This window comes from Streptomyces sp. NPDC003011 (genome assembly GCF_053591515.1).
In genome coordinates, this window is record NZ_JBSFTY010000031.1 from 1 (window position 1) to 56,651 (window position 56,651).

Sequence of the window (56,651 nt, forward strand, 5' to 3'; positions counted from 1 at the left end):
TGGACCCCGGCGTACAGCGCCGGGGGCCGGAAACGTGTGGTCAGGTCCCGGCGTCGGCCCGGTCCAGGACGTAGCTGAGCACGCCCGTTCCCAGGGGCACCACCCGAACCCGTACCGCGGAGGCCGGTCTGGCGCGGAGGCCGATGCGCAGGTCGTCCCCGGACGGGTCCGCGCGCAGGTCCCGCAGGGTCGCCGAATACCTGGCGGCACGGCCACCCGTCCCGGGCCGGTGCAGGGCCTTGTACGCGGCTTCCTTGGCCGAGAACAGTTCCGTCACCGACCATGCCGCGTCCGCCGGCCGGGACCCGGTGACCAGCAGGTGCTCCTCGTCCTCGCGCAGCACCAGGCGGGCGGCGCGGTGGGTGAGGGGCCGCAGCTCCAGGTCGCAGCCGAGTGGTGCGTCCCGGCCCGGTGGGCGGGCCACGGCGACGGCGATTCCGGCGCTGTGCGAGATCGATGCCGCCCGCCCGGGCGGAAAGACCGGCAGCCGTCCCGAGCGGGGAATCTCGCCGCAGTCCAGTCCCACCGCGCGCAGGGCCCGGCGGGCGGCCTGCCGGCCGGCCAGGAACTCCAGGCGGCGCCGTGGCGGCATGGAGGCGGCCGCGGCCGCCTCGGACGGCCCCGCGGGGGCCAGACGCGGCTCCGAGACGGAGGCGACGCCCAGGCCGAGTCCGGCGGCGGCCAGGAGCGGGCGCAGCCGGACGAGCGTGCCGATGTCCGGCACGCGGACTGCCGCGAGGTCGGGCGCGCTCCCATCGGCGGGCCGGCCGAGGCCGGCCAGCGGGACGTCTGAGCGCCCGTGACTTCCATGGGAGGCGTGTCGGTACGACGCCTCACCGTCGGCCGCCGGGCGAGGACCGGACACGGCCGGCGCCGGACGGTCACCTGCCACGGCAGAAGCAGGAACCCACAGCAGGAACTCGCAGCCGGAACCCGAAGCAGGAACCCGGCCGGCCGGGGCAGGTGCGGAAACGCCACCCACCCCGGCCGGACCGGTCTTCGCGGGACGGCCGGTCACAGCGCCCCGCCCCGGACGCCCGCACGCGCCCTCACACCCGCAGCAGCTTCTTGATGATCTTCCCTGCGGGATTGCGCGGCACCTGCTCGATGAACTCCACGCGCCGCGGGCGCTTGTACGGCGCGAGCAGTCCCCCGACGTGCGCCAGCAGCTCCGCCGGGCCCGCGTCCGCGTCCGGCTCCAGGACGACGTACGCCAGGGGAACCTCGCCGTAGTCCTCGTCGGGCATCCCGACGACCGCGGTGTCCCGCACCGCCGGGTGCGTCATCAGCGCGCGCTCGATCTCCGACGGGTAGACGTTCTGGCCCGCGCGGATGATGACGTCCTTCGTGCGGTCCACGAGGCTGATGCGGCCCTGTTCGTCCACGAAGCCGAGGTCGCCGGTCCTGATCCAGCCGTCGAGGGTGATCTCGCGGGTGGCCTCCGGGTCGTTCCAGTAGCCCTGCATGAGTCCCGGCCCGCGCACGATGATCTCGCCGATCTCGCCGCGCGGCAGTTCCCGGCCGCCCTCGTCCACCGCGCGGGCGGACATGCCAGGGACGACCCTGCCGCACGGGATGCGGGCGGTGACGTCCCCGGGGGCGGGGTGCTCGTCGGGGCCGAGGGTGACGAACGGGCCGCCGACCTCGGTCATGCCGTACACCTGACGGAAGCCGCAGCCGAGCCGCCGGACGGCGTCGGCGTACACGTCGAGCGGCATCGGAGCGGCGCCGTACAGGATCTCCCGCAGCGAGGACAGGTCGGTGCTGTGGGACGCCTTGGCCTGCAGCATGAAGCGCAGCATCTGCGGCACCATCCAGATGTGGGTGGCACGGTGCCGTTCCACCGCGGCGAGCGCCCGCTGCGGAGTGAAGCCGGGCATCAGCACCACCGTGGCGCCGGCCGCCATGTAGGTCAGGGACACGACCATGCTGCCGTGGTAGAGCGGGCAGCAGTTGACCATGACGAGGTCGTCGGTGGGCCGCGCCATGACCAGCCAGCCCAGGGCGATGGCCCGGAACGATCCGCTGTCGACGGTGACGCCCTTGGCCTGTCCGGTGGTCGCCGAGGTGTGCAGCACGGCGATCGGGTCGGTGTCGGCCACGACGGGCAGGTCCCGCTCGGCGGCCAGGGTGCCCAGCGCCTCGAAGGCGGGCTTGTCGAAGGCCATCCGGATCCGCACCGACCGCGGCAGCTCGGTGTGCCGGTCCAGCAGCTCCGACTCGCCGAGGACGGCCACCGCCCCGACGCGTTCGACGATGCCGGTGACCTCGGGCACCGCCAGGCTGTGGTTCAGCGGCACGAACAGCGCGCCGAGCCGGGCGAGCGCGAAGTAGCTCTCCAGGACCTCGATGCGGTCCTTGGAGAGCACGGCGACCCGGTCACCGCGTGCGATGCCCAGTTCGGCCAGCCCGCGCGCCAGTTCGGCCGTACGGTCGTGGAACTCGGCCCAGGTGACGCTGCGTTGCTCGTCCACCAGCGCCGTCCGGTCGGGGAAGCACTGGCGGTTGCGCTCCAGCAGCTGTGTCAGCCACATCACGCACCGCCGGTGGCACCGGCTACCGAGTGCTCGGCGACGAAGCGCTCGTAGTCGGCGATCGTGTGCAGCTTCTCCATGTCCTCCGCGGTGATCTCCACGCCGAGCCGCTGCTCGACGAGCAGGACGAGACGCACCAGGTCCCCGGAGTCGATGCCGCTGGCGGCGAGGTCGACGTCGTCGCCCACCTGGTCCGCGTACTCGATCGTGCCGGTGAGTTCGACCAGCAACTCCCTGATGGCGCTCATGGTTTCCCCTTCCGTCTCGGCGTGCCGGCCGCCGGGTGGATCTCGACTGTCACTCCCTCAAGAGGCGGCATCGGCCGGTCGCACTCCCCGGACCGGCTCGTGAGCTTTGTCACGTGCCCGAACGGCCTGCGGCAGGGATAGCGGGGGCCCGTGTCCGGCCTCTTACCGCAGCGAAGAGACGTGTTCCGGCATGGAGGCAACGTGTTCCGGCACGAGGGAGAAGGAGTGATGCGAGTGCCCAGGCAGCCGGTACCGGTCCGGACTGCGGGAAGGCGCCCGGTGCGCCGCGTCAGCGCGGCGTACGGCGTGCGTACGGGCGGTGCCGCGTGAACGCGCACGCCACCGCTGCCGCGCCCGCACAGCAGGTGGCCGCGCCAGCGAACCGGGCAGCCGCGCCAGCGGACCGGGCGGCCACCCCCGCGGGCCAGACTGCCGCGCCTGCGGACCAGGACGAGTTGCTCGCGCACTTCGACGCGCTCATCGCCGAGGGCGAGACGGTCGAACCGCGTGACTGGATGCCCGACGGATACCGCCGCATGCTGATCCGCCAGATCGCCCAGCACGCCCACTCCGAGATCATCGGCATGCAGCCGGAGGGCGCCTGGCTCACCCGGGCCCCGTCCCTGCACCGCAAGTCGGTCCTCATCGCCAAGGTCCAGGACGAGGCCGGCCACGGCCTGTACCTGTACTCGGCGGCCGAGACGCTGGGCGTGGACCGCGCCGACCTGCTGGACGCCCTGCACCGGGGCCAGCAGCGCGCCTCGGCCACGTTCAACCACCCCGCGCTCACCTGGGCGGACACCGGGACCATCGCGTGGCTGACGGACGGCGCCGCCGTCATCAACCAGGCACCCCTGTGCCGCACCTCCTACGGACCGTACGCCCGGGCGATGCGCCGCGTCTGCCAGGAGGAGGCCTTCCACGTGCGGCAGGGCTACGACCTGATGCGCGCGCTGTGCGAGGGGACGCCGGAGCAGAGGGAGATGGCGCAGGACGCGGTGAACCGCTGGTGGCTGCCGGCCGTGGCGCTGATGTTCGGGCCGCCCGACACCGAGGCGGGTGGCGCCGACGCGCGGACGGCCGCGCTGGGCGCCGCGGTCTCCCGCCGCGCGATGGCCTGGGGCATCAAACGCCACACCAACGACGAGCTGCGCCAGCGCTTCGTCGACAGTTGCGTCCCGCAGGCCGAACGCCTCGGCCTGACGCTGCCCGACCCGGCGATCCGCTGGAACGAGGAGCGCGGCCACTACGACTTCACCCCCGTCGACTGGGACACCTACCGCGAGGCGCTGGGCGACGACACGCACTGGGCGCGGCAGCGGATCACGCACCGCCGGGCCGCGCACGACGACGGCGCCTGGGTGCGGGAGGCGGCCGCCGCGTACGCCGCCCGTGCGGACGCGGGCGCCCCGCCGGCCGGAGCGGCCGCCGGGGAGCGCACGGAGAGCGGCGGCACGGACGGCGCGCGGTCCGGCGTGACCGCCCCGCAGCGGACGGAGGAGCACGCATGAGCCGCGACCGGGAGGGCGCACCGGCGTCCTGGGAGGTCTTTCTGCGGGCCCGCCGGGGCCTGGCCCACCAGCACGCGGGGTCGGTGCGCGCGGCCGACCCGGACGCGGCGCTGGCGCTGGCCCGTGACCTGTACGCGCGCCGCGGCGATCCGCTGTCGCTGTGGGTGGTCCGCTCGGACGCCGTGCACACGGCCTCCCCGGACGAGCGCGACCCGTACTTCGCCGGTGCCCGGCACAAGCCGTACCGGTATCCCGAGCACTTCGCGCCGCTGACCGAGAAAGGGCCCGATGGTGACCACGCCGAGTGACACCCTGGCGGACGCGACCGCGTCCGGCGCGGCTCCGGAGGCGACCACGGCCGACGGCTCCTCCTGCGCTGCCGGCACCCGGGCCGATGCCGATCTCGCCGCGCATCTGCTGCGCCTCGGCGACGACGCCCTCGTCCTCGGGCAGCGCCTGTGTCAGTGGATCACGCGCGCGCCGACCATCGAGGAGGACCTGGCGCTGTCCAACATCGCCCTGGACCTGATCGGTCACGCCCGCGCCCTGCTCACCCGCAGCGGACAGCTCGACGGGACCGGCCGGACCGAGGACGACCTCGCCTTCACCCGCTCGGACCGCCAGTTCACCAACGCCCTGCTCACCGAGCTGCCCAACGAGGACTTCGCGGTGACCGTGGCCCGGCAACTGGCCTACACGCACTACGCGGTCCTCCACTACGAGGCGCTGGCGGGCTGCGCCGACGCCGAACTGGCCGCCTTCGGGGCCCGCGCCGCCAAGGAGGTCGCCTTCCACCGGCTGCACGCGGACCGCTGGACCCGGCGGCTGGGACGCGGCACCCCGGAGAGCACCCGCCGCATGCGGCGGGGCCTGGAGCGGGTATGGCCCTACACCGGCGAACTCTTCGACGAGGACGACGTGGTGCGGCGGCTGGTCGTCTCCGGCACGGTTTCCTCACCGGCATCCCTGCGCGCGGAGTGGGAACAGCGCGTCACCGACGTCGTCACCGACGCGGGGCTCACCCTGCCCACGCCCTCCTGGACGGCCAGGGGCGGCCGTTCCGGCCTGCACACCGAGCAGTTCGGCCCGCTGATCGCCGAACTCCAGTCGGTGCACCGGCAGTTCCCCGGAGGCACCTGGTGAACGGCCCGGCACCGGCCACGGCCCCCCGCCCCGTCCACGAGGTGCGCGAGCGGGTGGAGGCGATCCCGGACCCGGAACTGCCGCTGATCGGCCTCGGTGACCTCGGTGTGGTGGGCTCGGTCGCCCCGGGCGCCGACGGCGTCCTGGAGGTGGAGATCACCCCCACCTATCTGGGCTGCCCCGCACTGCCCGCGATCACCTCGGCGGTGCGGGAGGTCCTGACCGCGTGCGGTCACCCCGACGGCCGCGTACGGCAGGTCCTGTCCCCGCCCTGGACGACGGACCGCATCACCCCCGACGGACGCCGCAAGCTCGCCGCCAACGGCATCGCCCCGCCCGTGTCCCCGGCCCCCGCGGGACCGGTCCCCGTCGAACTGGGCGGGGTGCCCTGCCCGCACTGCGGTTCGCGGGCCACCCGGCCGCACAGCCCCTTCGGACCGTCCCGCTGCCAGTCGGTGCTGTGGTGCACGGTGTGCCGCGAGCCCTTCCCCCACCTGACCGCGCTGTGAGGCAGACCGTGAACACCGCCACCCCGCCCACCGCTCTCCGTGAGGTGCTCGTCGACCGGGACCTCGGCACACGCCCGCGCACCGGCTGGCACCGCCTGGAGGTCACCGAGGTGCGGCGCCTGACCGACGACGCCGTGGCCGTCGCCCTGGACGTGCCCGCCGCCCTGCGCGAGGTCTTCGCCCACCGGCCCGGCCAGCACGTCGTCGTCCGGCATCACCACGCCGACGGAGAACTGCGCCGCAGCTATTCGGTCTGCCCGCCGCCGCACGACCCCGAGGCGCTCCGCCTGGTGATCAAACGGGGCGGGCCCGACGGCTTCGGCGCCCACGCCACCGGCCGCCTCGCGCCCGGTGACCGCCTCGAACTCTCCCCGCCCACGGGCGCCTTCGCCCTGCCGGACCTGCCCGGCGCCCACCACGTCCTCCTCGCGGGCGGCTCCGGCATCACCCCGCTGGCCGCCATGGCCGCCCACGCGCTGCGCCGGGACCCGGCCTGCCGCGTCTCCCTCGTCCACTCGGTCCCCACCGCCGCGGACGCCCTGCTGGCCGACGAACTCGCCGAGCTCAAGGACGCGTTCCTCGACCGGTTCACCGTCCTGTACGTCCTGACCCGTGAGGACCGCGGCCAGGGTGACGGCCCGTTCAGCGGGCGGCTCGACGCCAAAAGCCTGCCCCGTCTGCTCGCCGCGGTGGACGCCCGCCCCGGCCCTGACACCACGTTCGCCCTGTGCGGTCCGCCCGGCCTGGTCGACACCGCACGGCAGGCCCTGACGGACCGGGGCGCCGATCCGGCCCTGGTCCGCTGGGAGTTGTTCACGGTGGCCGGGACACCGTCGGGGACGCCGGGGATGCCGGGGACACCGCCGGGGACGCCGGGGACCGCCGAACCGGTCCGCACGGCCGAACCGGTCCCGGGCGTGGGAGAGACCCGCGTCACCGCCCTCCTCGACGGCCGCCACAGCGCCGCCACCGTCCTGCCCCAGGACTCGGCGATCCTCGACGCGCTGCTGCGGGCGCACCCCGACGTGCCGTACGCCTGCCGCGAGGGGGTGTGCGGCAGCTGCCGCGCGAAAGTCCTGTCCGGCCGGGTGACAGCGCAGGGCCAGTACGCCCTGGACGAGGGCGACCGCGCCGCCGGCTACACGCTCGTGTGCCGGGCACGACCGAACACCCCCGAGGTCACCCTCGACTTCGACGCCTGACCGCCGGCCGCGACGCCGCCGTCCCACCACCGAACGAAGGAGTACCGCGTTGACCACCACCGCCCGCCACGAGGGGAAGACCGCCCTGGTCACCGGAGGCAGCCGGGGCATCGGCAGAGCCGTCAGCCACCGTCTCGCCCGTGAGGGCGCGCTGGTCGCCGTCCACTACGGCCACGACCCGGCCGCCGCCGAACGGACGGTCAAGGAGATCGAGGCCGACGGTGGCCGTGCCTTCCCCGTCCATGCCGAACTCGGAGTGCCCGGCGACGCCGACACCCTGTGGTCGGCCTTCGACCAGGCCCTGGCCGGGCAGGACGCGCCGGCCGGACTGGACATCCTCGTCAACAACGCCGGCATCACCGTTCCGCGCCCCCTCGCCCAGGTGACCGAGGCCGACTTCGACCGGGTCTTCGCGATCAACACCAAGGCGCCGTTCTTCATCATCCAGCGCGGCCTGGACCGGCTGCGCGACGGCGGCAGGATCGTGAACATCTCCTCCGTGGCGACCCGCGTCGCCTTCCCGGCGATCGTCTCGTACACCATGACCAAGGCCGCCCTCGACTACCTCACCCTCTCCCTGGCCCAGGAACTGGGCCCGCGGGGCATCACGGTGAACGCCGTGGCGCCCGGCTACACCGAGACGGAGATCAACCCCACCCTCAGCATCCCGGAGGTCCGCCGCAGGTACTCCGAGGCCTCCGTGTTCAGCCGGCTCGGCGCCCCGGCGGACATCGCCGACGTCGTCTCCTTCGTCGCGAGCGACGACGCCCGCTGGGTGACCGGTCAGTGGATAGACGCCTCCGGCGGTGTCCACCTCGGCGTGTGACACCACGGCCCGGCACCCTGCCCCCACGCGGGCGAACGGCTCGCCGGCCGTTCGTCTACCCGGCCGTACGCCGGCCGCCCCCCTAGGAGTTGCGATGAACAACAGCACGTCCGCGCTCGCCGAGCCGATGACGGACGACTCCCTGACCCGGCCCTTCCCGGGCGCGAGCCCCTACGACACGTACGTCCACGCGTCCGTCCTCAACTCGCTGCAGAACCCGCTCACCGAAGCCCCGGACGAGATGGGCTTCCTCGTCACCACCCAGGTGATGGAACTGTGGTTCACGCTGATCGTGTACGAGTGGCGCACGGCACGCGTGGCCTTCGCCAAGGACGACCTGGGCGCGGCGATGGACGCGCTGGTGCGCAGCCGCCGGGCGCTGACCGCGCTCAACGGAGCCTGGGCGCCCATCGCCGCGCTGACCCCCGCCCAGTTCAACGGATTCCGGGCCGCGTTCGGCCAGGCGTCGGGCTTCCAGTCGGCGATGTACCGGCACATGGAGTTCCTCCTCGGTGACAAGTCCGCCGGGATGCTGCGCGCCCACCGCGGCGACCCGGCCGTCCACGAGGCGCTCGCGGAGACCTGCCGCGAACCGTCCCTGTACGACGAGGTGCTGGCGTTCCTGCACCGGCAGGGCCTGCCCGTGCCGCGAAGCGTCCGCGAACGCGATGTCACCAGCCCGTACACCTCCGACCCCGGGGTGGTCGAGATGTGGCGGCACATCTACGCCGGTCCGCAGCACCACCCCCACCTCGCCCTGGGCGAACTGCTCACCGACATCGCCGAACTGGTCACCCGCTGGCGGTTCGAGCACGTCCTGGTGGTGCGCCGCGCCATGGGCTCCAAGCCGGGCAGCGCGGGCTCCGCGGGGCTCGCCTGGCTGGAGAAGCGCGCCGCCCGCCCGGTCTTCCCCGAACTGTGGGAGGTGCGCGGTGACGTCTAGGGTCATCTCCGCCTTCGCGGCCGAGGAGGAGAAGCGGGTCCTGAGCCTGAAGCCGGTGCTGGCGCCGGCGCACGGCCGCTACGGGGACCACCCGCACCAGTCCTACGACGCCTGGCCGTCCGACGACCCCGACGCGCCGCTGGTGATCCTGCTGCACGGCGGCTACTGGCGCTACGACCGGATGCACCTGACCCCCTTCGCGGCCTACCTCTCCCAGCAGGGGTTCGACGTCCTGCTCCCCGGCTTCCGCCGCTCCGGCGGCGCGGGCGGCTACCCCGAGACCTTCGACGACGTCGCCCGGATCGTGGACACCCTGCCGCAGGGACGGCCCTACGTCCTGGCGGGCCACTGCTCCGGCGGCCACCTGGCCCTGTGGTGCGCCGCCCGCGGACTGCTGCCCCCGGGCTCGCGCTGGCACACGCGCACCCTGCCGACGAGCGTGCTCGCCCTCGCACCGATCACCGACCTCGCCGCCACCCGGCGGGACGACCTCAGCGACGGCGCCGCCCTGCAACTCCTGGGCGGAAAGGACGCGTTCGACCGGCGGCTGCCCGAGGTCGACCCGCTGACCCTGCTGCGCGAGGCCGGCACGACCGGGGTGCCCACGGTGCTGCTGCACGGGGCCGTCGACGAGGAGGTACCGCTCACGCAGTTCAGCGACTACGCGGCCGTCCACCACGACCTCAGGACCGTCGTCCTGCCCGGCACCGGCCACTACACCCTCATCGAACCGGGAGCACCCGGCGCCCGTGCGGTCGCCGAGACCCTGCGGGAGATGTCGGCCGCTCCCGGCACTGGGCGGTCCGGCCGAACGGCCGAGGAGGCCGCACACCGATGACCACCGCACTCCCGGCACCGACCGCCCTGCGCGAGCGGGCCGCACAGCTCGACGCCGACGACCCCCTGGCCCCGCTCCGCGAGCGGTTCCTGCTCCCGCCGGACGTCGTCTACCTCGACGGCAACTCGCTCGGCCCGCTGCCCGCCGCCGTGCCGCCGGTCCTGTCCGACGTGGTGACGCGCCACTGGGGCACCGACCTGATCGGCTCCTGGAACGCCAACGGCTGGTGGGAGGCGCCCCTGCGGGTCGGCGACGCCATCGGCGCGCTCATCGGGGCCGCGCCGGGGCAGACGGTCGCGGGCGACTCGACCAGCGTGCAGCTGTTCACGGCGCTGGAGGCCGCGGTCGCGCTCCGCCCGGAGCGGCCCGTGCTGGTCACCGACCCCGGCCACTTCCCGACCGACCGCTACCTGGCGGACGCGGTCGCCCGCCGCCAGGGTCTCGAAGTCCGCCAAGTCCCCCCGGCCGACTTGCCGGAGTTCCTCGCAACCGAGGGCGACCGGGTCGCGGTCGTCAGCTACTCGCCCGTCGACTTCCGCACCGGCGAGCTGTACGACATGCGGGAGCTGACGCGGGCCGCGCACGAGGCCGGCGCTCTCGCGCTGTGGGACCTCTGCCACGCGGCCGGAGCGCTGCCCCTCGACGTCGACACCCTCGGCGTGGACCTGGCCGTCGGCTGCGGCTACAAGTTCCTCTCCGGCGGTCCCGGCGCCCCCGCCTTCCTGTACGTGGCACGCCGTCACCACGCGTCGCTCAAGACGCCGCTGCCCGGCTGGACCGGTCACGCCGACCCGTTCGGCCTGGGCCAGGACTACACGCCGGCTCCGGGCATCGCGCGCGCCCGCATCGGCACCCCGCCGATCCTGTCCCTGCTCGCCCTGGAAGCGGCCCTCACCGCCTTCGACGGCGTCGACATGGCCCAGGTCCGCGGCAAGAGCCTGTCGCTGACGGGCTTCTTCCTGCGCTGCGCGGAGGAACTCCTGACGCCTGCGGGCTTCACCCCCGTCACACCGGCCGAGCCCGGCCGCCGCGGCAGCCAGGTCACCCTGCGCCACGCCCACGCCCACGGACTGACCGTCGCCCTCGCCCAGCGCGGCGTGATCGCCGACATGCGCGCGCCCGACCTGCTGCGCTTCGGCGTCAACGCCCTCTACACCAGCCACCAGGACCTGCTCACGGCCGCGCTGCGCCTGCGGGACATCGCACACGAGGACGCCTACGACCCGGCGCCGCCGGCCGCGGGCCCGGTCACCTGAGGACTCCGGCCGCGCACCGGGCCACCCGGCTGGGGCGCGCGGCCGGCCCGGCGCGCCGACGGGCGGAGCCGGCCGCCCGGTGCCGGGCCGGGCCCGCGGGCCACGTGACGCGGTCCGCGCGGCGGGCACGCGTACGCCGCTCACCTGCGAAATCGTCATGGACGGGATGCTTGGCGGCGGCGTATCGTGCCTCAGCCGCGTGTCCTTCCGCGGACTTCCTGAGCGATCTGTTCGCGCTCTTCGCCGGGGTGCGACTGCGTGAACTGACGGCGTCGGACGACGGCTTCGTCGCGGTCCCGCAGTCCGACCTGGACGCCGCCCACTCGCTGTACGAGCAGGCCGGGCGGTACCAGGGCGTCGTGCTCCTGCCCTGCGCGATCGTCTTCGTCGTCCGGTTCTTCCGCATGCGGCGCGCCACCGGCCTCCTGGCACCCGACCAAGTACATGGCAGCCGACGCGCTGCACATCGCCGCCGCCGCTGCCGCCGCGTACTTCGTCGTCCGGTTGACCGCCATGCAGCGGTACAAGGCGACGGAAGGGCCCTACGGGACGACGGCCCCCAAGGACGCGCCGGCCTGAGACAGGTCGGCTCCGACGACCGGGCGGGGCACGGCTCGTCCACGGCCCGCTCCGACAGGTCCCCGTCCGGCTCCGGTCACATCCCTGTCCGGCTCCGGTCGAAAGTTCCCGTCCGGCTGATCGGGAGGAGGGATCGGGGGTACACGGGCCGGCATGGCACCGAAGAACGATCACCCCAAGCTCCTGCGGGCCGTGCGGCAGATGCGCCGGATCCGAACCTTCTACGCGCTGGGTGCCCTCCTCTGGGCGGCGACCGCCGCCTGGGGAGGCTGGCGGGATCCCGGGGGCCGGCAGATGTGGGTACCCCTGCTCCTGCTGGTCGTCTTCACCGGCCTGCTGTCCGCGACATCCCTGTGGCTGCGCCATCACCGGTCGGACGGCGCCGACCGGGTCGTTCACCATGCGGCTCCGCGCAGGACAGCCGTACGCCGCCACGCGAGCGCCTGACCCGCGGCACCGCTCGGGCGCACGAGAACCCGCCGACGTTCCAGGCCGCTCGCGGGGCCGGGGCCCCGCGGTTCCGGCCCGCGTTCGCGCGTCCGGTACAGCACCACCTGGGTGGAATCAGACGCAGCGGTGCGTCGCACAGCAGACCCACGCCCCACAGGACCGTCAGCCCGCGCCAGATCCGCCACAGCCTCTCCGGAGGGGTTCTCCCCGGCTCCCGACGGCTCGGGCGGGCCGGACGGCTCGGGCTGCTCAGGCGACTCGGGTGACTCGGGCGGAGGGTCGGCGGGGGAGGCCGTGAGGGCCGGAGCGGGGTGTGGGAGGCGTGATGACCGGTGCTCACGTGGGCCGGGTGCAACGGTCGAACATCGCGATTAACTCCTGTGTCGCGTACTGGAGTTGCTCCGGCGGGCTGCACATGTGGTGGCGCAGGACGTTGTCCATGGCGCCGCGTACGGCCAGGGCCATGGTGAGGCAGTCGAAAGCGCCGAACTCGCCCGCGGCACGCCCCTGTTCCAGCAGCTCGACGAGCGTGTCCACCGACGTGACGCCGTCCCTGACATCGTCCAGCCCGGTGATCTGCCCGTCCCGGACCATGCGGACGATCTCCATGAGCGCCCGCGCCTGAAGGGGGTGCCGGGCGATGAAGTCGAAGCAGGCCGTGATGTACGCGCTCAGCCTGCCGCGATGGGTCGGCTCGTCGGCGATGCGGGCGGCCGTGAATGCCCCCGCCTGGCCGATGATGGTGTCGGCCACCTCCGCGAACAGCTCCGGCTTTCCGGAGAAGTGGTAGGAGATCATCCCCGTACTGCTGAGTTCCGCCTGTTGCGAGATCCTGGTGAACGACGCCTTCGCGTAGCCGCTTTCGGCGAGAGTCTCGATAGCCGCCTGGACTATCTGTGCCCGCCGTGCCTTCTGTGTGAACGTGCGAGTCTTCGCCTTAGCTACGTTGGCCGTCATGATCTCAAATTAACATGATCGGATTCGAGGAATTCCCCTGAATTTCAGGCCTCCTTGGCCCTTTGATCCGTCGACCGGAACGCGTCGCGCCGTGGCGTGCACGGCATCGACCAGCCCCATCGCCGCGACCACCTCCGCACGCCCGTGTCACGGTGGCCGGGCCCGCTCCCGCCACACACCGTGCAGGCCGACGCGTAAGCGTGCTCGAACCCCAAGGACAGCGCGGCCAGCACGCCGTACGGTGACACCAGCAGCGCCTGACCGGACGACGCCGACACGGGCGGTGTCTCGCTCAACGACCCTCTGGAAGGCGCGAGCGACGACGAGCTGTGCGACCTCATCGGCCGTGGTCTTGAGTAGCAGGCGGCCGGCACCGGGGGCGGTGGACGATCGCCCCCGGGCACACATGCCGGCGGCCGTACCCGTAGGGGTGGTACGGCCGCCGACATGTGTTCGGTGCGGGCCAAAGCCAGGCCCCGTCCGGCCCGGTCCGGCCCGGTCCGCGCCGTCGCAGGGGACCGGCCCGGCTCGGCCCGCGGACACGCCCTACCGGCCCTCGGCGGAACTTACTTGATGAACTCCGGCAGGACGCGAGGCGGCCACTGGCCCACCGTCAGCATGCCCATGGAATGAGCGCGGGCCACCAGCGCGGCTCGGTTGGGGGCCTTGAGCTTCCGCAGCATGAGACCGACGTGGTAGTCGACGCCCTGACGGCTCAAGTAGAGCCTGGCGGCGAGCTGCACGGTCGACGCTCCCGCTGCGATCCCTTCCAGGACCTGAGCGTCGAGTTTGCTGAGCAGCCGCTCCCGCGGGTGGCCGGCCACGTCCTTGACGTCCGTGCTGTCCGCCTCCGTGTCGGGTCGTACCTGCACGACGATGCCGGCCAGGATCCCGGTGGTGTTCTGCACGGCGATGCCGGTCAGTTCGCCGGAGAAGACCCGGCCCGCGTCGCCGAGGCCGACCATGCGCTCGGCGAAGCGGTGGGAGCGGCCTTCGGCGAGCCGGACGAAGTGGCGGTTCAGCACCGAGGGGGCGGAGGGATGCAGGAGTTCGTACAGGTTGCGGCCGCAGGTGTCGGCCGAGGTGCGGCCGAACTGACGCGAGAAGTCGGGCTCCGCGGCCACGATGTGCATTTCGGGATCTATGTGGGCTGTGTAAAGGCGGCGGTTGCTCAGCGCAAGAGCCCGGGACTCCTGGGTATTTCGGAGAGCGACAGCTTGATGCGGTACGGACGTCCTGTCTCTGTTCTTGGGGGCACTCACTACGTGCGTGGTCACTGCGACGCACCGTCTTTCTGCGTTCAGATGTGGGGGATGCACGCACCACCTGGGAGCGCATCTGATCACAGGTGATGCGAACTCGGCCGGATCCCGGTCGATGACCCGTCGAGCCATTCTCTGATCAACTGCGGGAGAGCCTAGGAATCCACCTACAGGCCGGTCAAGCAAACTTTTGCGTGGACGGAAAACACTGTGGTTCGGTGGTTCGGTGGTGCGGTGCGGCGCAGTCCCCGGGGAGCCTCCCCGACGTACTCCCACCCGCCTGATCAGCACAATCGTCGCCGAGCATCAAGGTTCGGCTGCCCCGGGGGACCCTCTCCGCAGCCGCTGCGGCGCACGTGTCGGCAGGATCGTCCGGAGGATTGTCGAGCCCGCGTGACCGTTCGGTTGCAATGGCTGCCCGTTTGCTGCCCGAATCCTCGGGAGGAATGGCGACTTCCGGACCGGCGCAGTGGGAAAGACGGAAGTGGCGTGGGTCACGCGGACGGCGTTTCGCGGCGTTCCTCAAGTGCTTGGGCGAGATCAGGGCGGCCTGCGATTCCGAGTTTTCGGTACGAGTTGGTCAGATGTTTTTCGACCATACGAGAGGACGTTCCCAGCTGGGCTGATATCTCGGAATTGCTGAAACCGGCGGCCGCCAGGTGCGCCACTTTCCGCTCGGACGGGGTGAGCCGGCCGGTGGCCGGGGAAGTCCGGCTTGTGCGCTCGTCCCTCTTCCGCATGATTTTCTCCGCCAGCGCGTCGGCTCCCTGGTCCACCGCCAGCTCGTGTGCCCGTTTGAGTGCGGCGGAGCGCCGTCTGCGGTCCGTTCGGGAGTGGGTGCCGAGGGCGTACAGCGCCTGGCACAGCTCGTGTGGGTTGGTGCCGTTCTCCAGCACTTCGACGGCTTCCTCCAGCACCGCCACGCCCTCTCGTCCCGAGGACACCCTCCCGAGGGCCACCAGCGCACGACCCAGCCGGACGGGAGCGCCCCAGGCGCGTGAGCGCTGGACTTCCATGAGGGCCGCCGCCACCGCCTCCTCGTGCTCGCCGAGACGGTGATGCATCAGGGCGGCGCAGGAGGACCAGGGGACCGCGACCGGGTTGTGCCAGCCGATGCGTTCCGCACGCCGGCCCGCGGTCTGGAAGTGGACGAGCGCGGTACGGGTTTCGCCGCGTCCGGCCGCGAGCGTGCCCCGTGCCAGATGCAGCAGCGCCGCCAGATGCTGGTTCTCGGTGTGCAGCCGGTGCTGGGTGAGGATCTCTTCCGCGAGCTGGGGCTCCTCGGTGTGGAGGGCCACGACGGCCAGGACGGCGGCACAGACGGTCGGCAGTCCGCCGGTGTCGGGCCCGGCCAGGGCGTCGGCCTGGACCACCTTCTGCCGGGCGTAGGCGAGTTGCCCGTCGGCGAGGGCGACCAGGGCCTGCTCCGCGCGGATGACGGCCTGCTCCACCTCACCGCCCGTGCGCTGGGCTAGCCGGTGCGCCTCGCGCAGCCAGCCGGCGGCGCCTTCCGTCCGGCCGGCGCCGGCGAGGATGTTGACGGCCAGTGGCGTGGTGCTGTGGACGTGCTCGGGGGCGGGCGACTCGTGTTCCAGCAGCCGGGTGCACAGCAGCGACAGTTCCCCGGCGGAAGCGGCGTTGGCGACGAACGCGATGTGCATGAGGGACGTCACCAGTTCACGTTCCCCGGTGGTGCGCAGGGAGGGGGAGGGACCCAGTGCCCGGAAGCGATGCAGAGCGCGCTTCACGTGCGCGGGATCCTGCGCCGACAGCACGTGCTCCCGGGCTTCCAGACGCAGCGCGAGTTCCCGTTCGATCCAGTCGTCCGGAGCGGGCCGGCCCAGTTCCTCGGCCACCGCACGCCGCACGGAGTCGATGCGGAACGCGGCCGGGTCCATCAGGAGAGGACCCAGCCGTGTCACGGCGTCGGCGCGTTCCCGTACCGACTCCAGCAGCGGTACGGCCTCAGCGACGTGGCGCAGGGAGGCGGCGGAGGCGAAACTGCGCTCGGCGGTCGCCAAATCGATCAGCAGGCGGGCGCGATCGCGGCCGGTGGGGGAGGTGTCGAGCAGCGCGCGCCGCAGGTAGCGGGCGGCGTCCCGGGGCGAGCCGCGGCGCAGCGCGCTGTCCGCGGCGGTCCGCAGGATCTCCACGGCCTGCGGGCCGTGCAGGGTGATGACCGACATGAGCTGTTCCGCGGCCAGTTCGGCCGGATGACCGGTGCGGTGCAGGACTTCGGCCGCCACGCTGCGCATGGCGGTGCGCTCGGCAGCGGACATGCTCTCCTCCAGCAGGTCACGCAGCAGCGTCCCGGGGATGAGGAAGCCGGAGTGCCGTGCCACGAGTCCGGTCAGGCGCAGGACGTCGACGGCCTCCGCACGCCGGTCGTCGTCGATCTCCGCCAGGCGGGCCACCAGTTGGGGGTCGGCGGCGTCATCGAGCACGGTCAGCGCGTAGGCGACGCGCCGGACGTGGTCCGGCTGCGACCGCAGGAAGGCGGCGAGACGCCGGCGGGCCCGTTCCGGACGGAAGGTGGCCGCTGCCGCGCAGTTGGCCTCGGTGGGCTGGAGCCGCTGGTACTGGGCCTCGTCCACCAGGGCCTTCACCAGCAGGGGATTGCCGCCGGAGCGTTGCAGGAGGGTGTCGATGAAGCTGCCGTGGGGCGGTGTGCCACAGGCTTCCTCCACCAGCCGGCGCACACCGTTGCGGCTGAGCAGGGTCAGCTCCACGGCACGGTCCGCCGGCTCCAGCAGCTGTCGGACCTGATCGCGGGTGCCGCGTACGTCGCCGGGCAGGACGGACAGGACGAACATGATCCGGTTCTGTCTTCGCCGCGTGAGGGACGGCAGCAGCGCCAGCAGGGACTCGCTGTCCGACCACTGGAGGTCGTCCACCATCACCATGACCGGCCGGTCCGACGCCATGGACTCGAGGAGAGCGGTCAGCCAGCGGGGTGCCTGGTGAGGGGCGACCGTGGACCACGGGGGGACGGGTCCGGCGACGTGCGGTTCCGCGGTGCCCGCCGCGGCCGCCGCATCCCGCAGCCAGCGTCCGCTGTCGTCGTCCGGTGCGGTCAGGAGGACCGAGTCCGCGAGCTGCCGCACGACCCCGAGCGTGAACTTCTCCTCGGCGGCGGCCGCCTGCGCCCGCAGCGTCAGGAAACCCTCAGCGTCCGCGAGCGCCGCCACCGTCTCCAGGAAGGTCGACCGGCCGGCTCCGAGCGGTCCCCGGACGACCAGGAGGCAGCCCTCTCCCTGCGCGGCGCGGCGCAGTGCCGACGTCGCCTGCGTCAGCTGGGACTCGCTCTCCAGCAACAAGGCCGTGGTTCTCCTTCAATGACACGGGCCGCCGGCCACCGCCCCGCGTGCGGCCGGACGGGACTCCGTGAGCGTGGCGCAGCGTGCCGGCGGTGTCGCGGGACCGCCGGGGCCCTGGTACGCACAGTGCCGGACCCTGCGCGGGGGCTGGTCGCACCCGCGCCCGGAACGCCGAGGCCCGACGGGTGCCGAGTCCGCGGAATCGCTGACGCAAGGGAAGTCCTGAAGCTCGGTCATTGCTGCCTGGAAGCTCGAGGCGAGCAGATCACAGCAACGTGCGCGGCGGCAAGGGCGGCTGGACGGCGAAAGCCCGGCCGGGCGCCGCGGGAAGGTGAAAGATCAGCGCGGGCCCGAGCCGTCGGATCACACCTGCCGGGTTCCGCCCTGGGGGCCCGCCGGCTCCAGCGCGTCGCGCAGCTGCCGCCTGCCGGCCAGGCCGAGCTTGCGGTACACGGAGGTCAGATGAACCTCCACGGTCCGCTGGGTGACGAACAGGCTTTCCGCGATCCACGCGTTGGAACGCCCGTCCGCGGCCAGCCGGGCCACCTGCGCCTCGCTGCGGGTGAGGGCGCCGAGCCCTCGCGACACGGGCCGGCGCGGACGGGCACCGGTGGCCAGCAGCGCCCGGTGGGCGCGCTCGTGCAGGGAGCGGGCGCCGAGCGCGTACGACTCCTCCCACCCCTGCCGCAGCACCTCCCGCGCGGCCTTGGGGTGACCGAGGGCGTGCAGGGCGCGGCCTCGGGCGACCTTCACCCGTGCCGTCAGCAGGGCCGCCCTCGTCTCGCCGAGCACGTGCTCGGCCTCCTCCAGCAGCTTCGCACGTTCGTCGCCGTCCACCGTCGCGGCCCACAACTCCAGTCCGGCGCCCAGCGCGAGCGGCAGGTGTGCCGACCGGGCCCCCTCGACGGCCTGTTCGGCGAGCGCACGGGCCGCGTGGCGGTCGTCCAGCGCGAGATGCGTCCGGCCGGCCCAGTACCACCAGGGCGAGACGGCCGGGTTGGTGCGCTGCCAGGCCGCCTGCCGGCGTCCGCACTCCCGCAGGTCGGCCAGCGCGCGCACGGCGTCCTTCTGCGCCAGCCGGAGCCGGCCGCGGGCGCACAGCACCTCGTTCCACTGCCAGGCCTCGCTCCGGGCCGGGTCGGGCACCCGCTCGCACAGCTCGGCGGCCTGTGGCAGTTGGCCGCGGTCCAGGAGTGTGTGCAGCCGCACGGCCAGCGGGAGCGCCTCCTGCGGGGTGGCGCGGGCCACGGTGGTGTGGCGCAGCGCGTCGGCGGTGTGGCGCAGCGCGCTGTCGAGGGCGCCGAGCCGTCCGTGGGACTCGGCGCTGAGCGCGAGCAGGCTGGCATACGTCTGGTCGAGCAGCGGGTCGGTGCCGTCGATGAGCTGACGGTAGACCTCCTGCGCCTCGTGCGGCAGGTCGGCGTAGAGCAGGACCGAGGCGGCGACGCCGAGGAAGGCGGGGTCGTCCGCGGTGGGTCCGCCCCGCCCGGTGATCCTGCGGGCCGCCGCGACCGACTCGGCCACCTGGTCCATCCGGGACACCGCGATGACGGCCCGGGCGGCCAGCAGCGCCCGCTCCTGGGCGGTGTCGCCCGGCAGCCCGAGGTCGAGGGGCACCGTGCCGAGCAGCCGCGTGTAGGCGGCCCGGTCGACCGTGGACGCCATCAGCAGCCGCGCTTCCAGCAGTCGGGTGCTCTCGGCACCGGAAGGCAGGGCGGCCGGGTCCGCCCGGCACAGCTCCAGGAGTTCGACGGCGCGGTCCACGCGGCCCTGGCGGGTCAGCGCGTCGGCGAGGGCGCTGAGGGCCGTGAACCGCAGGTCCGGGGAGGTCGTCCGGTCGAGGGCCGCCGTCAGGTGCCGGACACTGGCCGCCGGGTCCAACCGTGCTTCGGCCGTGCCCAGTTCGATCAGCAGCCCTGGGTCGCAGTCGTCGGCGGCACCGTCCGGGACGCAGGGCCGCAGCAGTTCCATCGCCCGGCCCGGCGAGCCGTACACCATCGCCTCCCGGGCCGCTTCCCGCAGCACGGTCGTGGCCCACGGCTGGGTCGCCGTGGCGGCGGACCGGCACAGGTGCCCGGCGACGTCCGCGGCGCCGGCGCCGATGTCGTGCAGCAGACGGGCAGCCCGGCCGTGCGTGGCGGCACGTTCGTCGTCCGGCAGGTCGTCGAGCACGGCGCGGCGCACCAGCGTGTGCGTGAAGGCCCATGTTCCGTCTGCCGAACCGCTGTTGACGAGTCCGAGGGCGCCCAGCACCGACAGGGACCGGTCGAAGGAGGTGGCGTCCGCCAGGGCCAGCCGCGCGCACAGCTCGTGGGCGGTCCCGTCGCCCAGCACCGCCATGGCACGAGCCGCGTCCACCGTCGCCGGCGCCTGACGGTGCAGCAGGCGCACCACACGGGCACCGAAGGCCTGCATGTCCTGCTCGTTGACCGCGCTCAGCTCGGCGCCTGTCAGGGGCAGGTCCTCCGTGTACAGCGTCCGGATGAGCCTGGTCGCCAGCAGCGGATTGCCGTGGGTGGCCGCCAGGCACGCCCGCTGGAACGTCTCGTCGGGCTCGGTGCCGGTGAGACGGCGGGCGAGCTGGACGATGCCCGCGCCGGTGAGCGGGCGGGGCCGCAGCACCCGGCAGGACGCCAGGGTGGTGATCTCGGCGAGGGACGGCGCGTCGGAACCGGTGCGGGACACGAGCGCGAGCAGCACGGGCAGGCCGGCCAGGCGTCGCGCGGTGTGTGCCAGCAGGCGTTGGGAGGCGGGATCGGCCTCATGCGTGTCGTCCACGGCGATCAGCAGGGGAGTGCGTGCGGCGGCTCGCCTGATGACGTCGTGCAGCCGCGTCAGCACACCGAACGAGACCTCCGTGGCATCGTTGTCGCAGCACAGCGGTGCGGGGGGCCGTCTGTCGGCGAGCCCGTGTGCCGCGAACGCCCCGGGCGCCGTGGGCGGTTGGGTGTGATCGCTGTCCGGGAGACCGGACAGCAGGGTGTGCGCGGTACTGAGCGGCAACCGGTGTCCGTCGGCGGCCTCCGCGTGCAGGACGCACAGGTCCAGGGCGCGCGCTTCGGTGATCAGCTCCCGCAGCAGGGCCGTCTTCCCGATGCCGACCGGACCCTCCAGGACGACGAGACCGGACCGTCCGGCGGCGGTGCGCCGGGCCAGCTCACCGAAGAGGGCGAGCTCCCGTTCCCGCTCCACGACAGCCGGGGGCGGAGCACCGGTGCCGGACCCGGGACGGCTGTGACCCTCCGAGGCGGTGATCATGACCGTGTCCCTCTCTCCCGGCGTTGCGAGGCAGAGCCAGCAGCCAGCCACCGTGGCCGACCGCCGCGGGTGTACGCCCGACGGTTCCGCCTGACGCCCTGAACCGCTGCCCGCTGCCCGCCATTTTGGCCCAGACCAGTCTGGCCGATCCCCAGACTGCCCACTTCCCGTCCGACGGAATCCATCCCGCCCTTCTTCCCGGCTGACGCTGCCCCGGCCGCCCGCCCATGCGGCCTCGGCCTCCGTCCTCCTCCTCCGGCGTCCGAGCGATGTGCACGGTGGGCACCGGCAGGTCGGGGGATCCTCAGCAGGGGAGTCTCCCGGCGCACCGCACCGGAGGGGCTCACCTCGCGGACCACATCCCCTTTGACCGGCCGCGCGCGCAGCCGGTGACCGTACGCGCGCCTCGGGCCGGGGCACGACGCCTCGGTGAAGCTCACGCCCGCGGGTGCTGGTCGACCGGCCCGGAAGCGACCAGCACGCCGCGGTGCGCGAGGCGGCCGATGCGTGCCCGCTCAGTGCCATGTCCGTGCGGGGGGACCGGGAAGCGGCGGTCTGAGGTCCGTCACGCACCGCCCCCGCGGCCTCGACGAGGAGAGAAACCCATGCGTGCCCTGTTCGTCGGCCTGCCGGAGAAGTCGCACGTCTGCACGATGGCGCCGCTGGCCCGGGCCTGACGGCAGCCGGGCACGAGGTGCTGATGGCCAACGCCCCGTCGCTGACCGAGGCCCGAGGCCATCACCGGCGCCGGCCTGGTCGCCGCCCTGGTCGCCGTCCCGGTCGGCAGCGACCACGACCTCCACCGGGACATGGCCGTCGCTCGGGACTCCCAGGACGCCGAGAGCGCGCTTATGCATCGCGTGCACGCTTTGCGGAGCGATCGTGCACATGTGCGCGGAAGAGGAGCCGACGATGGCATAGTTGAACTGTGTTCATGTCAGATCACGTAGGCGTCGTCTTCTTCTCCGTCGACTGCGTCCTGGGTGAAGGGCGCAGCCTCACCCGCCTCGTCGAGGAGCGCCTCGGACTGTGCGCGTCCGAGAGCACCGCCGAGCCGGACGACACGGGTCCCGACGCCGACCGCTGGGCCGGAGTGTCCGAGAGCGTGCTGCACGCCGAACTGGAAGGGCTTGCGCTGCGCCCCGGCGTCCAGGAGACCGTCGACTGGTGCCGGCGCAACGCACTGGTGCCGGTCGCCCTGTCCCTCACCTGGACGCCGATCGTGGCCCGGCTGGCCGACCGGTTCGGCTTCCACTCGTACTCGGGCCGGCCGCTGGAGACCAGTGGGGGCCACTTCACCGGCCGCACGACCCGCCCGACGGACGCCTCCGACCAGCGGAGATTCGCGGTCCGACGGGCCGACGAACTCGGTGTCCCCCTCACCGGCTGCGCCGCCGTCGGCGCATGCCCCGCCGACGGACCGCTCTTCGACGCGGTGGGCATCAGCGTCGCCTTCAACGCCCCGGACGATGTCCGCGTCCTCGCGGACACCGCCGTGGACGGCGACGACCTCCGTACGCTCATCCCCGCACTGGAGCAGTTGAGGACCAGGACGAGGTAACCCGCGGCCCGGTCCCCCCGCCACCGGCTCCGCACCGGTCGTACGGCGGCCGTCACCCGACCGTGATCACACGGTCGGTGTCGGCCGCGACGAACTCCAGGAGATGGCCGACGCCGCGCTGCGTAATTGGCCGCTCTGCTGAGACCCGCCCGGCGAGCGAGCGGTCGGCCACCCTCGGAGGGCGACCGCCCCGCGCACCTTCGGCAGCGTGCGCGCCCGGCTCACGGGGCTTGCTCGATGACGACGATCGCCGCGGGGTCTTCAAGCGCTGCCTGACCGACGACGGCTCCATGCCCACCCACAGACGTACGGTCCGCCGGCGCGATCACCCTGCTGTTCGGCCCTTCCACCGAACGTCTGGCCCGCAAGGCGCAGGCACGGGCCGCAGAGGAGCGGCGACCGCACCGCGAGCAGGGAGAGCGGGGCGGACGACTGCGCAGTGAGAGGTTGCGCGGCGCCGGCCGCCCGGCGGGCCTGCGAGGCGGCCGGCCTGATCGACGTTCCGTGGGTCGCTCAGGCGCTTACGGCGTTGATGCAAGAACGTCCGTTGCTGTTGCTGTTGCCGCCGCCGCCGTTCGACGACAGGTACTGAGCCGGACGACATGCTCGGTTCCCGACGGCCGGTCTCCGCCGTCGTGCAACCTGAGGTGGTGTCTGGTGAAAGATCAAAAACAGCTGTCGCCGGCAGCCGCGTCCCATAACCTCGTGCAGGGAGACCTCAGATGCCACGTGTGTCTACATCCGGGAGGCGATGGTGCTCACAAGGGGCACGCGGTTGCTCGGCGGTGCCATGGCCGTGGCCTGCATGGTGCTCATCGGCCCCAGTGCGTCGAGCGGTGCCCTCTTCGTCAGGTCGCTGCACGCCGAATCCGTCAGGGAAGTCGTACCGAACCGGGTCATGACGTGGAACATCTGCAATCCCTGCGACGAAAGCCACGTGGACCGGGCGACGGAGATCGCCAGAAACGCGCCCCAGGTCGTCGGAGTGCAGGAAGCGTGTGTGCGTGACGTCGAGAGGATCCGGGGTTACCTGAGAAGCCTCTACGGACTGGTCTACCACGTCGAGTACGGAACCGTGCTACGGAACTGGAACCGCTGCGGGGGAGCACCGTGGAAGCCGGGGGGCTATGGGCAGGCGGTCCTCTCGGCGGCACCGATGACAGACCGCGTCACCGTGGAATATCCCGACGGCGGATCCGAAGACCGTGGGTACATGGCGGTCACCACCATGGTGGGTGGCCAGTCCGTCCGGGTCTTCAACACACACCTTGCCGAACGACGGCAGGAAGCAGTCCGAGCCGGCCAGACCAGGGTGCTCGCCGCAGAAGTCGCCCGGCACGATCGCGCGATCGTTCTCGGCGACTTCAACGCCGTGCCGGGCACTGTCGAACTCACCCCGATGTGGGCACTGGCCGCGGACGCAGACCCCCAGTGCCATCCCTCGTCCACCGGCGCGTGCGAGACGACCACCGATTGGCACAGCAAGTTCGACTACGTCTTCCTGCGAGGCATCGGTCCGCTCACGCAGCGCGTGCAACACACCTCGTACTCGGATCATCATCTGGTGATCACCGACCTGGATCTGCCCTGAAGCGCTGGGGACTCGTCCGGCCCGGGGCCGTCACCCGGAGGGGACAGGGGGAGAACTCCCTGCCGGCGCGCCCAGGTCAGGATCCGAACGGGGAGCTTCCGCCAGGACCGGCTCGGCGACCGGCGAAGAAGTGGCCACGCGTGCTGACTTCGTGTTTTACAGTGACTGTCGCCAGATCCGGCGACCATGGGATTTGTGAGGTGAACGCCGACCATGCCGGCCGAAACGTTTGAGTTCCAGGTGCAGGCCCGTCAGCTGCTGCAGTTGATGATCCACTCCGTCTACTCGAACAAGGACGTCTTCCTGCGCGAGCTCGTCTCCAACGCCTCCGACGCGCTGGACAAGCTGCGTCTTGAGGCGCTGCGCGACGACACGCTCGACGCCGACACTTCCGACCTGCACATCGGGATCGAGGTGGACAAGGACGCCCGTACGCTCACGGTGCGGGACAACGGCATCGGGATGTCCTACGAGGAGGTCGGGCGGCTGATCGGCACCATCGCCAACTCGGGCACGGCCGAGTTCCTGCGGGAGCTGCGCGACGCGAAGGACGGGGCCGGAGCCGAGGGACTGATCGGTCAGTTCGGCGTCGGCTTCTACTCCGGCTTCATGGTCGCCGACGAGATGACGCTGGTGACCCGCCGGGCCGGCGAGACCCAGGGCACCCGCTGGAGTTCACGCGGCGAGGGCACGTACACCCTGGAAACAGTCGAGGACGCCCCGCAGGGCACCGCCGTCACGCTCCACCTCAAGCCGGCCGACCCCGACAACCAGCTCCACGACTACACCTCCCCCTGGACGATCAGGGAGATCGTCAAGCGGTACTCCGACTTCATCACCTGGCCGATCCGGATGCTCCCGGACACGGCCGAGGGCGACTCCGAGCCCGAGCCCGAGCCCGAGACGCTGAACTCGATGAAGGCGCTGTGGGCGCGCTCGCGCCAGGAGGTCTCCGACGAGGAGTACCACGAGCTGTACAAGCACATCAGCCACGACTGGCGTGCTCCGATGGAGACCATCCGCCTCCAGGCCGAGGGCACGTTCGAGTACCAGGCCCTGCTCTTCCTTCCGGAGCACGCCCCGCACGACCTGTTCACCGAGGGCCACCGGCGCGGCCTTCAGCTCTACGTCAAGCGTGTCCTGATCATGGACGACTGCGAGGCGCTGCTGCCGCCGTACCTGCGCTTCGTCAAGGGCGTCGTCGACGCCCAGGACCTCTCGCTCAACGTCTCCCGCGAGATCCTCCAGCAGGACCGGCACATCCGGATGATCCAGCGGCGGCTGACGAAGAAGGTCCTGTCCTCCCTCAAGAGCATGAGGGCGGGCGACGCACAGCGGTACGCCGCTTTCTGGCGGGAGTTCGGAGCGGTCCTCAAGGAGGGACTCGTCACCGACGCCGACAACCGGGAGGCCATCCTCGACGTCGCGGCCTTCGCGAGTACTCACGACGACGAGCTGACATCGCTCCAGCAGTACGTGGAGCGTATGAAGGACGGCCAGGACACCATCTACTTCTTGACGGGCGAGTCTCGTCAGGCCGTGGAGAGCTCTCCGCACCTGGAGGCGTTCCGGGCCCGGGGCATCGAGGTCCTGCTGCTGAGCGACCCCGTCGACGAGGTGTGGGCCGATGCCGTCGGCGAGTTCCAGGGCAGGCGGCTGCGGTCGGTCGCCAAGGGCCAGGCCGATCTCGGGGCCGAGGACGGCGACAGCGGGGAGGAGGCACGGGAGCAGCAGAACGAGGAGTACGCCGGACTGCTCGGCTGGATGAAGGAACAGCTGGAAGAGGACGTGAAGGACGTGCGGCTGTCGTCCCGGCTCACGGTCTCCCCGGCCTGTGTGGTCTCCGACGACCACGACCTCACGCCCGCGCTGGAGAACATGTACCGCGCGATGGGGCAGGAGGTTCCGCAGACCAAGCGCATCCTCGAACTCAACCCCGACCACCTGCTGGTGAAGGGCCTCAACCAGGCGTACAAGCAGAGCGAGGACCACACGGGCCTGGTGGGGACCGCCGAACTGCTCCACGGCTTGGCGGTGCTGGCCGAGGGCGGCCGCCCCAAGGACCCGGGCGGGTTCGTGAAGCTGGTGGCGGAGCGACTGGAACGCGCGCTGTAGCGGGCCTCGTGGGCGCGGAGCGGTAACTCCGTGCCCACGAACGGCAGACCGGATCGTCCGTCACAGACCGGGGCCGGGACCGGACGCGGTGGGAGAGCGGGCGTTGTTCAGACCAACCGGTGGACGACGACCCGCGCCGGCGGGGGACGAGCACCGGCCGCTGGTGCCGAGACCTGGCCCGGCGGGCGCTGAGGTGTCCAACTGAGGTGCTTATGGGCCTCCGCGCCGACGTGGATCGTCGTCGGTGACGGGCACAGCACACAGAGGCGGCCCCAAGGCGGCCCCAAGGCGGCCCCAAGGCGGCCCCAAGGCGGCCCCGAGGCATCGTCGAGGCCGCCGTCGTCAGTCCTGCGCTTAAATCAACTCTGCTGCTGTCCCTGCCGCATGGCCTCGTCCGTCATGTCGGCCACCTGGCCTGCCGGCGGTGCCTCGGCGTCGACCTCGGTGCCGAAGCCGGAGTAGTTCATCACCGTGGTCATCTTGACCTGCTCAGGCGAGGCGCTGTTGTCCGGCTTCGCGCTGGCGGAGGCCGGAGCCTTGACCGTCATGTCGATCTGCTGGCGGCGCAGCCTGCCGTCGTCGTCGAGCCAGACCTCCATCGGCAGCGTCGGTCCGACCTGCTCGCGCATCTGAGTGCCGCCCGGCAGTTCGGCGACGTCCACCGAGACCCGGTAGTGGGTGGTGTCGACACCGTCGATCGTCTCGGAACCGACCTTGGTGACGTCCTTGTCGGTGATCGCCTTGGCGTAGGCGGCGGACTGGGCCGGGTCGCCGATCTGCTGGCCGCTCACGCCCTGTGCCTGCGCGGCCTTCTTGAGGTCGATCTTCATCCAGGTCTTGCCGCCCTGGACCTTCTGGCCGGGCATCTTCTGATACAGCACCTGGTCGACGACGCGCTGCTCGATCGTCTTCCCCTCGGCGGTGACGGTCATGACGCTTTCGCCCTCTTGGAAGTCGAGCGCGCCCCGGCCGTCCGTGGTGATCGACCGGCCCTCCGCGGACATCTTCATGTTGATCGTCATCTTGGCCGTCTCGGCCTGGGCCGTCTTGTCATAGGCGGCCCGTACCGCGGTGGTGCCGTCCTCTTGAGCGCCCGCGCTTCTGCTCGCACTGGACGAGGAACCGGCCTTCCCCGACGCCGGCTCCGCGTCGTTTCCACAGCCCGTCAGAACGATGCTGCCCATGACCGCGGCTGTTCCGATCGCCGCGGCTTTCATCCTCCTGCTGCGCATGAATATCCATCTCCTCATCGACCGCCAACCGACTTCTGCCGGTCGGCTTTCTGCCGTCCCGAATTCCCAAGACGCACGCGAACACGCCTGTCGACGACGGGTCTTGGCGCAAAAGTGTGAGTACGGCGAGGGATGTGCGGGCTCTCTGAGACAATGGATCCTTCAGTGAGAATGGACCCTGTGATCGGGGGAAAACGCGGGCGCCCGCCAACAGTGCAAGGCCGTCACGCTCACCGCCGGAATTCAGGACGCGGAGTTCTTAATTCCGGATTTGGAGATTCCGCAGAACAACGTGTGGAGCGCTTTCGGAGTGGCCCCTCATCGGGTGAAGGGGGCGGCGTCTGCTACGCACGAACCGCCAGCCCTGGCCGGCGCTGCGGAGGTGCGTCAAGGGCTCATTGGTGACGCAGTGACGCTTCTCCATGCAGGGCGGGCCGACGGCGGCGGGGAAGGTACGGAGTCGGTCCGGGACGCGCTCCGCGGCCCGCGAACCGGCTCGGCCCGGTGGTGTGCGTGAGCGTCGGCGACCGCCGACTGCCGCCCGTTGACTGCTGCCCGCCGACCGCCGCCCGTTGACTACCGCCCGTCAACCGTGCGGCCGCCGAGGCCGGTGTCCGGCGCGGCTACCGATGAACCGCACTCGCGGAGCCGTAACAGAGGTGTGATCGCTTCCGTGTGCGGCCGTCACGCTGATACGTGACTGCTGGGACCGCGGCCCCAGCGTGCGGGACGCGGGACGGGAGACGCGGTCCGCTACCTGCCCTGGGCATCCGGACGCCTCCGGGTCCTCCACTTTGTCCCGAGCGAGGAAAAAGTGTCGAGGGCTTGCGTGAAAGGGGTTCCGGAACTCGACGAAGCTCGCTAACTTCCTTGAAATGAACCGGTCATGGAGCTGTGGCCGGACCTGACGGCGCGACGGCGCGCGCCTGTGCATTGCTTGGCAGTCCGGCGAGGGCTGCCGTCATCCCACCCCACACTGGGAGACCTCTGTGCGCATGAAACCGCTCAGACACAGACGTGTCCGTCATCTGCTGACCGCCGTGGCCTGCGCCTTCGGCTGCCTGCTGCCCATGTCCCCGGCCGCCGCCCGCCCCGCGGACCCGGCCGCCGCCCGACCCGCGGACCCGGCCGGCGCACCCGCGGCGGCCGCCGTCGAGTACCAGCAGGTCACGCTCGCCAAGGGCGTGGCCGAGATGGGCGAGCCCATGACCTTGGCCGTGCTGCCGGACCGTTCGGTCCTGCACACCGCCCGGGACGGCACGGTCCGGCTGACCAACGCCGCGGGGACCACCACCGTCGCGGGCAAGCTCGACGTGTACAGCCACGACGAGGAAGGCCTGCAAGGCGTCGCCGTGGACCCCGGCTTCGCGTCCAACCGGCACGTCTACCTCTACTACGCCCCCAAGCTCAGCACTCCGGCCGGTGACGCCCCGGCCGACGGCACGGCCTCCGACTTCGCTCCCTTCGACGGGGTCAACCGGCTGTCCCGGTTCGTCCTGAAGACCGACGGCACGCTGGACCTCGCCGGTGAGAAGAAGATCCTCGACGTGCCGGCCTCCCGCGGCATCTGCTGCCACGTCGGCGGCGACATCGACTTCGACGCGGCCGGCAACCTGTACCTGTCCACCGGCGACGACACCAACCCGTTCGCCTCGGACAGTTACACCCCGATCGACGAGCGCGCCACCCGCAACCCCGCCTTCGACGCCCAGCGTTCCTCGGCCAACACCAACGACCTGCGCGGCAAGGTCCTGCGGATCAAGGTCAACGCCGACGGGTCGTACGCGATCCCGAGCGGCAACCTCTTCGCGCCCGGCACCGCGAAGACCCGCCCCGAGATCTACGCGATGGGCTTTCGCAACCCCTTCCGTATGAGCGTCGACAGACCCACGGGCATCGTCTACCTCGGCGACTACGGCCCCGACGCCGGCACCGCCAGTCCCACGCGCGGACCGGGCGGGCAGGTGGAGTTCAACCGGATCACCAAGGCGGGCAACTTCGGCTGGCCGTACTGCACCGGCGACAACGACGCCTACATCGACTACGACTTCGCCACCGGTGCCTCCGGGTCCGCCTTCAACTGCGCGGCACCCGCGAACAGTTCGCCGAACAACACCGGACTCACCAGCCTGCCTCCCGCCCAACCCGCCTGGATCCCCTACGACGGCGGATCCGTCCCGGAGTTCGGCAACGGCTCGGAGTCCCCGATGGGCGGCCCGGTCTACCGTTACGACGCTGCCTCCACCTCCGCGGTGAAGTTCCCGCAGGAGTTCGACGGCGACTACTTCGCGGGTGAGTTCGGCCGCCGCTGGATCAAGCGCATCGAGACCGGCGCCGACGGTGCCGTGCAGTCCATCAACTCCTTCCCCTGGAGCGGCACCCAGGTGATGGACATGGCCTTCGGCCCCGACGGCGCCCTGTACGTCCTCGACTACGGCACCGGCTACTTCAGCGGCGACGCGAACTCGGCCCTGTACCGCATCGAGCACGTCACCGACGGGCTCGCCCCGACCGCGCAGGCGAAGGCCGACGTCACCTCGGGCAAGGCACCCCTGGCCGTCTCCTTCTCCTCGGCCGGCAGCACCGACCCGGACGGTGACACCCTCGGTTACGCCTGGACCTTCGGCGACGGCTCCACCTCCACCGCCGCCGGCCCTTCCCACACCTACACGGCCAACGGCCAGTACACGGCCACGCTGAAGGTCACGGACACCACCGGCAAGTCCGCCACGGCCTCCGTGCGGATCACGGTGGGGAACACCGCCCCCACGGTGCGACTGGACCTGCCCGTGGACGGAAGCATCCACGACTTCGGCGACGCCATCCCGTTCAAGGTGACGGTGACCGACCCCGAGGACGGCACGATCGACTGCTCAAAGGTGAAGGTCACCTTCATCGTCGGACACGACAGCCACGGCCATCCGCAGACCTCGACCACCGGATGCCAGGGCACGCTCCAGACCCTGGCGGACGGCGAACACGACCCCAACGCCAACATCTTCGGCGTGCTCGACGCCGAGTACACCGACCAGGGTGCCGGCGGTCAGCCCGCGCTGACCACGCACGACCAGCACGTCGTCCAGCCCAGCCACCGGCAGGGTGAGCACTACGGCGCCTCCGCCGGTGTCGATGTCATCACCCACGCTCCCGCCCACGGCGGCAAGACCGTCGGCAACATCGAGAACGGCGACTGGATCTCCTTCGAGCCGTACGCCCTCGGCAACGCGACCCGGTTCACCGCCCGGGTCTCCTCGGCGGGCGCGGGCGGCACCATCGAGGTCCGCGCCGGATCGACGACCGGCACCCTGCTGGGCACGGCGACCGTCCCGGTGACCGGCGGCTGGGAGACCTTCCAGGACGTGACGGCCGCGCTCAGCAACCAGCCCAGCGGCTCCACCTCCCTCTACCTGGTCTTCAAGGGCGGCAGTGGCCCGCTCTTCGACGTGGACGAGTTCTCCTTCACCACCACCGGCGGCAGCAGCCGCTCGGGTGAGGTGAAGGGCGTGAACGGCAAGTGTCTGGACGTGGACAACGCGCAGACGGCCGACGGCACGAAGGTGCAGATCTGGACGTGCAACGGTTCGGGCGCCCAGACGTGGACGGCAGGCGCTGACGGCACGCTGCGGGCGCTGGGCAAGTGTCTGGACGTGTCGGGCGGGGCCACGGCGGACGGTACGAGGGTCCAGCTGTGGACGTGCAACGGCTCGGGTGCGCAGACGTGGGCGGCCCAGTCCGACGGCACGGTCCGCAACCCGCAGTCCGGCAAGTGCCTGGACGCCTCCGGTGGCACCTGGAACGACGGAACCGCCGTCCACCTGTGGACCTGCCACGCCAACGCCAACCAGAAATGGACCCTGCCGTAGGAGGGAGGAGACCGACCATGCGTACCTATGTGAAAGCGGCCCTCGGCCTGTTCGCCGGAGCCGCGCTCTGCCTGGGCCCTCAGGCCACGGCACTGCCCGGAGCGGTGAGCCAGTCCGCCGGTGAGTCCGGCACCGCGTCCGTCGGCGCGTCCGTCACCGCGGAAACCCGCGCGGCGGCGGACCCGGCGTACAGGATCCTCGTCTTCTCCAAGACGGCGGGCTTCCGCCACGACTCGATCGACGACGGCATCGCCGCCCTGCGCGGCCTGGGCACCGCGAACAACTTCACCGTGGACGCGACCGAGGACGCGCAGGTCTTCACGACCGGCAACCTCGCCCAGTACAAGACCATCGTGTTCCTGTCCACGACGGGCGACGTGCTGAACGCCGCCCAGCAGACGGCCTTCGAGCAGTACATCCAGAGCGGCGGCGGTTACGTCGGCATCCACGCCGCCGCCGACACCGAGTATGACTGGCCGTTCTACGAGGGACTGGCCGGCGCGCTCTTCCACTCCCACCCGGCCATCCAGTCCGCCACCGTCGACGTGGAGGACCGCGCCCACGACGCCACCGCCCACCTGGGCAGCACCTGGCAGCGCACCGACGAGTGGTACAACTACCGCACCAACCCACGCACCACCGCCCGCGTCCTGGCCTCGCTCGACGAGTCCAGCTACGCCGGCGGGAGCATGTCCGGCGACCACCCGATCGCCTGGTGCAAGGACTACCAGGGTGGCCGGGCCTTCTACACCGGCGGCGGGCACACCGACGCGTCGTACACCGAACCCGCCTTCCGACGGCACCTCCTCGGCGGCATCCGCTGGGCCGCCGGGATGACCGACGCCGACTGCCGCCCGGAGACCGGCTACACGCCCCTGTTCGACGGTTCGTCCACCAGTGGCTGGCAGCAGGCCGGACCGGGCCGGTTCGCTCTCGCGGACGGCACCCTCACCTCCGAGGGCGGCATGGGGCTCTACTGGTACTCCGGCCGGGAGCTCACCGGTGACTACTCCCTCAAGCTGGACTGGAGGATGGCCGGGGACGACAACTCCGGTGTCTTCATCGGCTTCCCGGCCTCCGACGACCCGTGGACGGCGGTGAACAACGGCTACGAGATCCAGATCGACGCCACCGACGCCACCGACCGCACCACGGGCGCCGTGTACGGCTTCCGGTCCGCGGACGTGGCCGCACGGGACGCCGCACTGAACCCGCCGGGGGAGTGGAACACCTACGAGCTCAAGGTCACCGGCGAACGACTGGAAATCTTCCTCAACGGCCGCAAGATCAACGACTTCACCAACACCGACCCCGCACGCAGCCTGCGGCAGGGGCACATCGGCCTCCAGAACCACGGCGACGGCGACGACGTGTCCTTCCGCGACATCCGCGTCAAGCAGGGCGGAGGACAGGACCCCGGCCCCCGCTCGGGTGAGGTGAAGGGCGTGAACGGCAAGTGCCTGGACGTGGACAACGCGCAGACGGCCGACGGCACGAAGGTGCAGATCTGGACGTGCAACGGGTCGGGCGCCCAGACGTGGACGGCCGGCGCTGACGGCACGCTGCGGGCGCTGGGCAAGTGTCTGGACGTGTCGGGCGGGGCCACGGCGGACGGTACGAGGATCCAGCTGTGGACGTGCAACGGCTCGGGTGCGCAGACGTGGGCGGCCCAGTCCGACGGCACGGTCCGCAACCCGCAGTCCGGCAAGTGCCTGGACGCCTCCGGTGGCACCTGGAACGACGGAACCGCCGTCCACCTGTGGACCTGCCACGCCAACGCCAACCAGAAATGGACCCTGCCCTGACGCACCGACCCGCTGGACCCCCCAGGTGAAGCAGCGGCCTCCCGCATGACTCCGCCCCGCTCACCGGCGTGAGCCATGGGGGCGACGGCTGGCTCAAGGCGCCTTCGAGGAAGTCGCTCCAGGCAGTCCGCGCCGGCCGGTCGGCAGTGACCGGCCGGTCGGCAGTGACCGGGCGCGCGCAACCCGCGGCCCGGCCACATGTGTGTGCGGACAGAGATCAGGCGGATCCCGGCTGTTGCCGGGCCTCTTCGGCGACGTGGCCCCCCGCGTCGCGTGCCTGGCCGGTCACCCGGGTGGCCTGGTCGCGGGCCTCGTCCTGGGTGGTGCGGGCAGCCTCCGTCGCGGTGTCCTTCACCTCCTGCGCCGCGCTCTGCGCGGCCTCCCTGGCACCTTCCTTCAGGTTCTGCGCGGAGTCGAGCGCGGCCTGCTTGACCGGCTCCAGCGCCTCGCCACCGCGTTCCATGAGGTCGGTGGCCTTCTGCTGCTCCACCTGGGACGCGGGCAGCATCGAGGAGGCCAGCATGCCGACGCCGAAGGCGATCAGGCCTGCGGCCAGCGGATTGCCCTGGGTCTGGCGTATCGCCTGGTCCGGGGCCTGCCGTACCGCTTCCCCGGCCTGGCCGGCCGCGTCACGCGCCGTGTCGGCAGCCTGCTGGGTGCCCTGCTGGAGCGACCCTGCCGCCGACTGGGCGCCGCTCCTCACGCCCTGGGCGGTGTCCGAGGCGGACCCCATGACCCGCTCCCGCACGCCCGAGACGGCGCCGCGCACCTTCCGGGTGCGGCGACGGACCACCCGTCGAGGGCTGGCCCGGTCCGCGAGCCGGTTCACGTCCGCGGACAGCCGGTCCCGAGTGACGTCGATCTCGGCCCTCATCTGGTCGGGTGACGTGCCCATTGCGCATTCTCCTTCATCGTTTCGACGGTCCGGTCGGGTTTCGGTGCCACCGTGCGCATCCGGGTGCGGCCCTGCAGGTACAGCACGGCCGCGATCACGGCCCACACGGCGGTGACGATCAGGGCGGCCCAGCCCCCGTCCATCACGTTGGCCAGGCCCAGCACGGCGGCCAGCGACAGGAACAAGAGCACCATGTAGCCGGCGAATCCGGCGCCGCCGTACAGGCCGGCCGCCTTGCCGGCCTTGGTCGCCTCCTGCTTGACCTCCGCCTTGGCCAGCTCGACCTCCTGGCGGAACAGGGTCTGGACGTCCGAGGTCACCACGGACAGCAGCTCGCCCACCGAACTGTCCCCGCCGTGCGACTGCGCCGCCTTGGACGAGATCGAGGTCATCTCTCACACCTCCGGATACGCGCGAGTCGGCGCACCGCCCGCGGGCGTACCGGCGGGTGGCGGGACCGGCGGCGGCGCGGGCGGTACCGGCGGGACCGGCGGTGGCGGCGCCTGAGCGGTGCCCGGCGGAGGACCGGACCCCAGCACCGCGGATTCCTGCTCGCTCAGCGCCGCCTGCTCCGAATTCCCGGGCAGCCCTTGCCGTCCCGTTCCGGACGACTGGTCTCCGGGTGACTGGGTCCCGGACGAGGACTGGTTCGCCTTGACCGCCACCTTCGCGATACGCCCGACGGCCAGCCCTGCCAGCAGCGCGCCGCCCAGGAACGCTCCGGGGCGACGACGGGCGAAGGTCTGGACATCGGAGACCACGCCCTGGACTCCCTGCTTCTCCAGGTAGTCGGCCGCCCGGTGCCCACCGTCGGCCGCCTGGGCCGCGAGACTGCGGACCGGGGATTCGCCCTGGCCGTTCTCAGCCAGTCCGGCCAGGTCGTCCGCCCACTGGTGCAGCGCCCCAGCCGCCCGCTTGGTCTGCCCCTCGACCTCGTCCTTCGCGCGGGTCCGCAGGTCGTGGGCGACCGCCCCGGCCTGCTGCCGGGCCTCCCCGGCCACGGCCTTCGCCTGATCCGCAGCGCTGCTCGCCACCTGGCCTGCGGCCTGCTTGGCCTGATCGGCCGTGGCCGACGCCTCCACTCTGGCCGTCTCGCCGGTCTGCTGCAACCTCGTCGTGTTGCCCTGACCTGACTCTGCCTCACTCATCGGCTACTCCTCCTCCGCACACGGGCCGTTCGTCAGCACGCGGGTCATTCGTCCGTTCGCCCGCTCAGTGACCGGGTGACTGGTTTATGAGCCTTCACACCTATTTGAGGCGAACTTGTTGATATGCCGTGATCGCGTTGGGGTGGAGAGGCGACAGCAAGGTGGACAGGGCGGGGTGAGGCGGCTGTGGCAGGTGTGGCGCGCGGGCGGCGCCCTGCGTGGCCACGACGACGGGCCGACCGAGTCGCCGACCAGCGCTGTGCCAGGCCCTTCAGCCTCGGCGGCCTGCCGCACGAGGTGCAGGCCGCTACTCTCCGTTTCGCATGGGACGCCGTTGGTGAACGGGGCCCTGCCCTCGACGCGGAACTGTTCGCGGTGAAGTGAGCACCGCGCCAGGACGAGCGGGTGCACCATGCGCCGATGAGGACCGTCGGAGGGCACCGGCGGCGCATGAGCCTGACCCCGAGGGCACTCAGGGTGGCCCGGTTGGCTCTGTCGGGGTACCCGGCCGGTCACCGATGGTGGAAGGCATAGACCGGCTTGTACGTCCCAGCCAGACCCGATCCGGAAGGGATCTTTCATGTCCGTCGACTCGCAGCAGGTGTTCGCCCGACTCACAGAGGAGGAGCTGAGGGCCCTGGACGCCCACTGGCGCGCCGCGAACTATCTTGCTGTCGGCCAGATCTACCTCATGGCCAACCCCCTGCTGACCGAGGAGCTGCGCCCGGAACACGTCAAGCCGCGGCTGCTGGGCCACTGGGGCACCTCCCCGGGTCTCAACCTGGTGCACACCCACGTCAACCGAGTGATCAAGGCCCGCGACCTGGACGCCCTGTGCGTCTGGGGCCCCGGCCACGGCGGCCCGGCCGTCCTCGCCAACGCCTGGCTGGAGGGGTCGTACACCGAGACCTATCCGGACATCACCCGGGACGCCGATGGAATGGCCCGGCTGTTCCGGCAGTTCTCCTTCCCCGGCGGCGTGCCCAGCCACGTGGCACCCGAGACGCCCGGCTCGATCCACGAGGGCGGCGAGCTGGGTTACGCCCTCTCGCACGCCTACGGAGCCGCGTTCGACAACCCGGACCTGGTGGTCGCCTGCGTCATCGGCGACGGAGAGGCGGAGACCGGGCCGCTGGCCGCGTCCTGGCACTCCAACAAGTTTCTCGACCCCGTCCACGACGGTGCCGTCCTGCCGATCCTGCACCTCAACGGTTACAAGATCGCCAACCCCACGGTGCTGGCCCGGCTGCCCGAGAGTGAACTCGACGAGCTGCTGCGCGGCTACGGCCACGACCCGATCCACGTCACCGGCGACGACCCGATGGCCGTGCACCGCGCCATGGCGGAGGCCATGGACATCGCGCTGGACCGGATCGCCGCGTTCCAGCGCGCCGCGCGGGAGGACGGCGACACCGACCGCCCGCGCTGGCCGGTGATCGTGCTGCGCACCCCGAAGGGCTGGACCGGACCGGCGGAGGTCGACGGGCTGCCGGTCGAAGGCACCTGGCGCTCCCATCAGGTCCCGCTGTCCGCCGTCCGCGACAACCCCGACCACCTGCGTCAACTCGAGAACTGGCTGCGCTCGTACCGGCCGGAGGAACTCTTCGACGAGGACGGCCGCCCCCGCGAGCAGGTGCTGGCCTGCGTCCCCGAGGGCACCCGGCGCCTGGGCGCGACCCCGCACGCCAACGGCGGTCTGCTGCTGCGGGAACTGCCCCTGCCGCCGCTGGAGAAGTACGCGGTCGAGGTCGACAAGCCGGGCGCCACCCTGCACGAGCCGACCCGTGTCCTGGGCGACCTGCTGGAGGACGTCATGCGGGGCACCGCGGACCGGCGCGACTTCCGGCTCGTCGGTCCCGACGAGACCGCCTCCAACCGGTTGCAGGCCGTCTACAAGGCCAGCGGCAAGGCGTGGCAGGCCCAGATGCTCCAGGTGGACGAGGACCTGGACCGGCACGGCCGGGTGATGGAAATCCTCTCCGAGCACACCTGCCAGGGCTGGCTGGAGGGCTATCTGCTGACCGGCCGGCACGGGCTGTTCTCCTGCTACGAGGCGTTCGCGCACATCGTCGACTCGATGGTCAACCAGCACATCAAGTGGCTGCGCACCACCCGGCGCCTGCCCTGGCGCGCCCCGATCGCCTCCCTCAACTACCTGTTGACCTCGCATGTGTGGCGCCAGGACCACAACGGCTTCTCGCACCAGGACCCCGGCTTCGTCGACCACATCCTGAACAAGAGCCCGGAGGCGGTACGGGTCTACCTGCCGCCGGACGCCAACACCCTGCTGTCCGTGGCGGACCACGCCCTGCGCAGCCGCGACTACGTCAACGTCATCGTGGCCGGCAAGCAGCCCTGCTTCGACTGGCTGTCCATGGAGCAGGCCAAGGTGCACTGCGCCCGTGGCGCCGGCATCTGGGAGTGGGCGGGCAACGAGAACGCCGACCGGGGACCGGACGTGGTCCTCGCCTGCGCGGGCGATGTCCCGACCCAGGAGGTCCTGGCCGCCGCCCAGCTGCTGCGCCGCAACCTGCCGGAGCTGGTCGTGCGGGTCGTCAACGTCGTCGACCTGGCCCGGCTGCTGCCCGCCGAGGAACACCCGCACGGCATGCCCGACGCGCAGTACGACGCCCTGTTCACCACCGATAAGCCGGTGATCTTCGCCTACCACGGCTACCCGTGGCTCATCCACCGCCTGGCCTACCGCCGGGCCGGCCACACCCAGCTGCACGTGCGCGGCTACAAGGAGATCGGCACCACCACCACGCCGTTCGACATGCTCGTCCGCAACGACCTCGACCGCTACCGGCTGGTCATGGACGTCATCGATCGCGTGCCCGGTCTGGCGGTGCGCGCCGCCGCCCTACGGCAGCGGATGGAGGACACCCGGCTGCGCCACCACGAGTGGATCCGGGTCCACGGCACCGACCTGCCCGAGGTCACCGACTGGACCTGGGACGGCTGAACGGCCCGCCCCGGCCCGGGTCACCGCGGCGACAGCGGCGGTAGTCATCGGTTGTTCGACAGCCCGGTGTGCGGCCCGGCGCCGTCTCGGTGCGCCCGGGCCGGTGTCGTCGGCCCTCCGCTACTTGATGCATCAACTACATCGGGTGTAGGTTTCGAGTTGACGCATCAACTAGAGTCTCTCCCTGGACAGAGGTAGCTGGCATGAGCGACACAAAGATCATCGCGGTCGCCGGAGCGACGGGCGCACAGGGCGGCGGCGCCGCGCGGGCGATCCTCGCCGATCCCGACTCGGGCTTCACGGTGCGCGCGCTGACGCGGAATCCCGACTCCGCTGCCGCCAAGGAGCTGGCCGACCTCGGGGCCGAGGTCGTGCGGGCGGACTTCCATGACGAGCCGAGTGTGCACAAGGCCTTTGAGGGCGCCTACGGTGCCTTCCTCGTCACCAACTTCTGGGCGCACGGCTCGGCGGCCAAGGAGACGGAGGAGATCGAGGTCCTCGTCCGGGCCGCCAAGGCCACCGGGCTGCGGCACGTCGTCTGGTCCACCCTGGAGGACACCCGCGACCTGCTGCCGCTGGAAGACGACCGGATGCCCGTCCTGCAGGACAGGTACAACGTCCCGCACTTCGACGCCAAGGGCGAGGGCAACGACCTGTTCAGCCAGGCCGGCGTGCCGACGACCTTCCTGAACACCACCTTCTTCTTCCAGGGCTTCCTGCAGGGCATGGGTCCCCGGCGCACCGAGGACGGCGTACTGACGCTGACCCTGCCGCTGGAGGACGGCAAGCTCCTGTCCGGAGTGGACGTGGCGGACATCGGCCGCACCGCCCTCGCCATCCTCAAGGGCGGCGAGCGGTTCATCGGCGAGACCGTCGCCCTGGCGGGCGATCACCTCACCGGCGCCCAGTACGCGGAGAAGCTGGGGGCCGCGATCGGCGAGCCGGTGCGCTTCCAGTCCGTGCCGTACGACGTCTTCCGTACGCTCGACATCCCGGCGGCCGACGAAATCGGCAACATGTTCCAGTACTACGGCGACTTCGACCAGGAGTTCGCCGGCGCCCGCGATCTGGACCGGCTGCGGGAACTTCACCCGGAGCTCAAGAACTTCGACACCTGGCTGGCCGAGAACGCCTCGAAGATCCAGGTGAACTGACTGAGAATCGCGGCTTTGGCGGCCGCCGAGGTCGACGCGGAAGCCGTTCGCGCGTCGGCCGCCGGGACGGTGACGGACGTGACGATCGACGCCGACGGCGGTGGCACCGTCTGAAAGCGGCGACAGACAAGGCCCGGGGCGCTGCTCCGGGCCTTCGTCGTACGTCAGCTACTCGGTGGTGCTCCGCCTACCACTACCACGCCATCGACCACCGCTTCGAGGCCGTTGACGGCGACAACTACCTGGTGTGGTGCAGCCAATGTCAGAGGGTGCCGCTGATGTCGGCGGGCAGGGCGCTGAGTTGGCCGATGGCGTGGCGGTTGTCGGGTGTGGGCGGATACCGACTGCGGTCAGGGCCGCGGTGCAGGTCGAGGCGTGGTGGGATGCAGTGTGCGGACTGCTCGGCGGGGAAGCCGGAGATCGTGTCGAAGCGTGGTGTCTTCCCGGCGGTGTGGTCGTGGGCGGATGCAGTCGGCTCTCCCGGCCGGCTGCATCCGCCCACCGTGCGCTGCCGTGCCCCGTGAGTGTGCCCTGGTGAGGGCTTCTGCCCTGGTGCGCTGAGTGCGCCGTGCGGACTGGCGACGCTGAGACGGAGGCCGCCGGTCAGTCCGGGGTCGACGGCTGTGGGACCGTTACCAGTGTCGGCGTGGCCCGATGGCCGGCCGAGGCTTCAGCCGCAGAGTGGGGGAGGGCTCTGCGGAAGAGGACCGATGCGGAACACGAACAGGTCCAGAGTGAGCTGCCACGCGCGCCGCTTCACAACGGGGGTACTCGGAATGTCAAAGCAGAACCGATGTTTGCTTGGAGCTCTTCAATGGCGCGGATAGCCCTGCGTGACAAGACCACTAGGAAGAATCCCGGGGAGCGGGTCTACGAGCCTCCCCTGTCTCCGTTCGGCCGGGCGCTGGCCATGATGCTGGCCTTCGCGGGGGCGGTGGCCTTCGCGGTGGTGCTGGCCCGGCTGACTCTCGAACCGTCGGCGGCATCCGTGTCGTTGACGCACAGCAACCTGCGCCCTGGTGATTCCATCCGTGCCTATCTCGCGCAGCCGACGTCCGGTGACACCGTCAAGCAGCTCGGCGGAAACATCGTGATGGGAATCCCGTTCGGTGTGGTGCTGCCGGTCCTGGTGCCCCGAACGCGAGGGCTGGTCCGCGTAGCGGTGGCCACGGCTCTCGTGATGCTGCTCGTCGAACTCGTCCAGGGCGCCCTCATCACCGGACGTGCCTTCGACATCGATGACGTCCTGCTCAACACCACGGGCGCCCTCATAGGCTATCTGCTGATCGGCCTCCGGCTGGGCCGCGCGGTGCACCCCCGCCGCCGCCACTGGTGGCACCGGTTCACCAAACGACAGATGACCCCTACGGACCCTGCATAGACCCAATCAGCAATGCAGAAAGCGCCTTTGAAACTGCGGTGGCTCGACACCCCGCATCGCCGGCTACCTCCTCTCACGGCCTATTACCACGGCTGATTTCCGCTTGATGTCTCTCGGCGCCGCCGCCCGATGCTGGGAGGAGAGCCGGAAGGGGAGCTGGAAGAAAAGGGTAGATGCGCGCCGGGGCACCGCACATGGGGCGGTGCCCCGACATGCTCGTCTGCGTCTGCGTCTGCGTTCCGCGCACCCGCGCCGGCCCTCCAGGGGGACGGGTGACATCGACGAGACAGTGGCCTTCGGACAGTGGCGTGACGTGACACCGCGTCGACAGCCCGTGCACCCGGTGCCACGCCGGTCGCGAGCCGGCCCCCGTCGCAGGTGACGGCTACGGACGCCGCCGTTACCGCTGCCTTACGACGGGAACCCGGTCCACGCGGAGCCGAACCCAGGAGGTGAGCCACATGCCTGGACGACAGGAGCTGCCGTCGACCCTCCAGCGCTCATCGAAGCAGGCCCAGCGCACATGGATCAAGGCGCACGACTCCGCCGTCGAGCAGTACGGGGAGGGCGAGCGGGCCCACCGGGTCGCCTACGGCGCGCTCAAGCACACGCACGAGAAGGTCGGCGACCGCTGGGAGCGCAAGGAAGGTGACCGCAAAGGACCCTCGGATCCGCAGTCGGCCCGGCCTCGCGGGCAGGGCGGACGCAGCGGCGAGGGCGTCGACGAGCACGCCACCAAAGAGCATCTCTACGATCTCGCGCGGCGACTGGGTGTCGACGGACGGTCACGGATGTCGAAGTCCGAGCTGCTCGACGCGATCCGCAAGGCCAACCGCTCCCGTACCCGCGCCGCCCGTTCAGGCTGACCCTGTTGAGATGGCCAGGACGTCGAGAGGGCCAGGACGTGGACCGCGTGCGATCGTCAGCGCGCCGACGGCTGGTCGGCGGAGGCGACGACGGCAGTGAGTGGGAGGTCCCGATGCCCGGCCGCAAGTTGGTCACCTTCGGTCACAGCACCGCCGGCCGGGCAGCGCTGACGGAACTGCTGCGCGGGGCAGGCGTTGCGGCGGTGGTGGACGTCAGGACCGCACCCGGCAGCCGCCGCGACCCTGACCTGTTGCGGCAGCGGCTTGCCCTGTGGCTGCCGGAGGAGGGAATCGCCTACCGGTGGGAGCAGCGCCTGGGCGGATTCCGTAAGCCAGAGTCGGACTCACCGGACACGGTCTGGCGCAATGCCTCCTTCCGCGGCTATGCCGCGCACACCCGCACCCAGGAGTTCGTCACCGCGATGGACGATCTGGTGCAGCGGGCGGCAGCGGAACGCACGGCGGTGATGTGCAGCGAAGCGGTGTGGTGGCGATGTCACCGACGCCTCATCGCCGATTTCGCCGTTCTCGCCCGCGGCGTGCCCGTCGATCACCTCATGCACGACGGTCGCCTGACAGCGCACTCACCGACCTCAGGAGTGCGGCTCCGGGCCGACGGTCTGCTCATCTATGACGGTGAGATCTCACCTCCCACGTGAGGGATCGTTGTTGTGGCGGACGCAGCGATGAGCTAGCGATGAGTTTTCGCGGCCCGGAGAGTCTCACCACCGTCATCGACAACACAGGAGGAACACGTGGCTCAGCTGCTGAGAGTCCAGAACTTCACCGTCTCGAGTGACGGGATCGGTGCCGGTGAGGACCAGACCCTCGAGAGGCCATTCGGTCATGTCGATCCCGGGAGGCTCTTCTCCTGGGCCGGCGCCACGGCGAGCTGGCCCAACCGCACGGAGCCCGGCGGGAGCCGCGGTCTCGACGACTACTTCACGCGGGACTTCCCCCACAACATCGGCGCCGAGATCATGGGCCGCAACAAGTTCGGACCCCAACGCGGGCCCTGGCAGGACCATGACTGGCTCGGCTGGTGGGGCGACGAGCCCCCGTTCCACACCCCGGTGTTCGTCATGACCCACCACAAGCGGCCTTCGTTCTCGCTCTCCGACACCACGTTCCACTTCGTCGACGGCGACCCGGCCATGGTCCTCGGGCAGGCGCGGGAAGCGGCGCAGGGCAAGGACGTCCGACTCGGCGGCGGGGTCACCACCATCCGGCAGTTCCTCGACGCCGACCTCGTCGACACCATGCATGTGGCGGTCTCGCCGGTGAAGCTCGGCTCCGGACTGCGACTCTGGGAGTCACCCGATGAGCTGCTCGACCGGTTCCACCTTGAGGTCGTGCCCAGCCCGAGCGGCGTGACGCACCACCTGTTCTGGCGAAAGTGACACGAGGGCTCACTCGGGGATGTCAGCACAGCCGTGCGGGCGTTCCACTAGATGATCGATCCGAGCTGGCCCTTGAAGGTTTCGTTGACCGACTCGATAACCTGCCATAGCGGCTTGAACAGCTGAGATCCAGCCCGCTCGGCCTCGCCTTTGCGGGCCGGCCGTAGCAGCCGGATGTCCAGTTCAGCGAGCTGCTGCTCGAACTCGCGGCCGGTCGGAGCGTTTGACGGTCTCACGGGAGCGGCCACACTCCACCGGTGTTGAGTCCGCGACCCACACGTCGTCGCTTTGCACAGCGTGGTGTCGACCGCCAGCGTGCGGGTGACGCACCGGATGAGCTCGGAGGCCTTGCGCAACCGCTTGTTGTAGCCGGGCCGTTGGGGCAGGTAGGGGAACAGGTGCCGCAGGTGAGCACGGGCGTGTCGCAACCACCGGGCCTCTGAGGTGAAGCCGGGCATTGCCTGCATCATCGCCAAGGTGGCCAGTTCCGCATCGCTGAGCTGTGGCGCGATGCCCACTTCCGGCGGCCAGGGGGTGAGCTGCGGTGAATTCTTCAGTAAATCGTCGGTTTTGACGTAACGTGCGGTCGCGAGGGAGCCCAGCTCTGTCTTCACATACCGACGTTGGACTCCCTCGTCGCACGCGCGCAGACGATGTCCTGAAATCGATCATCTATGTGGTCGTGCGTCTGCGGGCCAGTTCCCTGCCCTCCTCGATCAGCGCGTCAGCGACCAGCAGTCGCGGCAGTAGGTCCGGTTCGAGTGTCATCGCGCGGAAGACGAGCGCGACGGTCACGTCGTGGTCGGGCCGGTGCACGATCTCGACGGGGTCGGAAACCCGGATGTCTCCTGGCTCGATCACGCGCAGATAGGCTCCCGGCACCGCGGCCTGGGTGAACCGCTTGATCCAGCCCTCTCGCTCCAGCCAGCCCTGGAACGTCGCACAGGGGATCCGCGCGCACGACACCTCCAGGACCACGTCTGGCCCGATGCGCCAACGTTCACCGATCAGGGCGCCGTTGACGTCGAGGCCGAGGGTCGTGAGGTTCTCCCCGAAGACGCCGTTGGCGAGCGGCCTGCCCAGCTCGGCCTCCCACCTGTTGAGATCCTCGCGGGCATAGGCGTAGACGGCCTGGTCGGAACCGCCGTGGTGCTTCACGTCGTAGACGCGGTCGCCTACGAGACCGACCTCGCCGGTGCCCTTGGGTCCGGGCGCGATGACGGCAACCGGGCCGTCAACAGGCCGCTTGTCGATACCTGTCGCGCTGAGGCCCTTCCACGGGTTGGGTCGGGGCTTGCCGACATTGACGGAGAGCAGCTTCATGCGCGCGACGGTACGGTCCTCTGTACGCCGGGGCGACCCATTTTCCCTGCCAACCCCTTGGAATCGATCATTTAGAAGAAGAGCCGGAGGGCGAGCAGATAGCACAGGGTGCGCGCGCCGTTCAAGGTGACGTAGACATCGCTGAAGTCCACCTCGGCCTCTTCACCGGGCCGGTGGGTCTGTGGGACGAACACGCTCGGTGGCCCGCGCTCCTCCCGGATCCGAATCTCAGGCTTGCGGCGCTTGAAGCAGTCGCGGACCCGGCCGCAGGAGACGTTGTCCATGCCGTGCTCCGCCGTCGCCAGCCGGTCGAAGACCCGCTGGGCGATATGGCGCTGTTTGCGTGGAGCGTCCAGGTCGGTGCGCAGAATCGTCGATCACGTGTCTGCGGGGATCCAGGACCGACGCACGCGGCGGCATCGGCTTGCGCGCAGGGGGCCACGGCGAGGTCATGGCTTCGCGGATCGGCCGTCGGCGGACCCCATAGCGGCGGGAAAGTTCCTGGATCGACAACTTCCCCGTAAGCGAGTCCCGGCGGATCGCCGCGAAGAGCTCGACCTTGGATCTCGGGCCGTCCGTCCGACCCGGCCCCCTGCCTGTCGGAAGCACATCAATGCTCCAGCGGCGGCGATGTGCCCGGGTGTGCCGGCGATCGGCCCTGCGGAGCAACCACTGCCTCAGCGGTCGCGTACAGCGGTCAGGGCGAGGTGAGTTATGTCTTCTGCCGTACCGGTGATGGGGACAACCGCTCCCCGTTCCTCGTCGGCGAGGGGCTCCAGGGCATCCAGCTGGGACTGGAGGAGCTCGACCGGCATGAAATGCCCTCGTCGCGCCGCCATGCGTTCCGCGATGAGCTCCGCCGGCCCGTGCAGATGGACGAAGAACACCCGTGAGGATGCCGACACCAGGCGGTCCCGATAGCTCCGTTTCAAGGCTGAGCAGGTGATGACTCCGCCTCCGGAGTCGTGCTTCAGAAGCCACGCGGCGATGGCATCGAGCCAGGGTCGCCGGTCCTCGTCGTCCAGAGCCTTCCCCGCGCGCATCTTGGCCACGCTTTCAGGGAGGTGGAGATCGTCGGCTTCCGCGAACGGCACGTCCAACAGCTGTGCCAGGGACTGTCCCACGGTGGTCTTTCCAGAGCCGGACACGCCCATCACCACGACCAGCGGAGCGTCTTCATCGTGCGCCATCCCGTCAGGCTAGCGCAGCCCCACGAGCGGACGGCTGGACGCCCTGGTGACGCATGCTGGGCGTACGGCGTTGCTCGGCAAGTTTCAACGGGGCATTGTCGCCGGCCGGAGTCGGTAGCGGGAGTCGGTGGCGGGAGTCGTAGTGGCAGCCGTGTTGACCAGCGTGGCTATTTACGTTAGCTTATAGCTAAGACAGTTAGCCTAGCTGGGGGATATCGTGACTGAGTACCTTGCCGTCGACGGCGGCACGATCGCGTACGAGGTGGCGGGGTCCGGCCCGCTGATCGTTCTCGCGCACGGCATGGGCGACAGCCGCGCCGCGTACCGTGCTCTGATCCCGCCGATGGTGGCGGCGGGCCATCGGGTCGCCGCAGTCGATCTGCGCGGCTGCGGCGAGTCCAGCGTCGGCTGGCCGGCTTGGAGCCGCACCGCCATCGCCGGAGACCTGCTCGCCGTGATCCGCCACCTGGGCGGCCCGGCCGTGCTGGTCGGCCACTCGATCTCAGGCGGCGCCGCCACCATCGCCGCGGCGCAGGAGCCCTCGCTGATCACCGCGGTTGTCGAGTTGGCGCCGTTCACCCGCAAGCAGTCGATACGCCTCGGCGACCTGCGCGTGAAGCGCTTCCGGCGGGCCATGCTGCGACTGCTCGGCGCGGGCGCGTTCGGCAGCGTGCCGCTGTGGCGCTCGTACCTCGACGTGGCCTACCCCGGCGTGAAGCCGGCCCACTGGGCCGAGCGGCTCGGCCGCGTCGACTCCCTGACACGTGAGCCGGGCCGGATGAAGGCCCTGCAGGGCATGGGCCGCAGCGCTCCGACCGACGCCGGCGCGCAGCTCGGCAACGTCCGCTGCCCGGTCCTGGTCGTGATGGGCACGCTCGACCCCGACTGGGCCGACCCGCACGCCGAGGGTTCGGCGATCGTTGATGCCCTGCCGTCCGGCCTCGGTCGCCTTGAGATGATCGAGGGCGCCGGGCACTACCCGCACGACCAGTTCCCCGACCAGGTGGTTTCGCTCATGCTCGCCTTCCTTCGATCGGACGCCGCCCATGCCTAGGGCCGGCCTGGACCCGGCGGCCGTGGTCGCGGCCGGTGCCGCCCTCGCCGACGAGGTCGGCCTCCCCAACCTGACGATGGGTGCGCTGGCCGAGCGGGTGGGCGTGCGTACCCCGTCCTTGTACAAACACGTGGACGGTCAGGAGGACCTCAACCGGCGCATCGCGGTCCTGGCGTTGAACGAGGCCGCCGACGCCGTCGGCGGCGCGGTGCAGGGGTATGCGGGCCGCGACGCCCTGGCGGCTGCGGCGCGCGCCTTCCGGGCCTTCGTCCTGGAGCACCCCGGGCGGTACGCCGCGACGATCGGCACGGAACCGTCCGGCCCGGACGACCCGCTGGCCACCGCGGGTCAGCGGCTGCTCGGCGCGTTCATGGCGGTCCTGCGCGGCTACGAGATCGCAGAGTCCGACATGGACCACGCCCTGCGCACGCTCCGCAGCCTCTGCCACGGCTTCGCCACGTTGCAGGCGGCAGGCGCCTTCCAGTGGAGCGCCGACATCGACGAGAGCTTCGAGTGGCTGATCGACTTCACCGACCGGGGCCTGCGCACTCTGTGAGAATGCCATCGCCGTCGACCGCTTCGAGATCATCGGAGCCTTGGTCTGGCTCGTCTGCGTGGCCGTGATCATGTACGCGCTACGGGGGACTGACCCAGCGGACGCGGGAGCATTCCGCGACGTGCGCGGCGGTCAGGATGACGCTCCCGTAGTCGTCGGCGGACGACGGCACCGGCACCGGCACATTCCCCGTCACTGCCACCAGGGCCGCCCACACCCGCGTCCGCATCCGCCCCCTTCACGATCTGATGGATGCGCCGTGGTCGCGGGACGCTCGCCGCGCACACGCAGCCGCTCGATCGACGCGCGGTTCGGATCAGTTGCGCGTGGTGGCCGGCGGGCCGGTGACGGTGGTGAGCTGGAGCTTGGTCTCGTCCTCGCTGCCGGGCACGGCGGTCATGATCACGATCTTGAGCTCGCAGTCGCCGTCGGTCAGGGTGTCGCAGTCCACCGTGACAGGTCCTACCGAGGGGTGGTCGATCGTCTTGTGGTCCTCGCGGTGTGCGGCCACCCCTCCGGTCGCCCACAGCTCGGCGAATCTGGTGTTGCCCGAGTTCAGTTCGCGGATCAGAGCGGCCAAGCGGCTGTCCTGGGGGAATCGGCCGGTGGCGCGGCGAAGGTCGCAGACGACGGCGGCGTCGGTGGCGTCCCGGTCCGCCTCGGTCACCGGCCACAGCGCGAGGCGGGCGGGGCTTTCGTCCACCGGGAACCTGTCGCGGGCGAAGTTGCGCAGTCGCGGCGGTGACGCGGAGGGATCGCCCAGGAGCGCGGTCCACCCGTGATTCCACCAGATCAGCTGCCAGTCCGCCGCGAACACGGCGACCGCCACGTCCCCGAGGCGGGTCAGCACCCGCTGCACACCGGGCGGAAGGTGGTCGGAGACCGCTCCGTGCGCCGGTGGGACGAGGCGGGCCACCCGGTACAGGTGGTCCCGCTCGGCCGTGGACAGTTGCAGGGCGCGCGCCAGGGAGGCCACCACGCTCGCGGAGGGCGTGGTGGCGCGTCCCTGCTCCAGGCGCACGATGTAGTCGACTGACATTCCGGCGAGATCGGCCAGCTCCTCACGCCGCAGCCCGGCCGCGCGGCGCCCCAGCGCCACCGGCAGCCCAGCGGCCGACGGGGGCAGCCGGTCGCGCCACGTGCGGATCAGCTCGCCCATTCCGGTTCCAGATCTCACGGTCATGATCCTCATCCTCCCGTGTTTCCGGTCGCCAGGGCGGGCGCGAAGGTGGTACTGCTCTTCCTACCGTCGAAGTCTCCCTGGTGCGGAATTCCCGGCCTCCGGATCATCGAAGGCATGACGATCACTTTCATCACCGGAGCCAACAAGGGACTCGGCCGCGAGACCGCCCGCCGCCTGATCGAGTGCGGCCACACCGTGCTCGTCGGAGCCCGCAGCCGTGAGCAGGGCGAGGAGGCCGCCGCCGCGCTCGGCGCACGCTACGTCCCCATCGACGTGACCGACGACGCGTCCGTGGCCGCCGCGGCCGCGAATGTCGCCGAACACGAGGGCAGGATCGACGTCCTGATCAACAACGCCGGCGTGCACGGCCCTGCGGGCGATCCCAGTGACCTCACCGCCGCCGAGGCCCTCGCCGTCCTCGACGTCAACGTGGTCGGCGTCGTCCGCACCACCACCGCGTTCCTGCCGTTGCTGCGGCGCTCGGACGACCCTGTGATCGTCAACGTCAGCAGCGGCATGGGCTCCCTCGCCCTCACCCACGACCCCGGCCGCCCCGAGTCGCACGTCATCGCGCCGCTGTACACCTCCTCCAAGGCTGCGCTGACGATGCTGACCACGCAGTACGCCAAGGGGCTCAAGAGCATCCGCGTCAACGCCGCCGACCCCGGCTACACCGCGACCGACCTCAACGGTCACAGCGGCCCCCAGACCGTCACCGAGGGCACGGACGCGATCGTCGCCCTCGCCACCGAGGGGCCCGGCGCCGGAACCGGGCGCTTCCTCTCCCGCCACGGCGAGATCGCCTGGTCCTGATACCGGCCGCGCCGGACCAGCCGTCCCCGCGGCGCACACCGCGCAGGGCCTGGACGTGCTGCGGACCGCGACGGACTGTTTCGGGCCGTTCCTGCTCACCGGCCTGCTGCTGCCCGGCTGACCGACCGCGTGGTGAGCGTGTCCAGCCAGCCGCACCGGTCCGGCAGGCCGAACCGTCCGCTCGGTCACCGCTCACCAGGCGACGCGCGGACCGGACTGGTCACGCACGCGAAGCCGAACATCGTCAACCGGCTCTCTTCCCTGGTCCAGGACGCTTCCCTGGTCCAGGACGCCGAGCGCGGAGCGTTGCCACTCCGGTACGCGGCCACGCGGGACGTCCCCGGCGACGCGTACGCCGGCCCGGACGGTCTGTTCAGCTTCACGGGCTACCCGCTGATCCGAAAAGCCAGCCGGGCCGGCCCGGATCCGGCTGCCACCGACCGGAGCCGGCCACAGGCGATCAAGACGCTCCCGCGGTGGGTCAGGCGGCAGTCCAGTCGCGCAGTTGCCGGGCGATCCGGGCGACGCCGAGCACACCCGAGGCGGCGTCGCGCACCAGCGCGACGGCCGCCTTGGGCGGGTAGTCGAGGGTGCGCGCGTCGAGGGCCAGATAGGCCTCAGTCGCGTGCCAGGCGAAGGCCTCGTTCGAGTGTTCCAGGCATGGCAGTCTCGCCAAGGTGTGCAGCAGGACGGCGGCCTTGAGGTACAGCGAGCCGTAGATGTCCCGCTCCATCGCCCGGGCATTGACCCGGGCGACCGCCGCATACAGCGGCCCGTAGTCGTCGACCTGCGGATCACCGTCGAGGAGTTCGGCGGCGTGCAGCAGGAACGTGACATCGAGCGGCTGCGGTTCGGGTGAGGTCACGCGGCGTGGTCCCGTTCCTGCTGCTTCAGCTCCCGCAGCGCCTCCTGCTCGACGGCCCGCTGTTCCGCGTCGGCGTCGATGCTGCTGGGCTCGGCCGCGAAAGCCGCACCGCTGCGGGCCATGGACGCCTTGAAGCCCTCCAGGAACCGCTGCTCCACGGCGGTCGCCCGGTCGTAGGCGGCCGAGAGGATGTACTCCTGCATGCTGACCCCTGCCTGCTTGGCGGCTGCCGCGATGGCTGCCCGCTGGGTGGGGTCGGGGAAGCGCAGATTCATCGCTTTGGGATCCGACATGGCACCCATGGTACCGGCGGTACCACGAGGGTGTCACGATCGCTGGCCGATCGGGCCCGGCGAACGCAGGAAGAGGCCCGCTGCCTGCACGTCGGTGACACCGACCGCGCACGTCAGCTGATCGCGCGTTGGGGAAACGGTGAGGTCCTTGCTGGTGAAGAGACCGGTCAGGGTGGCTGGATCCCCTCCATGACGAGCCTCGGCGACCATGTCGATGAGCTGGTCGCAGTCGGGGCCGGTCCTGCCCTCGTAGGCCTCGGTCGTCCGGCCCGCACTCCACGCTTCACCACCGGTCGCGAACTCGCCCGGTGCGAGGTTTTCCGGGAAGGCCGTCAACGTCAACTGACGCTCGTCCTCGGCCACCTGCCCCGGGCCACGCATTGGGCGTCCGTGGCGGGTGGCCACCCGGCCGCGGCCCGAAGGCGGCCACAACAGCCGCTCCGTCCGACGACACGCGGAGCCAGGTGCAGCTGTCAGGCGCCGAGTGTGGTGAAGAAGGCGCGGACGTCGCTGACGAACGCTTCCGGCTGCTCCAGCGAGAGGAAGTTGCCTCCGTGCTCGAACTCGCTCCAGTGGGTGATGTGGTGATCCAGGGGGGTGGGGCTGACGGCCGGCCACCATCAGCGGCGCCGAGCGTCAGGGGATGAGCAGCGCGAGCTTGGCCGGGTCGATCACGACCCTGAGGGCGGTGATCCGGCCGTCGACGACGGTAAACGCGAGGACCGAGAGCGGGGTGCCGTCCTCGTGCCAGGAAACGATCCCGGGGAGGCCGTCGACGAGTGCCGCCCGCCCCTGCGTGGCTGCGCCGGCGGACAGTTGCGCGCCGGCTGCGACCTGGGTGGCGCCGAGGGTGACGACCACGCCGGACGGGGTGTCGACGGTCAGTTTCACCTCGGGGTCGAGTACGCGCAGCAACTCCTCGAAGTCGCCGCGGCGAGCCGCCGCCAGGAAGGCCCGGACGACATCTCGCTGCTCCCGTCCGACGCCGGCCGGCCGCTCGACCGTCCGCACTTTCCTGCGGGCGCGGCTGGCGAGCATCTTGGTGGCGGCGGTGGACCTGCCGAGGATCTGGCCGATCTCGTCGAACGGCACCGCGAACAGGTCGTGCAGCACGAACGCCAGCCGTTCGCTCGGCCCGAGCGATTCCAGGACGACGAGGAGCGCGAGCCCGACCGAGTCGGCGAGCACCGCGTCCTCCTCGGGAGCAGGATTGTCGTCGAGCGTCACCACGAGCTCGGGCAGACCGTCGTCGTAGGGCGCCTCCGGGCGGGCCTGGCGCGACCGCAGGACATCGAGGCTGATCCTGCCGACCACCGTGGTCAGCCAGCCGGCGAGGTTGTGGATGGTCGCCGTGTCCTGGCGGGAGAGCCGCAGCCAGGCCTCCTGGACCACGTCCTCGGCGTCGGCGTGCGACCCGAGCATGCGGTGGGCGACCGCGCGCAGCCGGTCGCGCTGGGCCTCGAACGACTCGGCCATCGGGTCCGGCGGGCTGGTGTCGGACATGTGGTTACCTTCCTCGGCTCTGCTCCGTCATGGGTCATGACGGGCCCGGAGGGGCGCAGGTAACCGATGAACCACCGATGAAGGAGCATGACCGATGGAAGCACGTGTGAAGAGCCCGGCCAATCCCGACGTGATCACAGCAATCCAGCACCTCTACAAGGCTGTTCACGCCGGGGGCGTGGACAGGCACCTGCTGTCGCTGGTCCATCTGCGTGCCAGCCAGATCAACGGCTGCAGCCCGTGCGTCTTCGCCACGGTCGAGTCGGCGCAGAAGGCCGGTGAGACGGACGAGCGGCTGCACCACGTGGTCGCCTGGCGCGAGACGCCCTTCTACACCGATGAGGAGCGGGCGGCCCTCGCCCTGACCGAGGCCGCCACCCGGATCCAGGACGGCGCACCGGGCGTGACCGACGAGATCTGGGACGCCGCCGCCGACCACTTCAGCGAGGAGCAACTGGGCGCGATCACCCTGGAGATCGCGATGACCAACTTCTTCAACCGGATCAACCGCACGATCCGGGAGCAGGCCGGCAAGACCTGGTGAGCCGGGCGGGGCGTCCTCCTTTGGAGGCCACGCCTTCCTGCCGGTAGTTCGTTGAATCCTGCGGTAGAGAAAGCGACTCGACGGCACGCGGCCTCGGCACCGCCGGCCTGCCGGCAGGTGTGCTGAGGCCGGCGGCGGCGGGCTACGCCGTCGTGCGCGACCGCTCCCGGGGCTGCGGCCGGAGTGACGCACGCACCGCTTGCCCTCCCGGTGGGACCTGCCGGCGGACCGCAGTGACCGCAACCCTGGCGGTGGGAACCCGCCGACGGACCGCAGTGACCGTAGCCCTGCTGCTTGTGTGATGCGGGCCACAGTGGCGCTCCGGAACTCGCAACCAGCCGGCTCCGACTCCTGAAACGGGTACGGCTCGATCCGGCCGGCACCCTAGGACGTGATCTGGAGACACGGTTGATGGACGAGTCCCGGCAATCCTCCCTCTCCGGCGTGGGTGTGAGGCTGCGCAAGGCGGCGCCCCCGCCCGCCCTCTGCGGCTTCCTCCTGCTGCTGGCCCTGATCTTCACGGTGTCGTACGCCGTTGGAACCGCCGCAGGCCCCGTCGCACCCGGTATGCACGGCACCGGAACGAGCGGGGACGGCAGCGGCGGTGGTGGAGGCGGCATGGACATGGATGACATGGGCGGGACGCATGGCGGAGGCCGCTGATGGGAGCGGATCCGATCACCACGCTGGTCACGACTGATCTGACCGTCGGTGGTATGACCTGCGCCGCCTGTGTGACCCGGGTCGAGAAGAAGCTCGGCAAGCTGGACGGGGTCACGGCGACCGTCAACCTCGCCACCGGCCGGGCCCGGGTGAGTCACCCGGAGACGGTCAGTCCCGGGAAGCTCGTCGCGACCGTGGAGAAGGCCGGTTACACGGCGGCCCTGCCCGAACTGCCCAAGGAACGGCGATCCGAGGACGAGGAACCCGAGGGGACGAGGCAGGATCGCGATCGGCTGCTGATCACCGCGTTGCTCGCGCTTCCCGTGCTGGTGCTGTCGATGGCGCCCGCGTGGCAGTTCCGCAACTGGCAGTGGCTGTGCTTCGTGCTGGCCGCGCCCGTCGCCGTGTGGGGTGCCTGGCCCTTCCACGTGCGGGCGGTGCGGGGGCTGCGGCATTCGGCCGCGACCATGGACACGCTGGTGTCGCTGGGCGTGGTGGCGTCCTTCGCCTGGTCGGCGTACGCGCTGTTCCTCGGGGGCGCGGGCGATCCCGGCATGCGGATGCCGTTCAGCTTCGTGCCGTCCGCGTCGGACGGTGTCGCGCACATCTATCTCGAAGCGGCCGTCGGCGTACCGCTGTTCGTGCTCCCGGGCCGCTTCCTGGAGGCGCGGGCCCGGCACGGGACCGGGGCGGCCCTGCGGTCGCTGGCCCGACTCGCCGCCAAGGAGGTGGCGGTACGGGACGGCGGCAGCGAACGCATGCTTCCGATCGAGGAGTTGGGCGTCGGACAGGTCTTCGTCGTGCGGCCCGGCGAGCGGGTCGCGACCGACGGTGAGGTGGTCGAGGGCAGCTCCGCCGTCGACCTCTCCCTGGTCACCGGTGAGAGCGAGCCGGCCGAGGTCGGTCCGGGCTCACCCGTGGTCGGTGGGGCCGTCAACGCAGGCGGGCTGCTGCTGGTGCGGGCCACCGCGGTCGGTGCCGGCACCCAGCTCGCCCGGATCACCCGGCTGGTGACCGAGGCACAGGCGGGCAAGGCGCGGGCGCAGCGGCTGGCCGACTCGGTGGCCGGGGTCTTCGTCCCCGTCGTGCTGGCGCTGGCCGTCACCGCGCTCGGGTTCTGGCTCGGGGCGGGGGCCGACCCGCAGCCTGCGGTCACCGCATGCGTGGCCGTCCTGGTCGTGGCCTGTCCGTGTGCGCTGGGGCTGGCGACCCCGACCGCGCTGATGGCCGCCACCGGCCGCGGCGCCCAACTCGGCGTCCTGGTCACCGGGCCGCAGGCGCTGGAGGGGCTTCAGCACCTGGACGCCGTGGTCCTCGACAAGACCGGCACCCTCACCTCCGGTCACATGAGCGTCGCCCGGATCACCGCCGTGCCGGACGGGCTGGGCGAGGAGGCCGTGCTGCGGTTGGCCGGGGCGGTCGAGCAGGGGTCGGAACATCCCCTCGGGCGGGCCGTCGCCGCCTCGGCCCGACGGGATCAACGGCTGCCGGAAGTCAGCCGGTTCAGCGCTCTGCCGGGCCGGGGCGTACGCGGCCGGGTCGAGGGCCGGCTGGTCGAAGTCCTCGCCCCGGACGAAGAGTTGCCCGCTGTCCTGGCGGACGCGCTGCGCGCCGCCGAAGCCGCCGCACGCACGGCTGTCCTGGTCCGGGTGGACGGCGTGGCCGAGGCGCTGATCGAAACCGGTGACGTCGTACGGCCCGGCAGCTATCGAGCGGTGGCACGGCTGCGGCGTCTGGGCGTACGTCCGGTGCTGGCCACCGGCGACCGGCAGGGACCTGCGCGGGCTGTCGCGGAAGCCCTGGGCATCGACGAGGTGCACGCCCGGTGCAGTCCCGAGGACAAGGCCCGCCTGGTACGCGACCTGCGGGCGCGGGGCTACCGGGTCGCGGTCGTCGGCGACGGCGTGAACGACGCCGCCGCACTGGCCGGCGCCGACCTGGGCATCGCCATGGGCAGCGGTACGGACGTGGCCATCGGGGCCGCCGACGTGACGCTGGTGCGCGGCGACATCGAGGCCCTGACGGACGCGGTCCGCCTGGCCCGGCGCACGCTGGGCACGATCCGCGCCAACCTCGTCTGGGCGTTCGGCTACAACGTGGTCACCGTGCCGCTCGCCATGGTGGGCCTCCTCAACCCGATGGTGGCCGCGGCGGCGATGTCGCTCAGTTCGCTGCTGGTGGTCGGCAACAGCCTCCGGCTGCGCGCCTGGCGGCCGGCGCCCACCCGGAGCCGTACACCTACGCCCGCTTGGAGTCACGGACGATGACCGAACCTCTCTGGCGTCCGACCCGTCGCCGGCTCACCGACAGCCTGCTCGCCGCGCTCGCACCCGTCGCCGTGTGCGGTGTCGCCCTCGGTGGGCTGACCACCTGGGTGGGCTTCGGCAACGCGGGAAGTCCGGCACGGATCGAGGTCACCTCGGGGCGGGTCTTCCTTCCCTACGGGAATGTCCGGGAAACAGCCGCGTTCTTCCGGATCTCCAACTCGGGAGGCGCGGAGGACCGGTTGGTCGACGTCACCTCGTCCGCCCTGGACGGCGCCATCGCGCTCTCGCGTCACCGCTCCAGCGGCGGCGGAGCGGCCTACCGGGAGCCCGTGGACTCGGCCGCGGTTCCCGCCCGCGTCGGCCTGACCATGTCACCGCACAGCCTGGACGTGACGGTGCCGGCCCGGCCAGGCTGGCACGCGGGCGATCTCGTGCCGTTCACGCTGCACTTCCAGCGCGGCGGGCCGATCAAGGTCGTGGCGGTTGTCGTCCGCCCTGGTGAGGGCTCCTTGTGAGCGCTCGGCCGTCCGTAGCCCGAACCGGCAGGGCGGGGGCGCAACGCCCGGACGGCTCGGTGGACCGGGATGTGCGTGCCCTCATACCGGCGCCGGCAGTCACCGTGCTCGGGGCCCGGCTCGGCGCCGGGGCCGGGGCCGAGCCGGAGGGCAGACGAGGACGTGCGTACGGCTGGTGTGCGGGTTCGGCTGTGACCGCAGGGCCGGCGAGGAACCTTCTCTCACAGAGAGTCGGACCGGGCCCGCAGTGAGTTCCCGCATTTCCTGGTGTTCTGGATCACGGGTCCGTGATTGACGGGGCACATGAATGATTTCCGTACCCACCGGTGACGCACGAGCCCCGGATGCAAGGATGAGGGCCGTCATGACTGCTGGGTGGGGTATGCGCACGGTACGGGCCGCGGTGTTCGCGGCCGTCTGCGTGGTGCTCGCCGCCCTCGGTCACGTGACGATGTCGGGCTCGTCGGTGCCCTGGTGGTCGATGGCCGCGGGAGCCGTGGTCACCGGCGGTACCGGATGGTGCCTGGCCGGTCGGGAACGCGGACTGCCGCTGATCGTGGCCGTGGTGGTCGCCGCCCAGACCCTGCTGCACTTGGCCTTCGAGTTCGCGCAGTCGGCCGCACCCCTGCCGACCGCCGGCTCGTCCCCCGTGCCGAGGGGTGCCATGGACATGGATTCCACGGCGCGTGACATGGGCTCCGTGCACATGGGCTCCGCGCATATGGACGCGGTCCACATGGACGCCGTGCACATAGGCTTCACGCACCCGGAGCACAGGGACGCGGGGCAGATGGCGCACATGGGCCACGACATGGACGGCACGTCGTCGTTCGGCATGCTTGCCGCCCACCTCCTGGCCGCGCTGCTGTGCGGCCTGTGGCTGGCCCACGGCGAACGCGCGGCCTTCCGCATCCTGCGGACCCTGGCCGGTTGGCTGGCCGCACCCCTTCGGCTGCTGCTCGCCCTGCCCACGCCGCCGCACCGTCCGCGCATCCGCGTGCGCCGCCGCTCGGACTGGGCGCCGCGGCGATTCCTGCTTGTCCACGCCATCACTTCGCGGGGGCCGCCCGTGG

At 71.3% G+C, this 56,651-nt stretch carries 50 protein-coding genes and 1 pseudogene (1 of these 51 running past the window's edge); 30 read left to right on the top strand and 21 right to left on the bottom strand.

Features of this window, described 5'->3' with window-relative positions; all coding sequences use genetic code 11:
• Positions 1 to 40 precede the first annotated feature (40 nt).
• From ACWD0J_RS17480 to ACWD0J_RS17490, 3 genes are all read right to left on the bottom strand, one after another.
• Entirely contained in the window at positions 41 to 724 is a 684-nt protein-coding gene (locus ACWD0J_RS17480; RefSeq protein WP_451496681.1) for a 4'-phosphopantetheinyl transferase superfamily protein, read from the bottom strand.
• A 325-nt stretch (positions 725 to 1,049) separates the two neighbouring features.
• The gene (locus ACWD0J_RS17485) at positions 1,050 to 2,534 is read right to left on the bottom strand and encodes a class I adenylate-forming enzyme family protein (RefSeq protein WP_451496682.1); all 1,485 of its coding nucleotides are present in this window, start codon (positions 2,532 to 2,534) and stop codon (positions 1,050 to 1,052) included.
• Positions 2,534 to 2,782: an acyl carrier protein gene (locus ACWD0J_RS17490; protein WP_451496683.1), complete on the bottom strand. Its 249-nt coding sequence runs from the start codon at positions 2,780 to 2,782 to the stop codon at positions 2,534 to 2,536. Before ACWD0J_RS17490 ends, ACWD0J_RS17485 begins: the two co-directional genes overlap by 1 nt.
• A 479-nt stretch (positions 2,783 to 3,261) precedes the next feature.
• Here ACWD0J_RS17490 and paaA point away from each other — a divergent pair, with 479 nt between their 5' ends.
• The 11 genes from paaA (at position 3,262) to ACWD0J_RS17545 (ending at position 12,036) form a co-directional block, all read left to right on the top strand.
• The gene (gene paaA / locus ACWD0J_RS17495; protein WP_451496755.1) at positions 3,262 to 4,293 is read left to right on the top strand and encodes a 1,2-phenylacetyl-CoA epoxidase subunit PaaA; all 1,032 of its coding nucleotides are present in this window, start codon (positions 3,262 to 3,264) and stop codon (positions 4,291 to 4,293) included.
• Positions 4,290 to 4,601, top strand: a complete 312-nt coding sequence (locus ACWD0J_RS17500) for a 1,2-phenylacetyl-CoA epoxidase subunit B (protein ID WP_451496684.1) — start codon at positions 4,290 to 4,292, stop codon at positions 4,599 to 4,601. Before paaA ends, ACWD0J_RS17500 begins: the two co-directional genes overlap by 4 nt.
• Positions 4,582 to 5,436, top strand: coding sequence for a 1,2-phenylacetyl-CoA epoxidase subunit PaaC (gene paaC, locus ACWD0J_RS17505; protein ID WP_451496685.1), 855 nt, complete (start codon positions 4,582 to 4,584; stop codon positions 5,434 to 5,436). Before ACWD0J_RS17500 ends, paaC begins: the two co-directional genes overlap by 20 nt.
• Positions 5,433 to 5,945, top strand: coding sequence for a 1,2-phenylacetyl-CoA epoxidase subunit PaaD (gene paaD, locus ACWD0J_RS17510; RefSeq protein WP_451496686.1), 513 nt, complete (start codon positions 5,433 to 5,435; stop codon positions 5,943 to 5,945). The genes paaC and paaD overlap by 4 nt, the downstream gene beginning before the upstream one ends.
• 8 nt (positions 5,946 to 5,953) lie before the next feature.
• Positions 5,954 to 7,147, top strand: coding sequence for a 2Fe-2S iron-sulfur cluster-binding protein (locus ACWD0J_RS17515; RefSeq protein WP_451496687.1), 1,194 nt, complete (start codon positions 5,954 to 5,956; stop codon positions 7,145 to 7,147).
• A gap of 49 nt (positions 7,148 to 7,196) precedes the next feature.
• The gene (locus ACWD0J_RS17520; protein ID WP_451496688.1) at positions 7,197 to 7,973 is read left to right on the top strand and encodes an SDR family oxidoreductase; all 777 of its coding nucleotides are present in this window, start codon (positions 7,197 to 7,199) and stop codon (positions 7,971 to 7,973) included.
• 94 nt (positions 7,974 to 8,067) lie between these two features.
• Positions 8,068 to 8,916 (top strand): tryptophan 2,3-dioxygenase, encoded by an 849-nt coding sequence (locus ACWD0J_RS17525; RefSeq protein ID WP_451496689.1) that lies wholly within the window; start codon positions 8,068 to 8,070, stop codon positions 8,914 to 8,916.
• The gene (locus ACWD0J_RS17530; protein WP_451496690.1) at positions 8,906 to 9,754 is read left to right on the top strand and encodes an alpha/beta hydrolase family protein; all 849 of its coding nucleotides are present in this window, start codon (positions 8,906 to 8,908) and stop codon (positions 9,752 to 9,754) included. Before ACWD0J_RS17525 ends, ACWD0J_RS17530 begins: the two co-directional genes overlap by 11 nt.
• Complete coding sequence (kynU, locus tag ACWD0J_RS17535) at positions 9,751 to 11,010, top strand: kynureninase (RefSeq protein WP_451496691.1); 1,260 nt, start codon at positions 9,751 to 9,753, stop codon at positions 11,008 to 11,010. The genes ACWD0J_RS17530 and kynU overlap by 4 nt, the downstream gene beginning before the upstream one ends.
• 444 nt (positions 11,011 to 11,454) lie before the next feature.
• Positions 11,455 to 11,589, top strand: a complete 135-nt coding sequence (locus ACWD0J_RS17540; RefSeq protein ID WP_451496692.1) for a hypothetical protein — start codon at positions 11,455 to 11,457, stop codon at positions 11,587 to 11,589.
• A 153-nt stretch (positions 11,590 to 11,742) separates the two neighbouring features.
• On the top strand, positions 11,743 to 12,036 hold the full coding sequence (locus tag ACWD0J_RS17545; protein ID WP_451496693.1) for a hypothetical protein: 294 nt from the start codon (positions 11,743 to 11,745) through the stop codon (positions 12,034 to 12,036).
• A 339-nt stretch (positions 12,037 to 12,375) separates the two neighbouring features.
• Here ACWD0J_RS17545 and ACWD0J_RS17550 read toward each other — a convergent pair whose 3' ends face one another.
• The 4 genes from ACWD0J_RS17550 to ACWD0J_RS17565 all read right to left on the bottom strand — a co-directional run bounded on the left by ACWD0J_RS17550 (position 12,376) and on the right by ACWD0J_RS17565 (position 20,833).
• Positions 12,376 to 12,996, bottom strand: coding sequence for a TetR/AcrR family transcriptional regulator (locus ACWD0J_RS17550; protein ID WP_451496694.1), 621 nt, complete (start codon positions 12,994 to 12,996; stop codon positions 12,376 to 12,378).
• Between the two features lie 566 nt (positions 12,997 to 13,562).
• Complete coding sequence (locus tag ACWD0J_RS17555) at positions 13,563 to 14,273, bottom strand: LuxR C-terminal-related transcriptional regulator (RefSeq protein WP_451496695.1); 711 nt, start codon at positions 14,271 to 14,273, stop codon at positions 13,563 to 13,565.
• Positions 14,274 to 14,752: 479 nt separating this feature from the next.
• Positions 14,753 to 17,575 (bottom strand): AAA family ATPase, encoded by a 2,823-nt coding sequence (locus ACWD0J_RS17560; RefSeq protein ID WP_451496696.1) that lies wholly within the window; start codon positions 17,573 to 17,575, stop codon positions 14,753 to 14,755.
• 363 nt (positions 17,576 to 17,938) lie between these two features.
• A complete protein-coding gene (locus ACWD0J_RS17565; protein ID WP_451496697.1) occupies positions 17,939 to 20,833 on the bottom strand; it encodes an ATP-binding protein in 2,895 nt (964 codons plus the stop codon).
• Between the two features lie 934 nt (positions 20,834 to 21,767).
• On the opposite strand from ACWD0J_RS17565, the gene ACWD0J_RS17570 reads away from it, so the two are divergent.
• The 3 genes from ACWD0J_RS17570 to htpG all read left to right on the top strand — a co-directional run bounded on the left by ACWD0J_RS17570 (position 21,768) and on the right by htpG (position 26,100).
• Positions 21,768 to 22,394, top strand: coding sequence for an HAD family hydrolase (locus ACWD0J_RS17570; protein ID WP_451496698.1), 627 nt, complete (start codon positions 21,768 to 21,770; stop codon positions 22,392 to 22,394).
• A 751-nt stretch (positions 22,395 to 23,145) separates the two neighbouring features.
• Positions 23,146 to 23,985: an endonuclease/exonuclease/phosphatase family protein gene (locus ACWD0J_RS17575; RefSeq protein WP_451496699.1), complete on the top strand. Its 840-nt coding sequence runs from the start codon at positions 23,146 to 23,148 to the stop codon at positions 23,983 to 23,985.
• 213 nt (positions 23,986 to 24,198) lie between these two features.
• Positions 24,199 to 26,100, top strand: coding sequence for a molecular chaperone HtpG (gene htpG, locus ACWD0J_RS17580; RefSeq protein ID WP_451496700.1), 1,902 nt, complete (start codon positions 24,199 to 24,201; stop codon positions 26,098 to 26,100).
• A gap of 359 nt (positions 26,101 to 26,459) precedes the next feature.
• Here the strand turns inward: htpG and ACWD0J_RS17585 are convergent, their stop codons facing one another.
• Positions 26,460 to 27,284, bottom strand: a complete 825-nt coding sequence (locus ACWD0J_RS17585) for a hypothetical protein (protein WP_451496701.1) — start codon at positions 27,282 to 27,284, stop codon at positions 26,460 to 26,462.
• Positions 27,285 to 28,327: 1,043 nt separating this feature from the next.
• Between ACWD0J_RS17585 and ACWD0J_RS17590 the strand changes: the two genes are divergently transcribed.
• Both ACWD0J_RS17590 and ACWD0J_RS17595 read left to right on the top strand, forming a co-directional pair.
• Positions 28,328 to 31,195, top strand: a complete 2,868-nt coding sequence (locus tag ACWD0J_RS17590) for a PQQ-dependent sugar dehydrogenase (protein WP_451496702.1) — start codon at positions 28,328 to 28,330, stop codon at positions 31,193 to 31,195.
• A 17-nt stretch (positions 31,196 to 31,212) separates the two neighbouring features.
• On the top strand, positions 31,213 to 33,000 hold the full coding sequence (locus ACWD0J_RS17595; RefSeq protein ID WP_451496703.1) for a ThuA domain-containing protein: 1,788 nt from the start codon (positions 31,213 to 31,215) through the stop codon (positions 32,998 to 33,000).
• A gap of 217 nt (positions 33,001 to 33,217) precedes the next feature.
• Here the strand turns inward: ACWD0J_RS17595 and ACWD0J_RS17600 are convergent, their stop codons facing one another.
• Genes ACWD0J_RS17600 through ACWD0J_RS17610 form a run of 3 tightly spaced genes read right to left on the bottom strand, consistent with a single transcriptional unit; the run spans position 33,218 to position 35,043 of the window.
• Positions 33,218 to 33,895, bottom strand: coding sequence for a DUF3618 domain-containing protein (locus ACWD0J_RS17600; RefSeq protein WP_451496704.1), 678 nt, complete (start codon positions 33,893 to 33,895; stop codon positions 33,218 to 33,220).
• A complete protein-coding gene (locus tag ACWD0J_RS17605; protein ID WP_451496705.1) occupies positions 33,871 to 34,287 on the bottom strand; it encodes a phage holin family protein in 417 nt (138 codons plus the stop codon). The genes ACWD0J_RS17600 and ACWD0J_RS17605 overlap by 25 nt, the downstream gene beginning before the upstream one ends.
• A gap of 3 nt (positions 34,288 to 34,290) precedes the next feature.
• Entirely contained in the window at positions 34,291 to 35,043 is a 753-nt protein-coding gene (locus ACWD0J_RS17610; RefSeq protein WP_451496706.1) for a hypothetical protein, read from the bottom strand.
• A gap of 580 nt (positions 35,044 to 35,623) precedes the next feature.
• On the opposite strand from ACWD0J_RS17610, the gene ACWD0J_RS17615 reads away from it, so the two are divergent.
• Together ACWD0J_RS17615 and ACWD0J_RS17620 are read left to right on the top strand one after the other, a co-directional pair.
• On the top strand, positions 35,624 to 38,008 hold the full coding sequence (locus ACWD0J_RS17615) for a phosphoketolase family protein (RefSeq protein ID WP_451496707.1): 2,385 nt from the start codon (positions 35,624 to 35,626) through the stop codon (positions 38,006 to 38,008).
• A 203-nt stretch (positions 38,009 to 38,211) separates the two neighbouring features.
• Positions 38,212 to 39,162, top strand: a complete 951-nt coding sequence (locus ACWD0J_RS17620; protein WP_451496708.1) for an NmrA/HSCARG family protein — start codon at positions 38,212 to 38,214, stop codon at positions 39,160 to 39,162.
• 262 nt (positions 39,163 to 39,424) lie between these two features.
• On the opposite strand, the gene ACWD0J_RS17625 is transcribed toward ACWD0J_RS17620, so the two are convergent.
• Entirely contained in the window at positions 39,425 to 39,664 is a 240-nt protein-coding gene (locus tag ACWD0J_RS17625) for a hypothetical protein (protein WP_451496709.1), read from the bottom strand.
• A gap of 312 nt (positions 39,665 to 39,976) precedes the next feature.
• Here ACWD0J_RS17625 and ACWD0J_RS17630 point away from each other — a divergent pair, with 312 nt between their 5' ends.
• The 4 genes from ACWD0J_RS17630 to ACWD0J_RS17645 all read left to right on the top strand — a co-directional run bounded on the left by ACWD0J_RS17630 (position 39,977) and on the right by ACWD0J_RS17645 (position 42,809).
• Positions 39,977 to 40,543, top strand: coding sequence for a VanZ family protein (locus ACWD0J_RS17630; protein ID WP_451496710.1), 567 nt, complete (start codon positions 39,977 to 39,979; stop codon positions 40,541 to 40,543).
• A 461-nt stretch (positions 40,544 to 41,004) separates the two neighbouring features.
• Positions 41,005 to 41,409 (top strand): ChaB family protein, encoded by a 405-nt coding sequence (locus ACWD0J_RS17635; protein ID WP_451496711.1) that lies wholly within the window; start codon positions 41,005 to 41,007, stop codon positions 41,407 to 41,409.
• 113 nt (positions 41,410 to 41,522) lie between these two features.
• A complete protein-coding gene (locus ACWD0J_RS17640; RefSeq protein ID WP_451496712.1) occupies positions 41,523 to 42,068 on the top strand; it encodes a DUF488 domain-containing protein in 546 nt (181 codons plus the stop codon).
• 96 nt (positions 42,069 to 42,164) lie between these two features.
• The gene (locus ACWD0J_RS17645; RefSeq protein ID WP_451496713.1) at positions 42,165 to 42,809 is read left to right on the top strand and encodes a dihydrofolate reductase family protein; all 645 of its coding nucleotides are present in this window, start codon (positions 42,165 to 42,167) and stop codon (positions 42,807 to 42,809) included.
• Positions 42,810 to 42,871: 62 nt separating this feature from the next.
• Here the strand turns inward: ACWD0J_RS17645 and ACWD0J_RS17650 are convergent.
• From ACWD0J_RS17650 to ACWD0J_RS17665, 4 genes and pseudogenes are all read right to left on the bottom strand, one after another.
• Positions 42,872 to 43,423, bottom strand: a pseudogene (locus ACWD0J_RS17650) (IS982 family transposase); the annotation flags it as partial.
• 58 nt (positions 43,424 to 43,481) lie between these two features.
• A complete protein-coding gene (locus ACWD0J_RS17655; protein WP_451496714.1) occupies positions 43,482 to 44,132 on the bottom strand; it encodes an MOSC domain-containing protein in 651 nt (216 codons plus the stop codon).
• Positions 44,133 to 44,203: 71 nt separating this feature from the next.
• The gene (locus tag ACWD0J_RS17660) at positions 44,204 to 44,416 is read right to left on the bottom strand and encodes a hypothetical protein (RefSeq protein ID WP_451496715.1); all 213 of its coding nucleotides are present in this window, start codon (positions 44,414 to 44,416) and stop codon (positions 44,204 to 44,206) included.
• Between the two features lie 393 nt (positions 44,417 to 44,809).
• Entirely contained in the window at positions 44,810 to 45,322 is a 513-nt protein-coding gene (locus tag ACWD0J_RS17665; RefSeq protein WP_451496716.1) for a gluconokinase, read from the bottom strand.
• 217 nt (positions 45,323 to 45,539) lie between these two features.
• On the opposite strand from ACWD0J_RS17665, the gene ACWD0J_RS17670 reads away from it, so the two are divergent.
• A complete protein-coding gene (locus ACWD0J_RS17670) occupies positions 45,540 to 46,376 on the top strand; it encodes an alpha/beta fold hydrolase (RefSeq protein WP_451496717.1) in 837 nt (278 codons plus the stop codon).
• A 22-nt stretch (positions 46,377 to 46,398) separates the two neighbouring features.
• Entirely contained in the window at positions 46,399 to 46,932 is a 534-nt protein-coding gene (locus ACWD0J_RS17675) for a TetR/AcrR family transcriptional regulator (RefSeq protein WP_451496756.1), read from the top strand.
• 316 nt (positions 46,933 to 47,248) lie between these two features.
• Here ACWD0J_RS17675 and ACWD0J_RS17680 read toward each other — a convergent pair whose 3' ends face one another.
• The gene (locus tag ACWD0J_RS17680; RefSeq protein WP_451496718.1) at positions 47,249 to 48,115 is read right to left on the bottom strand and encodes a helix-turn-helix transcriptional regulator; all 867 of its coding nucleotides are present in this window, start codon (positions 48,113 to 48,115) and stop codon (positions 47,249 to 47,251) included.
• A gap of 114 nt (positions 48,116 to 48,229) precedes the next feature.
• On the opposite strand from ACWD0J_RS17680, the gene ACWD0J_RS17685 reads away from it, so the two are divergent.
• Positions 48,230 to 48,928, top strand: coding sequence for an SDR family NAD(P)-dependent oxidoreductase (locus ACWD0J_RS17685; RefSeq protein ID WP_451496719.1), 699 nt, complete (start codon positions 48,230 to 48,232; stop codon positions 48,926 to 48,928).
• A 481-nt stretch (positions 48,929 to 49,409) separates the two neighbouring features.
• On the opposite strand, the gene ACWD0J_RS17690 is transcribed toward ACWD0J_RS17685, so the two are convergent.
• The 4 genes from ACWD0J_RS17690 to ACWD0J_RS17705 all read right to left on the bottom strand — a co-directional run bounded on the left by ACWD0J_RS17690 (position 49,410) and on the right by ACWD0J_RS17705 (position 51,589).
• Positions 49,410 to 49,793, bottom strand: a complete 384-nt coding sequence (locus tag ACWD0J_RS17690) for a fic family toxin-antitoxin system, toxin component (protein ID WP_451496720.1) — start codon at positions 49,791 to 49,793, stop codon at positions 49,410 to 49,412.
• On the bottom strand, positions 49,790 to 50,095 hold the full coding sequence (locus ACWD0J_RS17695; RefSeq protein ID WP_451496721.1) for a type II toxin -antitoxin system TacA 1-like antitoxin: 306 nt from the start codon (positions 50,093 to 50,095) through the stop codon (positions 49,790 to 49,792). The genes ACWD0J_RS17690 and ACWD0J_RS17695 overlap by 4 nt, the downstream gene beginning before the upstream one ends.
• 24 nt (positions 50,096 to 50,119) lie before the next feature.
• Positions 50,120 to 50,449: a hypothetical protein gene (locus ACWD0J_RS17700; RefSeq protein WP_451496722.1), complete on the bottom strand. Its 330-nt coding sequence runs from the start codon at positions 50,447 to 50,449 to the stop codon at positions 50,120 to 50,122.
• A gap of 273 nt (positions 50,450 to 50,722) precedes the next feature.
• Positions 50,723 to 51,589 carry a sigma-70 family RNA polymerase sigma factor gene (locus ACWD0J_RS17705; protein WP_451496723.1) on the bottom strand — a complete coding sequence of 289 codons (867 nt, stop codon included), beginning with the start codon at positions 51,587 to 51,589 and terminating at the stop codon, positions 50,723 to 50,725.
• 94 nt (positions 51,590 to 51,683) lie between these two features.
• Here ACWD0J_RS17705 and ACWD0J_RS17710 point away from each other — a divergent pair, with 94 nt between their 5' ends.
• The 5 genes from ACWD0J_RS17710 to ACWD0J_RS17730 all read left to right on the top strand — a co-directional run.
• Complete coding sequence (locus ACWD0J_RS17710; protein WP_451496724.1) at positions 51,684 to 52,133, top strand: carboxymuconolactone decarboxylase family protein; 450 nt, start codon at positions 51,684 to 51,686, stop codon at positions 52,131 to 52,133.
• 411 nt (positions 52,134 to 52,544) lie between these two features.
• Positions 52,545 to 52,796, top strand: a complete 252-nt coding sequence (locus tag ACWD0J_RS17715; protein ID WP_451496725.1) for a hypothetical protein — start codon at positions 52,545 to 52,547, stop codon at positions 52,794 to 52,796.
• Positions 52,796 to 55,063, top strand: coding sequence for a heavy metal translocating P-type ATPase (locus tag ACWD0J_RS17720; RefSeq protein ID WP_451496726.1), 2,268 nt, complete (start codon positions 52,796 to 52,798; stop codon positions 55,061 to 55,063). The genes ACWD0J_RS17715 and ACWD0J_RS17720 overlap by 1 nt, the downstream gene beginning before the upstream one ends.
• Positions 55,060 to 55,578, top strand: coding sequence for a copper chaperone PCu(A)C (locus tag ACWD0J_RS17725; RefSeq protein WP_451496727.1), 519 nt, complete (start codon positions 55,060 to 55,062; stop codon positions 55,576 to 55,578). Before ACWD0J_RS17720 ends, ACWD0J_RS17725 begins: the two co-directional genes overlap by 4 nt.
• A gap of 364 nt (positions 55,579 to 55,942) precedes the next feature.
• On the top strand, positions 55,943 to 56,651 hold the 5' portion of the coding sequence (locus ACWD0J_RS17730; protein WP_451496728.1) for a hypothetical protein. 17 nt of this gene lie beyond the right edge of the window; the window shows 709 of its 726 coding nt (coding positions 1–709); its start codon is at positions 55,943 to 55,945; its stop codon lies off the right edge, out of view.

What these genes read in the sequence shown, in the direction of transcription:
- ACWD0J_RS17695 (WP_451496721.1), bottom strand. Translation starts at nt 50,095, where the DNA reads ATGGGTGCCATGTCGGATCCCAAAGCGATGAATCTGCGCTTCCCCGAC.
- ACWD0J_RS17545 (WP_451496693.1), top strand. Translation starts at nt 11,743, where the DNA reads ATGGCACCGAAGAACGATCACCCCAAGCTCCTGCGGGCCGTGCGGCAG.
- ACWD0J_RS17570 (WP_451496698.1), top strand. Translation starts at nt 21,768, where the DNA reads ATGTCAGATCACGTAGGCGTCGTCTTCTTCTCCGTCGACTGCGTCCTG.
- ACWD0J_RS17500 (WP_451496684.1), top strand. Translation starts at nt 4,290, where the DNA reads ATGAGCCGCGACCGGGAGGGCGCACCGGCGTCCTGGGAGGTCTTTCTG.
- ACWD0J_RS17685 (WP_451496719.1), top strand. Translation starts at nt 48,230, where the DNA reads ATGACGATCACTTTCATCACCGGAGCCAACAAGGGACTCGGCCGCGAG.
- ACWD0J_RS17620 (WP_451496708.1), top strand. Translation starts at nt 38,212, where the DNA reads ATGAGCGACACAAAGATCATCGCGGTCGCCGGAGCGACGGGCGCACAG.
- ACWD0J_RS17605 (WP_451496705.1), bottom strand. Translation starts at nt 34,287, where the DNA reads ATGACCTCGATCTCGTCCAAGGCGGCGCAGTCGCACGGCGGGGACAGT.
- ACWD0J_RS17590 (WP_451496702.1), top strand. Translation starts at nt 28,328, where the DNA reads ATGAAACCGCTCAGACACAGACGTGTCCGTCATCTGCTGACCGCCGTG.
- ACWD0J_RS17630 (WP_451496710.1), top strand. Translation starts at nt 39,977, where the DNA reads ATGGCGCGGATAGCCCTGCGTGACAAGACCACTAGGAAGAATCCCGGG.
- ACWD0J_RS17710 (WP_451496724.1), top strand. Translation starts at nt 51,684, where the DNA reads ATGGAAGCACGTGTGAAGAGCCCGGCCAATCCCGACGTGATCACAGCA.
- ACWD0J_RS17635 (WP_451496711.1), top strand. Translation starts at nt 41,005, where the DNA reads ATGCCTGGACGACAGGAGCTGCCGTCGACCCTCCAGCGCTCATCGAAG.
- ACWD0J_RS17640 (WP_451496712.1), top strand. Translation starts at nt 41,523, where the DNA reads ATGCCCGGCCGCAAGTTGGTCACCTTCGGTCACAGCACCGCCGGCCGG.
- ACWD0J_RS17665 (WP_451496716.1), bottom strand. Translation starts at nt 45,322, where the DNA reads ATGGCGCACGATGAAGACGCTCCGCTGGTCGTGGTGATGGGCGTGTCC.
- ACWD0J_RS17680 (WP_451496718.1), bottom strand. Translation starts at nt 48,115, where the DNA reads ATGACCGTGAGATCTGGAACCGGAATGGGCGAGCTGATCCGCACGTGG.
- ACWD0J_RS17550 (WP_451496694.1), bottom strand. Translation starts at nt 12,996, where the DNA reads ATGACGGCCAACGTAGCTAAGGCGAAGACTCGCACGTTCACACAGAAG.
- ACWD0J_RS17595 (WP_451496703.1), top strand. Translation starts at nt 31,213, where the DNA reads ATGCGTACCTATGTGAAAGCGGCCCTCGGCCTGTTCGCCGGAGCCGCG.
- ACWD0J_RS17725 (WP_451496727.1), top strand. Translation starts at nt 55,060, where the DNA reads ATGACCGAACCTCTCTGGCGTCCGACCCGTCGCCGGCTCACCGACAGC.
- ACWD0J_RS17540 (WP_451496692.1), top strand. Translation starts at nt 11,455, where the DNA reads ATGGCAGCCGACGCGCTGCACATCGCCGCCGCCGCTGCCGCCGCGTAC.
- ACWD0J_RS17615 (WP_451496707.1), top strand. Translation starts at nt 35,624, where the DNA reads ATGTCCGTCGACTCGCAGCAGGTGTTCGCCCGACTCACAGAGGAGGAG.
- ACWD0J_RS17655 (WP_451496714.1), bottom strand. Translation starts at nt 44,132, where the DNA reads ATGAAGCTGCTCTCCGTCAATGTCGGCAAGCCCCGACCCAACCCGTGG.
- kynU (WP_451496691.1), top strand. Translation starts at nt 9,751, where the DNA reads ATGACCACCGCACTCCCGGCACCGACCGCCCTGCGCGAGCGGGCCGCA.
- ACWD0J_RS17705 (WP_451496723.1), bottom strand. Translation starts at nt 51,589, where the DNA reads ATGTCCGACACCAGCCCGCCGGACCCGATGGCCGAGTCGTTCGAGGCC.
- ACWD0J_RS17490 (WP_451496683.1), bottom strand. Translation starts at nt 2,782, where the DNA reads ATGAGCGCCATCAGGGAGTTGCTGGTCGAACTCACCGGCACGATCGAG.
- ACWD0J_RS17660 (WP_451496715.1), bottom strand. Translation starts at nt 44,416, where the DNA reads ATGGACAACGTCTCCTGCGGCCGGGTCCGCGACTGCTTCAAGCGCCGC.
- ACWD0J_RS17575 (WP_451496699.1), top strand. Translation starts at nt 23,146, where the DNA reads ATGGTGCTCACAAGGGGCACGCGGTTGCTCGGCGGTGCCATGGCCGTG.
- ACWD0J_RS17565 (WP_451496697.1), bottom strand. Translation starts at nt 20,833, where the DNA reads ATGATCACCGCCTCGGAGGGTCACAGCCGTCCCGGGTCCGGCACCGGT.
- ACWD0J_RS17485 (WP_451496682.1), bottom strand. Translation starts at nt 2,534, where the DNA reads ATGTGGCTGACACAGCTGCTGGAGCGCAACCGCCAGTGCTTCCCCGAC.
- ACWD0J_RS17600 (WP_451496704.1), bottom strand. Translation starts at nt 33,895, where the DNA reads ATGGGCACGTCACCCGACCAGATGAGGGCCGAGATCGACGTCACTCGG.
- ACWD0J_RS17585 (WP_451496701.1), bottom strand. Translation starts at nt 27,284, where the DNA reads ATGGGCAGCATCGTTCTGACGGGCTGTGGAAACGACGCGGAGCCGGCG.
- ACWD0J_RS17610 (WP_451496706.1), bottom strand. Translation starts at nt 35,043, where the DNA reads ATGAGTGAGGCAGAGTCAGGTCAGGGCAACACGACGAGGTTGCAGCAG.
- ACWD0J_RS17525 (WP_451496689.1), top strand. Translation starts at nt 8,068, where the DNA reads ATGAACAACAGCACGTCCGCGCTCGCCGAGCCGATGACGGACGACTCC.
- paaC (WP_451496685.1), top strand. Translation starts at nt 4,582, where the DNA reads ATGGTGACCACGCCGAGTGACACCCTGGCGGACGCGACCGCGTCCGGC.
- htpG (WP_451496700.1), top strand. Translation starts at nt 24,199, where the DNA reads ATGCCGGCCGAAACGTTTGAGTTCCAGGTGCAGGCCCGTCAGCTGCTG.
- ACWD0J_RS17720 (WP_451496726.1), top strand. Translation starts at nt 52,796, where the DNA reads ATGGGAGCGGATCCGATCACCACGCTGGTCACGACTGATCTGACCGTC.
- ACWD0J_RS17715 (WP_451496725.1), top strand. Translation starts at nt 52,545, where the DNA reads ATGGACGAGTCCCGGCAATCCTCCCTCTCCGGCGTGGGTGTGAGGCTG.